This window comes from Roseateles sp. 22389, from assembly GCF_052044995.1.
In the GTDB taxonomy this organism is placed as follows: Bacteria; Pseudomonadota; Gammaproteobacteria; order Burkholderiales; family Burkholderiaceae_C; genus Roseateles.
Genome location: NZ_JBQEOF010000029.1, coordinates 1 through 49,986, shown reverse-complemented (window position 1 = coordinate 49,986; position 49,986 = coordinate 1). Strand labels below are relative to the sequence as shown.

At 70.6% G+C, this 49,986-nt stretch carries 45 protein-coding genes and 1 pseudogene; 29 read left to right on the top strand and 17 right to left on the bottom strand.

Translation table 11 applies throughout. The annotated features are described in order from the left end of the window. Positions 1 to 193 precede the first annotated feature (193 nt). Positions 194 to 1,444 (top strand): urate hydroxylase PuuD, encoded by a 1,251-nt coding sequence (locus ACTJKJ_RS25950; RefSeq protein ID WP_297384653.1) that lies wholly within the window; start codon positions 194 to 196, stop codon positions 1,442 to 1,444. A 33-nt stretch (positions 1,445 to 1,477) separates the two neighbouring features. Here the strand turns inward: ACTJKJ_RS25950 and ACTJKJ_RS25945 are convergent, their stop codons facing one another. From ACTJKJ_RS25945 to ACTJKJ_RS25930, 4 genes are all read right to left on the bottom strand, one after another. Then, a complete protein-coding gene (locus ACTJKJ_RS25945; protein WP_440823068.1) occupies positions 1,478 to 2,413 on the bottom strand; it encodes a sugar kinase in 936 nt (311 codons plus the stop codon). Positions 2,414 to 2,442: 29 nt separating this feature from the next. Further along, positions 2,443 to 3,210, bottom strand: coding sequence for a rhamnogalacturonan acetylesterase (locus ACTJKJ_RS25940; protein ID WP_440823066.1), 768 nt, complete (start codon positions 3,208 to 3,210; stop codon positions 2,443 to 2,445). A gap of 7 nt (positions 3,211 to 3,217) precedes the next feature. After that, positions 3,218 to 6,247: a TonB-dependent receptor gene (locus ACTJKJ_RS25935; RefSeq protein WP_440823064.1), complete on the bottom strand. Its 3,030-nt coding sequence runs from the start codon at positions 6,245 to 6,247 to the stop codon at positions 3,218 to 3,220. Positions 6,248 to 6,440: 193 nt separating this feature from the next. Next, a complete protein-coding gene (locus tag ACTJKJ_RS25930) occupies positions 6,441 to 6,773 on the bottom strand; it encodes a cupin domain-containing protein (RefSeq protein WP_297384659.1) in 333 nt (110 codons plus the stop codon). Positions 6,774 to 7,034: 261 nt separating this feature from the next. On the opposite strand from ACTJKJ_RS25930, the gene kduI reads away from it, so the two are divergent. The 10 genes from kduI (at position 7,035) to ACTJKJ_RS25880 (ending at position 18,375) form a co-directional block, all read left to right on the top strand. Next, complete coding sequence (kduI, locus tag ACTJKJ_RS25925) at positions 7,035 to 7,871, top strand: 5-dehydro-4-deoxy-D-glucuronate isomerase (protein ID WP_440823061.1); 837 nt, start codon at positions 7,035 to 7,037, stop codon at positions 7,869 to 7,871. Between the two features lie 35 nt (positions 7,872 to 7,906). After that, positions 7,907 to 8,677, top strand: a complete 771-nt coding sequence (gene kduD / locus ACTJKJ_RS25920; protein WP_254783191.1) for a 2-dehydro-3-deoxy-D-gluconate 5-dehydrogenase KduD — start codon at positions 7,907 to 7,909, stop codon at positions 8,675 to 8,677. Between the two features lie 63 nt (positions 8,678 to 8,740). Continuing rightward, the gene (locus ACTJKJ_RS25915) at positions 8,741 to 9,628 is read left to right on the top strand and encodes a carbohydrate ABC transporter permease (RefSeq protein WP_091721903.1); all 888 of its coding nucleotides are present in this window, start codon (positions 8,741 to 8,743) and stop codon (positions 9,626 to 9,628) included. Beyond that, positions 9,625 to 10,578, top strand: a complete 954-nt coding sequence (locus tag ACTJKJ_RS25910) for a carbohydrate ABC transporter permease (protein ID WP_440823059.1) — start codon at positions 9,625 to 9,627, stop codon at positions 10,576 to 10,578. Before ACTJKJ_RS25915 ends, ACTJKJ_RS25910 begins: the two co-directional genes overlap by 4 nt. Positions 10,579 to 10,601: 23 nt before the next feature. Continuing rightward, positions 10,602 to 11,762 carry an ABC transporter ATP-binding protein gene (locus tag ACTJKJ_RS25905; protein ID WP_440823057.1) on the top strand — a complete coding sequence of 387 codons (1,161 nt, stop codon included), beginning with the start codon at positions 10,602 to 10,604 and terminating at the stop codon, positions 11,760 to 11,762. After that, positions 11,759 to 13,084 carry an ABC transporter substrate-binding protein gene (locus tag ACTJKJ_RS25900; RefSeq protein WP_440823055.1) on the top strand — a complete coding sequence of 442 codons (1,326 nt, stop codon included), beginning with the start codon at positions 11,759 to 11,761 and terminating at the stop codon, positions 13,082 to 13,084. The genes ACTJKJ_RS25905 and ACTJKJ_RS25900 overlap by 4 nt, the downstream gene beginning before the upstream one ends. Positions 13,085 to 13,112: 28 nt before the next feature. Further along, positions 13,113 to 14,264, top strand: coding sequence for an oligogalacturonate lyase family protein (locus ACTJKJ_RS25895; protein WP_440823053.1), 1,152 nt, complete (start codon positions 13,113 to 13,115; stop codon positions 14,262 to 14,264). Then, positions 14,264 to 16,660, top strand: a complete 2,397-nt coding sequence (locus ACTJKJ_RS25890) for a pectinesterase family protein (protein WP_440823051.1) — start codon at positions 14,264 to 14,266, stop codon at positions 16,658 to 16,660. Before ACTJKJ_RS25895 ends, ACTJKJ_RS25890 begins: the two co-directional genes overlap by 1 nt. Positions 16,661 to 16,689: 29 nt before the next feature. After that, positions 16,690 to 17,493, top strand: a complete 804-nt coding sequence (kdgR, locus tag ACTJKJ_RS25885; protein ID WP_091721923.1) for a DNA-binding transcriptional regulator KdgR — start codon at positions 16,690 to 16,692, stop codon at positions 17,491 to 17,493. A gap of 135 nt (positions 17,494 to 17,628) precedes the next feature. Further along, positions 17,629 to 18,375, top strand: a complete 747-nt coding sequence (locus tag ACTJKJ_RS25880) for a FadR/GntR family transcriptional regulator (RefSeq protein ID WP_091721926.1) — start codon at positions 17,629 to 17,631, stop codon at positions 18,373 to 18,375. A gap of 21 nt (positions 18,376 to 18,396) precedes the next feature. Here ACTJKJ_RS25880 and ACTJKJ_RS25875 read toward each other — a convergent pair whose 3' ends face one another. Both ACTJKJ_RS25875 and ACTJKJ_RS25870 read right to left on the bottom strand, forming a co-directional pair. Next, on the bottom strand, positions 18,397 to 18,879 hold the full coding sequence (locus ACTJKJ_RS25875; protein ID WP_297384681.1) for a hypothetical protein: 483 nt from the start codon (positions 18,877 to 18,879) through the stop codon (positions 18,397 to 18,399). Between the two features lie 8 nt (positions 18,880 to 18,887). Continuing rightward, positions 18,888 to 19,169, bottom strand: a complete 282-nt coding sequence (locus ACTJKJ_RS25870) for a DUF4258 domain-containing protein (RefSeq protein ID WP_297384683.1) — start codon at positions 19,167 to 19,169, stop codon at positions 18,888 to 18,890. Positions 19,170 to 19,487: 318 nt separating this feature from the next. Here ACTJKJ_RS25870 and ACTJKJ_RS25865 point away from each other — a divergent pair, with 318 nt between their 5' ends. The 9 genes from ACTJKJ_RS25865 (at position 19,488) to ACTJKJ_RS25825 (ending at position 28,296) form a co-directional block, all read left to right on the top strand. Further along, on the top strand, positions 19,488 to 20,483 hold the full coding sequence (locus ACTJKJ_RS25865) for a Bug family tripartite tricarboxylate transporter substrate binding protein (protein ID WP_091721929.1): 996 nt from the start codon (positions 19,488 to 19,490) through the stop codon (positions 20,481 to 20,483). Positions 20,484 to 20,580: 97 nt separating this feature from the next. After that, positions 20,581 to 21,867 carry an enolase C-terminal domain-like protein gene (locus ACTJKJ_RS25860; protein WP_440823072.1) on the top strand — a complete coding sequence of 429 codons (1,287 nt, stop codon included), beginning with the start codon at positions 20,581 to 20,583 and terminating at the stop codon, positions 21,865 to 21,867. 67 nt (positions 21,868 to 21,934) lie between these two features. Continuing rightward, entirely contained in the window at positions 21,935 to 22,969 is a 1,035-nt protein-coding gene (locus tag ACTJKJ_RS25855; RefSeq protein WP_440823048.1) for a Bug family tripartite tricarboxylate transporter substrate binding protein, read from the top strand. A gap of 22 nt (positions 22,970 to 22,991) precedes the next feature. Continuing rightward, the gene (gene garL, locus ACTJKJ_RS25850; RefSeq protein ID WP_440823046.1) at positions 22,992 to 23,777 is read left to right on the top strand and encodes a 2-dehydro-3-deoxyglucarate aldolase; all 786 of its coding nucleotides are present in this window, start codon (positions 22,992 to 22,994) and stop codon (positions 23,775 to 23,777) included. Positions 23,778 to 23,792: 15 nt separating this feature from the next. Continuing rightward, positions 23,793 to 24,695 (top strand): 2-hydroxy-3-oxopropionate reductase, encoded by a 903-nt coding sequence (gene glxR / locus ACTJKJ_RS25845; RefSeq protein WP_440823044.1) that lies wholly within the window; start codon positions 23,793 to 23,795, stop codon positions 24,693 to 24,695. Positions 24,696 to 24,814: 119 nt separating this feature from the next. Then, positions 24,815 to 26,131, top strand: coding sequence for a glycerate kinase type-2 family protein (locus ACTJKJ_RS25840; protein ID WP_440823070.1), 1,317 nt, complete (start codon positions 24,815 to 24,817; stop codon positions 26,129 to 26,131). Positions 26,132 to 26,229: 98 nt separating this feature from the next. Further along, positions 26,230 to 26,982, top strand: coding sequence for a Crp/Fnr family transcriptional regulator (locus ACTJKJ_RS25835; protein WP_091721949.1), 753 nt, complete (start codon positions 26,230 to 26,232; stop codon positions 26,980 to 26,982). Positions 26,983 to 27,036: 54 nt separating this feature from the next. Next, positions 27,037 to 27,885: an HDOD domain-containing protein gene (locus ACTJKJ_RS25830; RefSeq protein WP_091721954.1), complete on the top strand. Its 849-nt coding sequence runs from the start codon at positions 27,037 to 27,039 to the stop codon at positions 27,883 to 27,885. 60 nt (positions 27,886 to 27,945) lie between these two features. Then, positions 27,946 to 28,296, top strand: coding sequence for a GFA family protein (locus ACTJKJ_RS25825; protein WP_440823042.1), 351 nt, complete (start codon positions 27,946 to 27,948; stop codon positions 28,294 to 28,296). A 30-nt stretch (positions 28,297 to 28,326) separates the two neighbouring features. Here the strand turns inward: ACTJKJ_RS25825 and ACTJKJ_RS25820 are convergent, their stop codons facing one another. The 6 genes from ACTJKJ_RS25820 to ACTJKJ_RS25795 form a co-directional block, all read right to left on the bottom strand. Continuing rightward, the gene (locus ACTJKJ_RS25820) at positions 28,327 to 29,826 is read right to left on the bottom strand and encodes a sensor histidine kinase (protein WP_440823040.1); all 1,500 of its coding nucleotides are present in this window, start codon (positions 29,824 to 29,826) and stop codon (positions 28,327 to 28,329) included. Continuing rightward, positions 29,819 to 30,499 carry a response regulator transcription factor gene (locus ACTJKJ_RS25815; RefSeq protein ID WP_183485566.1) on the bottom strand — a complete coding sequence of 227 codons (681 nt, stop codon included), beginning with the start codon at positions 30,497 to 30,499 and terminating at the stop codon, positions 29,819 to 29,821. Before ACTJKJ_RS25815 ends, ACTJKJ_RS25820 begins: the two co-directional genes overlap by 8 nt. Before the next feature lie 66 nt (positions 30,500 to 30,565). Then, entirely contained in the window at positions 30,566 to 32,041 is a 1,476-nt protein-coding gene (locus ACTJKJ_RS25810; protein WP_440823037.1) for a TolC family protein, read from the bottom strand. Continuing rightward, on the bottom strand, positions 32,038 to 35,190 hold the full coding sequence (locus ACTJKJ_RS25805; RefSeq protein WP_440823035.1) for an efflux RND transporter permease subunit: 3,153 nt from the start codon (positions 35,188 to 35,190) through the stop codon (positions 32,038 to 32,040). Before ACTJKJ_RS25805 ends, ACTJKJ_RS25810 begins: the two co-directional genes overlap by 4 nt. Next, complete coding sequence (locus tag ACTJKJ_RS25800; protein WP_440823033.1) at positions 35,183 to 36,367, bottom strand: efflux RND transporter periplasmic adaptor subunit; 1,185 nt, start codon at positions 36,365 to 36,367, stop codon at positions 35,183 to 35,185. The genes ACTJKJ_RS25805 and ACTJKJ_RS25800 overlap by 8 nt, the downstream gene beginning before the upstream one ends. 276 nt (positions 36,368 to 36,643) lie before the next feature. After that, positions 36,644 to 37,258, bottom strand: coding sequence for a mechanosensitive ion channel family protein (locus tag ACTJKJ_RS25795; RefSeq protein ID WP_091721971.1), 615 nt, complete (start codon positions 37,256 to 37,258; stop codon positions 36,644 to 36,646). 276 nt (positions 37,259 to 37,534) lie between these two features. On the opposite strand from ACTJKJ_RS25795, the gene ACTJKJ_RS25790 reads away from it, so the two are divergent. Beyond that, positions 37,535 to 38,518 (top strand): dienelactone hydrolase family protein, encoded by a 984-nt coding sequence (locus tag ACTJKJ_RS25790; RefSeq protein ID WP_440823031.1) that lies wholly within the window; start codon positions 37,535 to 37,537, stop codon positions 38,516 to 38,518. A gap of 91 nt (positions 38,519 to 38,609) precedes the next feature. Here the strand turns inward: ACTJKJ_RS25790 and ACTJKJ_RS25785 are convergent, their stop codons facing one another. Next, the gene (locus ACTJKJ_RS25785) at positions 38,610 to 39,533 is read right to left on the bottom strand and encodes a M14 family metallopeptidase (RefSeq protein WP_440823029.1); all 924 of its coding nucleotides are present in this window, start codon (positions 39,531 to 39,533) and stop codon (positions 38,610 to 38,612) included. Between the two features lie 162 nt (positions 39,534 to 39,695). On the opposite strand from ACTJKJ_RS25785, the gene ACTJKJ_RS25780 reads away from it, so the two are divergent. Continuing rightward, the gene (locus ACTJKJ_RS25780) at positions 39,696 to 40,037 is read left to right on the top strand and encodes a hypothetical protein (RefSeq protein ID WP_440823027.1); all 342 of its coding nucleotides are present in this window, start codon (positions 39,696 to 39,698) and stop codon (positions 40,035 to 40,037) included. 153 nt (positions 40,038 to 40,190) lie between these two features. Here ACTJKJ_RS25780 and ACTJKJ_RS25775 read toward each other — a convergent pair whose 3' ends face one another. Both ACTJKJ_RS25775 and ACTJKJ_RS25770 read right to left on the bottom strand, forming a co-directional pair. After that, a complete protein-coding gene (locus tag ACTJKJ_RS25775) occupies positions 40,191 to 40,442 on the bottom strand; it encodes a hypothetical protein (protein WP_440823025.1) in 252 nt (83 codons plus the stop codon). Positions 40,443 to 40,627: 185 nt separating this feature from the next. Further along, complete coding sequence (locus ACTJKJ_RS25770) at positions 40,628 to 41,401, bottom strand: SDR family oxidoreductase (protein WP_440823023.1); 774 nt, start codon at positions 41,399 to 41,401, stop codon at positions 40,628 to 40,630. 85 nt (positions 41,402 to 41,486) lie between these two features. Between ACTJKJ_RS25770 and ACTJKJ_RS25765 the strand changes: the two genes are divergently transcribed. The 4 genes from ACTJKJ_RS25765 (at position 41,487) to ACTJKJ_RS25750 (ending at position 45,548) form a co-directional block, all read left to right on the top strand. After that, entirely contained in the window at positions 41,487 to 42,260 is a 774-nt protein-coding gene (locus tag ACTJKJ_RS25765) for a ThuA domain-containing protein (protein WP_440823021.1), read from the top strand. Between the two features lie 255 nt (positions 42,261 to 42,515). Beyond that, positions 42,516 to 44,561, top strand: coding sequence for a peptidase inhibitor family I36 protein (locus tag ACTJKJ_RS25760; RefSeq protein WP_440823019.1), 2,046 nt, complete (start codon positions 42,516 to 42,518; stop codon positions 44,559 to 44,561). A 134-nt stretch (positions 44,562 to 44,695) separates the two neighbouring features. Next, complete coding sequence (locus ACTJKJ_RS25755; RefSeq protein WP_440823017.1) at positions 44,696 to 45,115, top strand: GFA family protein; 420 nt, start codon at positions 44,696 to 44,698, stop codon at positions 45,113 to 45,115. Between the two features lie 61 nt (positions 45,116 to 45,176). Beyond that, positions 45,177 to 45,548: a VOC family protein gene (locus ACTJKJ_RS25750; protein ID WP_440823015.1), complete on the top strand. Its 372-nt coding sequence runs from the start codon at positions 45,177 to 45,179 to the stop codon at positions 45,546 to 45,548. 39 nt (positions 45,549 to 45,587) lie between these two features. Here ACTJKJ_RS25750 and ACTJKJ_RS25745 read toward each other — a convergent pair whose 3' ends face one another. Both ACTJKJ_RS25745 and ACTJKJ_RS25740 read right to left on the bottom strand, forming a co-directional pair. Then, the gene (locus ACTJKJ_RS25745; RefSeq protein ID WP_141225212.1) at positions 45,588 to 46,121 is read right to left on the bottom strand and encodes a hypothetical protein; all 534 of its coding nucleotides are present in this window, start codon (positions 46,119 to 46,121) and stop codon (positions 45,588 to 45,590) included. Continuing rightward, positions 46,078 to 46,815, bottom strand: coding sequence for a hypothetical protein (locus tag ACTJKJ_RS25740; RefSeq protein ID WP_440823013.1), 738 nt, complete (start codon positions 46,813 to 46,815; stop codon positions 46,078 to 46,080). The genes ACTJKJ_RS25745 and ACTJKJ_RS25740 overlap by 44 nt, the downstream gene beginning before the upstream one ends. Positions 46,816 to 47,058: 243 nt before the next feature. Between ACTJKJ_RS25740 and chvE the strand changes: the two genes are divergently transcribed. The 3 genes and pseudogenes from chvE to ACTJKJ_RS25725 all read left to right on the top strand — a co-directional run. Continuing rightward, positions 47,059 to 48,153 carry a multiple monosaccharide ABC transporter substrate-binding protein gene (chvE, locus tag ACTJKJ_RS25735; RefSeq protein ID WP_440823011.1) on the top strand — a complete coding sequence of 365 codons (1,095 nt, stop codon included), beginning with the start codon at positions 47,059 to 47,061 and terminating at the stop codon, positions 48,151 to 48,153. A gap of 17 nt (positions 48,154 to 48,170) precedes the next feature. Continuing rightward, the gene (locus tag ACTJKJ_RS25730) at positions 48,171 to 49,751 is read left to right on the top strand and encodes an ATP-binding cassette domain-containing protein (RefSeq protein ID WP_440823009.1); all 1,581 of its coding nucleotides are present in this window, start codon (positions 48,171 to 48,173) and stop codon (positions 49,749 to 49,751) included. After that, positions 49,744 to 49,986, top strand: a pseudogene (locus ACTJKJ_RS25725) (sugar ABC transporter permease); the annotation flags it as partial. The gene ACTJKJ_RS25730 and the pseudogene ACTJKJ_RS25725, both read left to right, overlap by 8 nt.

Here is a 49,986-nt window from a genome sequence, read left to right as displayed (position 1 = left end):
CAAAACAAACCTGTGTGTACTCTCAAAACGAAAGATACAAGGGCAGGGGTGAGGGCCAGCAGCCGCTCGCAGCGCACCAAACTGTATACACTCCCCTCCTCAACGTCGCCGCGGCGCCCAGTTTTTCTCAGCGCGACGCTTGCCGGTTCACAGCGCCCGCAGTGGTGGTCCGGAACTTGCTCAACGTTCGTTGATGGACAGCTACCTGCTTGACTGGGCCAATCTGCTGCTGCGCTGGCTGCACGTGATCGTGGCCATCGCCTGGATCGGCGCTTCGTTCTATTTCGTCTGGCTGGACAACCACCTGCTCAAGCCGCAGGCCGAGGACCTGAAGGCCAAGGGCGTGGACGGCGAGCTCTGGGCGGTGCACGGCGGTGGCTTCTACAACCCGCAGAAGTACATGGTGGCGCCCGCCAACCTGCCGCGGGAGCTGCACTGGTTCTACTGGGAAAGCTACTGGACCTGGATGAGCGGCTTCGCGCTGTTCGCGCTGCTCTACCTGTTCAACGCCGACACCTACCTGATCGACAAGCGCGTCCATGACTGGAGCGCCGGCGCGGCGGTGGCTGCGGCGCTGGGCTTCCTGGCCGGCGGCTGGATCGTCTACGACCAGATCTGCCGGCGCTTCGGTCGCAAGGCCGACGGTTCGATCGGCAACGACGGCGTGGTGCTCGGGCTGGTCGCCGTGGCCATAGTCGCCGCGGCCTGGGGCGCGAGCCAGCTCTTCGCCGGGCGTGCGGCCTTCCTGATCACCGGCGCGATGATCGCCACGATGATGAGCGCGAACGTCTTCTTCTGGATCATTCCCGGCCAGAAGCAGGTGATCGCCGACATGCGGGCCGGTCGGCCGGTGGACCCGGTCCACGGCCAGCGCGGCAAGCAGCGCAGCGTGCACAACACCTACTTCACCCTGCCAGTGCTGATCGCGATGCTGTCCAACCACTACGGCATGCTCTACAGCCATCCGCAGAACTGGCTGGTGCTGGTGCTGCTGATGCTGGTGGGCGCGCTGGTGCGGACCTGGTTCGTGAAACGCCACAAGGGTGTCGATGCCTGGCCGCTGCTGGTGGCCGTGGTCATGCTGCTGGCGGGACTGATCGCGTGGCTCGCGCCGCAACCGGCGATGGTGCCCGTGACCGCGGCCCCCGCGCTGAGCGCCCCGGCCACGCCTGGCGCCGCCTCGACGGGGGCAACCGCGACCGCCGCCGACGGCAAGGTGCCCTTCGAGACGGTGAAGGCCATCGTCGATGCGCGCTGCCTGGCCTGCCACAACGCGGCGCTGGCGCCCAAGCGCATCCAGTTCCACGAGCCGCAGCTGATCGAGCAGCACGCGGCCGAGATCTACCAGCAGGTGGTCGTGCAGAAGAGCATGCCGCTCAACAACGCGACCGGCATCACCGACGAGGAGCGGGCGACGCTCGGACGCTGGTTCAAGGAACGCTGACGCCGTCGCACGCCCCGGGCCGGAGCCACTCGCTCAGACCAGATCGGCCATGACCTCGATCGGAATGATCGCGCCGGGATGCTGGATCACCCGCGCCGCGACGCGATTGCCGAAGACCGCCGCGCTCACCGCATCCGCGCCGGCCAGGCGCCGCGCCAGGTAGCCGCCCGCGAAGGCATCGCCCGCGGCGGTCGTGTCGACGACGCGCGCCACCTCCTCCGTCGGCGCCTCGGCCCAGTGCCCGGGCGTCTGCGCGCTGTGCACCAGCGTGGGCGATGCACCGCGTTTGATCAGCACCTCCGGCGTCGGCAGCGATTGTGCCTGCGCGATCGCAGCCTCCAAAGAGTCGAGGCCCGTCAGCGCCTGATGGTCGTCCGCGGTCACCAGCGCGATCGTGGCCAGCGAGAACGCGCGCTCGAAGGCCACGCGTGCCGCGGCGCGGTCGGGCCACAGACGCGGTCGGAAGTTGTTGTCGAACACCACCTGAGCGCCGCGTGCGCGCAGGCGCTCCATCAGCGCGAAGAGCCGCTCCCGCCCCGCGGGCGGCAGCACGGCCAGCGTGATGCCGCTGAGGTAGAGCGCGTCGAAGTCCTCGGCATGGCGCTCGAGCGGGCTGACGGCCTCATCGAAATAGGCCTTCGCCGCGGCGGTGTCGCGCCAGTAGTGGAAGCTGCGCTCGCCGGCGGGATCGACCTCGATCAGGTACAGCCCGGGCATGCGTCCGGGGATCCGCCGCACCAGCCGGGTGTCGATGCCCTGGTCGCGCCAGCGCTCCAGCAGGCCGGTGCTCAGGCCGTCGTCGCCGAGGGCGGTCGCATAGGCCACCTGAACGCCGGCCGCATCGCCGCAGCGCTTGAGGTACACGGCGGTGTTGAAGGTGTCGCCGCCATAGCCCTGGGTCATGGGACCGAAGGCCTGACCCTTGAGTTCCAGCATGCATTCGCCGATCACGGCGACGCGTCGAGTCATCGGAGACCTCCCATCCATGGCTGATCCGTTCAGCGCAGCCAGCGCTGAAGTTCCGGCATCGCGACGGGCAACTGCCCGGCGACCATCGCCGAGAACACCTGCGCGCCCTTCGCGCCCAGGTGGGTGCGATCGAACACCGGATTGGCCGCGCCGGCGCGTTCGGGCGAGGAGGCACCCTGTGCGGGCGCATCGATCGGCTTGGGCGCCATCGCGAGCGTGTCGGCCTCCGCTTCTCCCATCGCCTGCACCGCGGCGTGGCTGATCGCGTTCAGGTCGATCACCGGCACGCGGTGCTCGGTGGCGACGCGGATCGTCGCCTCGGCCCAGGGACGCAGCGCGTTGTCGAGCCGTCCCTGTGCGTCGAAGCTGCGTCGCGTCAGCGGCGTCAGCATCACCAGGCGAGCGCCGGTTGGCGCGACGTCGTCGATGTAGCGGGCGAGATTGGCGGGGAACTCGGTCTGGAGGTCGGTCGAGCGGCCCGGCTTGCCGGGCTGGTCGTTATGGCCGAACTGCATGAGCACCACATCGGTTTGCCCGGCCGGCCGGGCGCGCAGCAGCGCCATCACCTGGTCCCACAGACCTTCGGCACGGAAGCTCTTCGTGCTGCGCCCGCCCTTGGCGAGGTTGAGGCAACTCACCCCGGGCTGGAAGCGCGCGCACAACGCGTCGCCGTAGCCGCTCTTCGTGGCCATCGTCGAATCGCCGACGAGGATCACGCGGAGCGACGTCGGCGGCGTCTCCTGCGCTTGAACCGCGCCGGCCAGGAGCGCCAGCGCGAGCAACCATGACTGCTTCATGCGCGCATTAGAACTTATAGCTCGCGCCCAGCAGGAACTCACGGCCGGTGACGTGATAGACCACCGGGCTGTTGCGGGCCCGGGAGATGAACTGGTCGTTCGCCTCGTTGGTCAGGTTGACGCCCTCCAGCGTGACCGTGAGCCGGTCGTTGATCTTGTAGGAGATCGACGCGTCCACGTTGAGCGTGGCGTTCTTCCCTTCGACGTCGTTGTTGTTCTGCCCCGGCACCCGCGTCAGGAAGGACGAGCGCTTGGAGGCCGAAACCCGGGCGCTGAAGGTGTCGTCGTCGTAGTACAGCGTGGCGTTCCACGACTTCGGCGACATGTTGAGCAGGTCGTCGGTGATGGTGGCGTTGCTGGTCGGCGAAACCAGGTAGGTGATCTTCGACTTGACGTAGGTGTAGTTGAGGACCGTGCCGAAATTGCGCCCCCACGACGGCAGGAAGGTGAACGGCTGCTGGTAGTTCAGCTCGATGCCGCGCAGCTTGCCCCCCGGGGTGTTGATCGGCGTGGTGAGCTGGAAGACCTCCTCGCCGGTGAAGTTGGAGGGCAGCAGCGACAGCGGCAGGCCGGTCTGGTTGTACGGCGCGTTGGTGCGCAGGCTCTGGATGTAGGTGTCGATGTTCTTCTGGAACACGCCCACGCCGATGAAGGCATTGCGGCCGAAGTACCACTCCAGGCTGCCGTCGAAGGTCTTGGCGCGGAAGGGCTTCAGATACGGGTTGCCGGTGGTGATCGACAAGGTGCCCGTGGTGCTGATGGTGCCGCCCGGGTTGAGGTTGCCCAGCTGCGGACGCGCCATGACCTTGGCCGCGGCGAAGCGCGCGATGAGGTCCTTGGTGAGGTTGGCCGAGACGTTCAGCGCCGGCAGCCAGTCCTTGTACTTCTGGCCGATGACGACCTCGGTGCCGCCGCCGGTGGCCAGGTAGCCAGTGGCCTCCTGCTCGGTGACGACGTAGCGCACGCCGACGTTGCCCTGCATCCGCAGGCCCAGCACGCGGCCCTCGAAGTCCGCCTGCACGAAGCCGCCCCGGTCGCGCTCGACCACCGCGCGGTTGTTGCCGCGCGCATTGCCGTTCGTGATGGAGGACAGGGTGAAGTCGCCCGGTCCGCCCGCAGGCCCGCTCTTGAGGCAGTTGCAGTAGATGTCGTAGGCGGCGGCGATGGCGTTGAGGTCGGGAATGACCCAGGACGTGGGCGTGCCCGCCGGCAGGCTCAGGCCGCGACCGAAGTTGGTCAGCATCGTCGTCAGCACGCCCGATCCGGCCGCCGGCGAGAAGATGGTGTCGTTCTGGTTGATGCGGCGGAATTCGTAGGTGTCGAAGCTGTACTTCTTGTAGTCGTAGCCCGCCTTGAGGGTCAGCGTGTCGGGCAGCACCTCCCACGCCAGGTCCAGGTGGGCGATGTCGTTGCGGTTGTTGGCGCCCTGCGGCCGGATGCGGACCTCGCTGGTGGTCGTGTTGGCGACCGTGGTGGGCTGCGTGCCGGTGGTGACCTGCGGCACGCCGACGATCTGCAGCGCGCCGTTCGGCACCGTCGGGTCGAAGGGGTACTTGATGACCGGCAGGCGGTCGTCGTTGCGGAAGTCCAGCGTGTAGCCGTTGACGTTGAGCGCATCCAGCGTGACCGTGGTCTGCACCGGGTTGCGGAACTTGGAGTCCGCTCGGCCCACCTTGGCGTTGAGCTTGAGGTGGTCGGTGAGCTCCTGCTCCAGCGTCAGGCTGGGCTGGCGGAAGGTGGTGGTGAGCTCGTCGTAGCGCGACTCGGCGCGGATGTCGACGCCGTTGAAGACGCCGTACTGGAGCGCGCCGTTGGGCGCGTACTGCGCCTCGACGACGCTGGTCTGCGGCTTGCCGCCCTGGCTCGCGGTGCGGCTGAAGGAGATCGCCTCGAGGAAGTCCTCGCGCCGCGTCGCATCCAGCTTCGAATACAGCATGTCGAAGGTGAGCAGCGTGCGATCGGTCGGCTTGAACTGCACCGAGCCGGTCAGGCCCAGCCGGTCCTGGTCGTGGGTGAGCCGGCCGTAGCGCGGCAGGCGCGGGTGGAAGTTGTCGGCGCTGCTGGCCAGGCTGTAGGCCGAGCTCGCGCCGGCGGACGCCGGCAGGCGCGGCACGCCCTGCGCGGCCGGGCCGCAGTTGGCCGCGGTGGTGGCGGGATTCGCGGGCGTCGTGCCCTGCGGCGAGCACCAGCCGCCCGAGGACGGGCCGTTGTCCCAGCGCACCGTGGAGAAACCTTCCTCGAACAGGCGGCGCTTCGAGTACGCGCCGGACACCAGCACGCCCAGCCGCTTGTCGAGGAAGACGTCGCTGATCAGGAAGGCGGCGCGAGGGTCGGTCTCGCGCGCCAGGTCGTTGTAGCGCGCCTTCACCGAGGCGGTGATCACGCGCTTGTTGAAGTCGAAGGGCCGCGCCGCCTGCAGGTCCACCGTCGCGCCGAGCGAGCCTTCGTCCACTTCCGCCGAGCTGCTCTTGCGCACGGTGATGGTGTTGAAGAGCTCGGAGGCGAAGACGTTGAAGTCGAAGCCGCGCGAGCGGTTGGCGCCGCCGGAGCTGTCGGTGCCGCCGGTGGTGGCGAGCGCCTCGATGCCGTTGATGCGCACCCGGGTGAAGTCGGCGCCCAGGCCGCGCACCGTGATGTTGCGGCCCTCGCCGGCGTCGCGGTCGATCACGACGCCGGGAACGCGCTGCAGCGATTCGGCCAGGTTGGTGTCGGGGAACTTGGCGATGTCCTCGGCCTTGATGACGTCGACGATGCCGCGGTCCTGGCGCTTGGCGTTCAGCGCGCTTTCCAGCGACGCCCGGATGCCGGTGACGACCACCGTCTCGAGCGCCTTGTCGCTGGCGGCGGCGGAGGCCGCCGGCGCGGCCGCTGCCGGGGCGGCCTGGTCCTGGCTCCAGGCGGGCAGCGTGAGCGTCGCCGTGCCCAGCAGGCAGGCGGCGAGGCGGGTCAGGCGGGGCGTGGGCGACGCGGCGCGATGCGCGCGGCGCTGACGATCGGACGAGGTCGTCCCGAGGCGAGTCCCATGACGGTGGGGCATGACGTTGTCTCCAAGGTGCTTCTGCGGCCGCGGGCTCGGGATCGTGGCCCTCGCTCTCGCGGCATCGGTCGGTCGCGGGCGCACGCAGGGCGCCGGCAGGTCGGGAGCGGCCGTCGCTGCAGTGCGATCGCCGCCTCGGTACTGCGGATGTCTGCGATCCGCGCCGCGCGCGGACCCTGGGGTCAGGTCGGGGTCAGAGGTAGTCCTCGCGCCGTGGCGAGAACTGGTCCAGCAGCGTGCTGCCGGGCTCCAGCGCGACGACGCCATGCATCGTCAGCCGCGGCGCGACGAAGGCGTCGCCCGGCTTGAGCGTGCGTTTCACGCCGCCGACCTCGCAGGCGAAGGAGCCGCTCAGGACGAACGCGATCTGGTCATGCGCGTCGTGCGCGTGCGGCGTCCCGATGGCGCCTTCGTCGAACTGCACCAGCACCGACATCAGCTCCGGCGTGTGGCCGACGATCTTGCGGCGGATGCCGTCGCCGAGCTCGGTCCAGGGCGCGTCGTCGTTCAGGAAATACGGATTCATCGGGGCGGTCTCCTCGCGATCCCGGCAAGCGCCGGTGCGGCTGGCGCCGGGAGGGTCCCGGCCGTCGTTGCGAGCAACTATAGCGAGGTCGCGAAAAATTGAAACAGCGGTTCACTACATAGAAACCATAGTTCCGGGAAAGTCCGCAGACCCGTACGCTTCGCTCCCATCAGTCGCCGGAAGCACCCCGATGCCGGGTGTTTCCTTCCGCCGCCGCACGATGCCGCGTGGCACGGACACCCCCACCGCACCGAGGTAGACATGGACATCCGCCAACCCATCCACAGCGAGCATGCCCGCACGCTGGACACCGAAGGCCTGCGCCGCCAGTTCCTGGTCGAGGACCTGTTCCAGCCCGACCGCGCGACGCTGACCTACAGCCAGATCGACCGGATCATCGTCGGCGGCATCATGCCGGTGACCCAGCCGGTGACCTTCTCGGCGGACCTGGGCAAGCACACCGGCACCGACTACTTCCTGCAGCGCCGCGAACTGGGGCTGATCAACATCGGCGGCGCGGCCCGCGTCTTCGTCGACGACACGCAGTACGAAGTCGGCCCGCGCGAGGCGCTCTACATCGGCCAGGGCGCGAAGATCGTCGAGTTCAAGAGCGTCGACGGCGCCAACCCGGCGAAGCTCTACTTCAACTGCGCGCCGGCCCACACGTCCTATCCGACGCGCAAGGTCACGCTGGCCGAGGCCTCGCCCGAGACGCTGGGCGCGCCCGAGACGAGCAACCGCCGCACCATCTACAAGTTCCTCGTGCCCGACGTGCTGCCCACCTGCCAGCTGCTGATGGGCATGACGCAGATGGAGCCGGGCAGCCTGTGGAACACCATGCCCTGCCACCAGCACGACCGCCGCATGGAGGTCTATTTCTACTTCGACATGAAGGCCGACGCGGTGGTCTTCCACATGCTGGGCGAGCCGACGCAGACCCGCCACCTGGTCGTGCGCAACGAGCAGGCGGTGATCAGCCCGAGCTGGTCCATCCATTCCGGCGTCGGCACCCAGGCCTACACCTTCATCTGGGGCATGGTCGGCGAGAACCAGGTCTTCAAGGACATGGACCACGTGCCGATGACGACGCTGCGCTGAAGCGCCGCGGCTCGCGACCCCACCCGACCAAGGGAATGAACGAGATGATCCTGGACAACTTCCAACTCGATGGCCGCGTGGCCATCGTCTCCGGCTGCAACACCGGGCTGGGGCAGGGCATGGCGGTGGCGCTGGCGCAGGCTGGCGCACACATCGTCGGCGTCAACGTGTCCGACCCGGTCGAGACCCGGACCGAGGTCGAGCGCCTGGGCCGGCGCTTTCTGGACCTGCGCGCCAACCTCGGCGACATCAGCTGCATCGAGGGCCTGGTGGCCGAGGCCAAGTCGCTGACCGGCCGCGTCGACATCCTGGTCAACAACGCCGGCATCATCCGGCGCGAGGATGCGATCCGCTTCAGCGAGAAGGACTGGGACGACGTCGTCGACCTCAACCTCAAGACGGTGTTCTTCTTCTCGCAGGCCGTGGCCAGGCAATACCTCGCGCAGGGCGGCGGCGGCAAGATCATCAACGTGGCGTCGATGCTGTCCTTCCAGGGCGGCGTGCGCGTGCCCTCGTACACCGCCAGCAAGAGCGGCGTGATGGGCATCACCCGGCTGATGGCCAATGAATGGGCGGCGCACGGCATCAACGTCAACGCGATCGCGCCCGGCTACATGGCCACCAACAACACCGCCGCGCTGCGCCAGGACGAGAGCCGCAACGCCGCGATCCTGGACCGCATTCCCGCGGGCCGCTGGGGCGTGCCGGACGACCTGGCCGGACCGGTGGTGTTCCTCGCCTCCAAGGCCTCCGACTACGTGAACGGGTATACCGTCGCGGTCGACGGCGGGTGGCTCGCCCGCTGACGCCATGTTCGGCGCGACGGGGTCCGCAGAGGCCCCGCGCGCCCGCCGACGGAGACACGGCACATGTATGAGAACAAGCGACTGGGCTTCCTGTTCGTCCTGCCTTTCGTGCTGGGCGTGCTGCTGTTCAAGCTCTTCCCCTTCGTGATGAGCTTCGCGCTCAGCTTCACGCAGTACGACCTGATCGATCCGCCCCAGTTCGTGGGGCTGCGCAACTACGAGGAACTCGCCACCGCGGACCCGCTGTTCCGAAAGTCGCTGGGCGTGACGCTGCTCTTCGCGCTGCTCGCCGTGCCGCTGCGCGTGGGCTTCGCGCTGTTCATCGCGCACGTGCTCAATTTCAAGCTGCGCGGCATCAACTTCTTCCGGGCGGCGTTCTACATCCCGTCCATCCTCGGCGGCTCGATCGCGGTGGCGGTGCTGTGGCGCTTCGTCTTCGCGCGCAACGGGCTGGTGAACCTGGTGCTGGTGAAGCTCGGCCTCGAGCCGATCCCGTGGCTCGCCGACGAGCATTACTCGATGTGGACCATCGTGCTGCTGTTCACGTGGCAGTTCGGCTCGGCGATGGTGATCTTCCTGGCGGCGCTGCAGAACGTGTCGATCTCGCTGTACGAGGCGGCCGAGTGCGACGGCGCCAGCAAGGCCCAGCAGTTCTGGAAGATCACCGTGCCGCTGATCACGCCGGTGATCTTCTTCAACGTGATCATGCAGATGGTCCACGCGTTCCAGGAATTCAACGGCCCCTACATGATCACCGAGGGTGGCCCGCTGCACTCGACCTACGTGCTGGCGCTCTACATCTACGACCAGAGCTTCCGCTTCTTCAACCTGGGCTACGGCGCGGCGCTGTCGTGGGTGCTGTTCGCGCTCGTCGGCGGACTGGCGGCGCTGTCCTTCTGGAGCTCGAAGTACTGGGTCTTCTATTCGGGCGAGAAGGAGTCCAAGCGATGAGCCGCCTTCCCACCCCCCAGCGCCGCAGTACGCCCCTCCAACCCCCTCTCCCGCTTGCGGGAGAGGGCGGGGGTGAGGGCCGCGGCCGTGGCCACTCGCCCACCCTGACCCTGGGCCGCGATCGCGGCAACCGCCCGCTGCGCTACCTGGCGCTGGCCGCGGTCGCCATCGTGATGCTCTACCCGCTGCTGTGGCTGGTCGGCGCCTCCTTCAAGAGCAACGCCGAGATCTTCAGCTCCGCCGGCTTCTGGCCCGACCGCTTCGACTTCGGCGCCTACGCCAAGGGCTGGAAGACCAGCACCGAGTACACCTTCGCGACCTACTTCCTGAACAGCTTCCTGATCACGATCCCGCGCATCGTCGTGACGGTGATCTCCTGCGTGCTGGTGGCCTACGCCTTCGCGCGCTTCGAGTTCTGGGGCCGCAAGCTGCTGTTCAGCATCATGATCGCCACGATGATGCTGCCCCTGATCGTGCTGCGCCTCCCGCAGTACCTGGTCTTCCGCGAGATCGGCTGGCTGGACTCCTACCTGCCGCTGATCGTGCCCTCGGCCTTCGCCACGGACACCTTCTTCGTCTTCATGCTGGTGCAGTTCCTGCGCGGCATCCCGCGCGACATGGAGGAGGCCGCCCAGATCGACGGCTGCAATGCGCTGCAGCTGCTGTGGCACATCATCGTGCCGCTGCTCAAGCCCGCCATCATCTCGGTGATCGTCTTCCAGTTCATCTGGACGATGAACGACTTCATGGGCCCGCTGATCTACCTGGCCTCGGTGGAGAAGTACCCGGTCTCGCTGGCGCTGAAGATGAGCATCGGCGCGACCGAGGAGGTCGAGTGGGCCAACGTGATCGCGATCTCGGTGGTGGCGCTGATCCCGTCGATCGCCGTGTTCTTCGCGGCGCAGAAGCATTTCATCGAGGGCGCGACGTCCTCGGGCGTCAAAGGCTGACAAGGGCTGACAAGGACATCGGCATGGCAAGACTGAGCCTCAACAAGGTCGAGAAGGTGTACCCCAACGGATTCAAGGCCGTGCACGGCGTGGACCTGGAGGTGCGCGACGGCGAGTTCATGGTCTTCGTCGGCCCCTCGGGCTGCGCGAAGTCGACGCTGCTGCGGATGATCGCGGGGCTGGAGAGCATCACCGGCGGCGAGCTGCGCATCGGCGAGCGCGCCGTCAACGCGCTGCCGCCCAAGCAGCGCGGCATCGCGATGGTGTTCCAGAACTACGCGCTGTATCCCCACATGAAGGTCTACGACAACCTGGCCTTCGGCCTGAAGCTGGCGGGCACGCCCAAGGCCGAGCTCGACCAGCGCGTGCGCCATGCCGCGAAGCTGCTGGAGATGGAGCACCTGCTGGACCGTTATCCGAAGCAGCTCTCCGGCGGCCAGGCGCAGCGCGTCGCGGTGGGCCGGGCGATCGTGAAGAAGCCGGACGTCTTCCTCTTCGACGAGCCGCTGTCCAACCTCGACGCCAAGCTGCGCGCCGCGATGCGGGTGCGGCTGACCGAGCTGCACCGCACGCTGCGCGACAGCCAGCAGCCCGCCACCACGATCTACGTCACCCACGACCAGGTCGAGGCGATGACGATGGGCGAGCGCATCTGCGTCCTCAAGGAGGGCGTGATCCAGCAGGTCGACACGCCGACGGCGCTCTACGACCGGCCGGCCAACGCCTTCGTCGCCGGCTTCATCGGCTCGCCGGAGATGAACCTGCTCGAGGCGCGCCTGCAAGCCACCGACACCGGGCTGGCCGTCGAGGTGGGCGGAGCGCGGCTGCCGCTGCCCGCGGACAAGGCAGCGGGCATCGCGGCGCTGCCGCGCCTGGCGGATGCGGCGGTGACCTTCGGCCTGCGGCCGGAGCACATCGGCCTGGCGCCGCGCGTGCAGGGCGACAGCGTCGGCGTCACGGCGCGGCTGCGCTTCACCGAGCACATGGGCTCGGAGGTCTACCTGCATGCGGAGCTGGGCGCGCTGCCGATCACGGCGCGCATCCCGGCCGAGCAGGCGATCGCGCTGCAGGGCCTGGCGCGCGGCGACGCGCTGACGCTGCACCTGCAGCTGTCGGCCTGCCACCTCTTCGACGCGGGCAGTGGCGTGAACCTGATGTCCGCCGCGCTGGGGACGCGCGCATGAGCCTGCCGAGACGACAGGTGCTGGGCTTGGCGGCGGGCGGCGCCGCGGTCGCCGCCGCGCTGACGGCGCCGGCGGTGCTGCGCGCGCAGGACAAGGCCACCGTGCTGCGCTTCGCCTGGTGGGGCGGCGCGGGCCGGCATGAAGCGACGCTCAAGGCGCTGGCGCTTTTCGAGCGCCGCCACGGCGTGCGGGTGAAGGCCGAATACATGGGCTTCAACGGCTACCTGGAGCGCCTGACGACGCAGATCGCCGGTGGCTCCGAGCCCGAAGTCATGCAGATCAACTGGGCCTGGCTGGCGATGTTCAGCAAGCGCGGCAACGGCTTCGCCGACCTGCACCGGCATGCGGCGCTGCTGGACCTGGCCCAGTTCGACCGGGAAGACCTCGCGTATGGCGAGGTCGCGGGCAAGCTCAACGCACTGCCGGTGTCCTTCAGCGCGCGGGTGATGCTGTGGAACCAGGCGGCCTTCGATCGCGCGGGCCTGGCGCTGCCGCGCAGCTGGGACGAGCTCTTCGCCGCCGGACCGGCCTTCCGCCGCCTCCTGGGCCAGGACGCCTACCCGCTGGACGGCGAGCTGTACGACATGATGCTGCTCTCCCAGGCCTGGGTGCAGCAGCGCCACGGCACGCCCTATGTCGATCCCGCGTCGCCGCGCGTGGCGATGAACGAGGCGGCCGCGCTGGACTGGGTCCGCATCTACAAGCGGCTCGTCACCGAGCACGTCGCCACGCCGCTGCCGCTGCGCGCGAGCCTGGGCGGCGCCGAGAAGCCGACCGAGCAGCAACCCGACTGGGTGGTCGGCCGCTGGGCGGGGAACTACACCTGGGACTCGGTGATCGGGTTGCGCGCGTCGACGCTGGACAAGCAGCAGAAGCTGGTGCTCGGCGACTTCCCGACGCTGCCCGGCGCGCTGGACAGCGGCATGTTCGGCCGGCCCACGGTGATGTACGCGGTGAGCCGCCATGCGGAGAAGAACGGCCGGGCCGAACTGGCCGCGCGGCTCGTCAACTTCCTGCTGACCGACCCCGAGGCCGCGACGCTGCTGGGCCGCACGCGCGGCCTGCCGTCGGCGCGCGGCCCCTTCGAGCAGCTGAAGGCGGCCGGCACCCTGCCGCCGCTGGAGGTCGCGGCGCATGAGCAGATCAAGGTCCAGCGCGAGTCGGGCCGGCTCAAGCGCCCGGCGCCGCTGTTCGAGCATGCGCGGCTGCACAAGTTCATGCGCGAGGTCTTCGAGACCGTCGCCTATGGCAAGACCACCGAGGTCGATGCCGCGCGCCGCCTGGTCGCCGAAGGCCAGGCCCTCCTGCAACGGATCAAGTGAACCCGTCTCCCCGAGGATCAAAGCGACCATGAAAGCCACCGAACGCCAGCTGCGCTTCGTCACCCGCGAGGACCCCGATACCGGCGCGCGCGTCACCCGGCTCACGCCCACCGACGTGACCTGTCACCGCAACTACTTCTATCAGAAGTGCTTCACCAACGATGGCCAGCGGCTGATCTTCGGCGCCGAGTTCGGGCCCGGCTCGAGCTGGAACTACCACCTGCTGGACCTCGGCTCGCAGGTCGCGACGCAGCTCACCGACCAGGCGGGCGAGAACACCTTCGGCGGCTTCCTGAGCCCCGACGACCAGCACCTGTACTTCGTCCGCGCGGAGCGGCGCCTGATCCGCCTGTCGCTGCGCGACCTGAGCGAGGAGGTCGTCTACACCGTGCCCGAGGGCTGGGTGGGTTACGGCACCTGGGTCTCGAACAGCGCCTGCACGAAGATGGTCGGCATCGAGATCGCCGCGAGCGACTGGTTCCCGCTCAGCGACTGGCAGAAGTTCCACCAGATGTTCCATGCGAAGCCGCGCTGCCGCCTGATCCGCATCGACCTGGCCACCGGCGCGCGCGAGGTGATCCTCGAGCAGCAGGGCTGGCTGGGCCATCCGCAGTACCGGCCAGGGGACGACCACACGGTCGCGTACTGCCATGAAGGGCCGCATGATCTGGTGGATGCGCGCATGTGGTTCGTCGACGAGGACGGCCGCAACGTCCGGTGCGGGCGGCGTCAAGACAAGGGCGAAAGCTGCACGCATGAGTTCTGGGTGCCGGACGGTTCCGCGATGATCTACGTCTCCTACCTGAAGGGGCAGCGCGATCGATGGATCTGCGCGCTCGATCCCATGACGCTTCAATCCCGGCGCCTCACGAAGATGCCACCCTGCTCGCACCTGATGAGCAACCACGACGGCACGCTGCTGATCGGCGATGGCTGCGACTCGCCGGCCGATGTCGCCGACACCGGTAGCCACCAGATCGCGACCGATCCCTTCCTGCACCTGTTCGACCTGAAGGCCGGCACCGAGCGGCGCGTGGCGCGGCATGACAGCTCGTGGCGCGTCTACAAGGGCAATCGGCAGGTCACGCATCCGCATCCGTCGTTCACGCCCGACGAGCGGCAGGTGCTGTTCAGCGCCGATGCCGAGGGCGAGCCGGCGCTGTACCTGGCGGACCTGTGATGCGGGGCTGGCGCGGCGCGGTGATGGCGGGGCTGTGCGTGGCGGCGCTGCAGGCCGCGTGGGCGCAGGACCGGCCGCAACTCGGCGACGACGCGGCCGCCCAGGCCACGGCCGCGCGCTACCTCGGCGATTGGCGGCCGCAGACGCTCGATCCCTCGCGCTGGACGCCGACCTTCGTCGTCGCCGCCGACGGGAGCGGCACGCACCGCACGCTGCAGGCCGCGATCGATGCCTTGCCGGCCAAGGGGCAGGGCGGATCGGCGGCCCCGGCGCGCGCCTACGTGCTCGTCAAGCCGGGCACTTATCGCGAGCCGCTCTGCATCCAGGACAAGGCGCCGTTCACGCTGTACGGCCGTGGCGATGCCGCCGAGGTCGTGATCGTCGAAGGCCGCTACAACGCGCTGCCGAAGGCGCGCGGCGCCGTCGCGCACCGCTGCATGCCGCTGCTCGATGCGGAGACCTTCGGGACACCGGGCAGCGCCAGCGTGATGCTGTTCAGCGACGACGTGCAGCTCGCGCGGCTGACCATCGCCAACGATGCGATGGACCACGTGGCCGACGGAAAGGGCTACCCGCCCGGCGTCGGCGAGAGCGGCGGCGCGCAGGCCGTCGCGCTGATGACGCGCGGCGACCGGATCCAGCTCGAGCAGGTGCGGCTGCTCGGACACCAGGACACCTTCTATGCCGAGCGCGCCAGTGAGGACCTCGCGAGCGAGTCGCGCGTGTTCGTGCATGCCGGCGAGATTCGCGGCGACGTCGATTTCATCTTCGGCGGCGCGACGCTGGTGATCGACGACAGCGTCATCGTGAGCCGCGCCGGGCGGCGCTCGCCGGGGCAGGGCGGCGTCGTGCTCGCGCCCAGCACGCCCGATGGCGTGCCGCGCGGCTTCCTGGTCCAAGGTTCGCGCTGGGTGGCGGAGCCCGGCGTGGCGCCGGGCAGCGTGCGCCTGGGCCGGGCCTGGGACCGCGGCGTGAAGGCCGGCGAATGGCGCCGGTCGCCGTCGACGCCCAACGGCCAGGCGGTGATCCGGGACAGCCAGCTCGGTCCTCATCTGACGGCCTGGGCGGCCTCGACCTCGCGCCGCCCTTTCGCCGCGACCGGCGAAGCGGCCAACCGCATGACCGAGTACCGCAATGTCGCGTCGACCGCCGCGTCGCCAGCCGCGTCCCGCGACGCGGTGCCCGCCGCGGCCTTCGACGCGATCGCGCCCGGCGATGGCTGGGCCTCGATGAACGGCGGCACGGCAGGCGGCGCGAAGGCGAAGGTCGAGGCCATCCGCGTCGTGCGCACGCGGGCCGAGCTCGATGCCGCGCTGGCGCTCGGCGACACGCCCAAGCTGATCGCGCTGGCGGCGCGCATCGACCTGGCGGCGGACGCGTCCGGCCGCCCGCTGGGCATCGAGGATTTCCGCGATCCGGCTTTCGATCTCGACGCCTTCGCGCGCCAGTACGACCCGGCGACCTGGGGCCGTCGCCCGCCCGAAGGGCCGCTCGAGGAGGCGCGCAAGCGGTCCGCGCGGCGCCAGGCGGCGCAGGTCGTCGTCAAGGTGCCGTCCAACACGACGATCGTCGGCCTCACACCCGATGCGGGCTTCGACAACGGCTCGCTGATGCTGGAGAAGGTCTCGCAGGTGATCCTGCGCAACCTGCGTTTCTCCGATGCCTACGACTTCTTCCCCGCCTGGGACCCGAACGACAACGGGCATGGCGAATGGAACTCCGAGTACGACACCGTCTCGCTGCGCGAGGCGACGCAGGTGTGGATCGACCACTGCGTCTTCGACGACGGCGCCCGGCCCGATCCGCGCGAGCCGGTGGTGCTCGGCCAGCGGATGCAGCGCCATGACGGCTTGCTGGACATCACGCGGCGCTCCGACTTCGTGACCGTGTCCTGGAACGTCTTCCGCCGCCACGACAAGACCATGCTGATCGGCGGCGGCGACGGCCATCGCGACGACCGCGGGCACCTGCGCGTCACGCTGCATCACAACCTGTGGGAGCAGGTGAAGGAGCGCGCGCCGCGGGTGCGCTACGGCCAGGTGCATGTCGCCAACAACCTCTACCTGGCGGCGCCGGCGGGGGACTATCCCTACGCCTACTCGATCGGCGTGGGCCTCGAATCGCAGGTGCTGAGCGAGGCCAACGCCTGGGAGGCGGCGGCCGGCATCGCGCCGGGGCGGGTGGCGCGGCTGCTCAAGGGCGACCGGATCGAGGACCGCGGCTCGCGCTTCAACGGCGAGCCGGTCGACCTGGTGGGCATGCTCCGTGCCGCGAATCCGGACCGGTCGGTCGCCGGCGAGGCCGGCTGGACGCCACCGTACCGCCTGTCCATCGAGGCCGCGACCGAGGTGCCGGCCCGGGTTCGCGCGGGCGCGGGCACCGGCCGGCTGTGGTGAAATCTTCCCTTTCCAGGAACACGTTGCGCATGGATGACGATCTGAACGATGGCAAGCAGCAGCCCGAGTCGGTGGCCGCGGTGCTCAAGGTCTTTGCCATCCTGCAGGCCCTGTCGGAACGCAGCGACACCGGCATCTCGGAGCTCTCGGTGCGGCTGGCCATGCCCAAGGCGACGGTCTACCGCTTCCTGCAGACGATGAAGACCCTGGGCTACGTGCACCAGGAGTCCGACAGCGAGCGCTACGGCCTGGCGATGAAGGTCTTCGAGATCGGCGCCAAGGCGCTGCAGTATCCGGACCTGGTCGACCTGTCCAAGCACCACATGCAGATGCTGGCCGACGCCACCGGCGAGACGGTCCACCTGGGCACGCTGATCGACAGCGAGATCATCTACGTCCACAAGGTCGACTCCCGGCACATGCTGGGCATGTACTCGCGCATCGGTCGCCGCGCGCCGCTGCACTGCACCGCGATCGGCAAGGTGCTGATGGCCTGGGAGCATCCGGAGCGCCGCGCGCGCGTGCTGGCCGGCGCGGAGTTCCAGCGCTTCCGCGACAAGACGATCACCGAGCCGGCCGCCTTCCAGGCCGAGCTGGAGCGGGTGAAGGCGCAGGGCTTCGGCGAGGACCGCGAGGAATTCGACGACCACATCCGCTGCCTGGGCGTGCCGATCTTCGACCGGCTGGGCCAGCCCATCGCCGGCATGAGCGTGAGCTTCCCCACCTTCCGCTACGACGAGGCCAAGGCGCCCGAGGTGGTGGCGATGCTGCAGGCGGCCAGCCGCGACATCTCGGCGCGGCTGGGCTGCGCGAAGTTCCCGCTCGACACCTGAGCCCGGGCGGCTCAGGCACGGGACAATCGCGGCCTTCTTCGTTCCCGTCCCAATCCCTTTTCGCGCTGCATCGGCGCGACACCGCGATAACGCGGTTGTCGCGTGGACCGATGTTGTCGTACAACTGAGCCCCTGATGACTGTGCCGCTGACCCGTACCCGCCCGAAATCGCTGGCCCTCGGACTTGTCCGGGCGCTGGAGGACCGCATCCGCGCGGGCGCGCTGGCCAGCGGCGACAAGCTGCCGACCGAGGCGGCGATCATGGCCGAGTTCGAGGTCAGCCGGACGGTGGTCCGGGAAGCGATCTCCAAGCTGCAGGCGGCCGGGCTGGTCGAGACGCGGCATGGCATCGGGACCTTCGTGCTGGGGCTGGGGGAGGGCGGGCCCTTCCGCATCGGGGCCGAGCAGATGGCGACGCTGCACGATGTCGTCGCGGTGCTGGAGTTGCGCATCGGTGTCGAGACCGAAGCCGCGGCGCTGGCGGCCCAGCGGCGCGGAGACGCGCACCTGGACGCGATGCGCGCGGCGGTGGGCGCTTTCGCGGAGGCGGCGCTGGCGGGCCGCGACGCGGTGGCGGCGGACTTCCAGTTCCACCTGGAGATCGCCCGCGCGACGGGCAATCCGCATTTCGAGCAGCTGATGGCGACGCTGGGCGCGCCGAGCATCCCGCGCGCGCGCCTGGCCAGCCTGCAGGCCGCCGGCGACGAGGACCCGATCGCGCAGCGCGACTATCTGCTGCGCGTGAACGCGGAGCATGAAAGCATCCTCGACGCGATCGCCGCGCGCGACGCCGAGGCCGCGCGCGCGGCGATGCGCACCCACCTGGCCAACAGCCGTGAACGCCGCCGCCGCGCGGCGCTGGCGTTGCAGGAACAGCGCTGAACGCAGCGGCCGCGGCGGGCTTCAGTCGGCGACGGCTGGCGCTTCGTCGCTGGGCCGGGTTTCCTCCACCGTGAACTTCCAGCCCTTGCGGCCGGAAGTGGCGACGATCTTCTGATGCACGAGGCGTTCGACGGTCATGATCCGGTCGAACGCGGACTTCAAGGTCTCGTCTCCCGCCGCGTGCTTCAGATAGAGCAATCGCTGCAGGGTGTCGTTGGACTTCGGCACGCGACCTCGACGTTCCCAGAGGCTGATGTTCTGCTCGCTGACGCCTTGCAGCGTGGCCATGGCTGCCTGGGACAGGTGCATCTTCGACCGCAGGTACCGGAACTCCTTGCCGGTGAGGCGGCCGGGTTTTCGGACCAGGTGCGCGGCGATCTCATCGAGCAGTTGTTCGAGGGCGGCGAACGACACGGCGGGACCGAATGGTGTCTCCTTGATGGTGAATCCGTTCTTCAGCCAGACGTTGTCCAGTCCGCATTCGGTGAAGTGATACAGCGTCATGTTCTCTCCTAAGCAATCACCGTCACGACGATGAGTTCCGGGTCCTTGTCGTCGAGACCCACGCACACCTGGACATCGCGCTCGGCCCCGTACCACCGCAGGCGACACATCAGGCGCGCCGAGGGAAGGTCCACCTCCGGCGGCAGATCGATACGCCCCCTGCGCAGGCATTCCAGCGCGTCTTCCAGGCTGATGCGGCGCTGGCGCATGCGTTGCTTCGCATGACGGGTCCACAGGATCCGTGCGGGCTGCTCCACGATGCGGCGGATATGTCGCTCCAGCTGCGGCATCGAAAACTTCTTGAATGTCACTTCAGTCGCGCCTCCGTGTCTCGGATGCCCATAATTTTTATGGGATTGATCCTAGAGGCGTCCTGGCTGGGGCGGGACCACCGGTGTGGCGCAAACCCCATAGTTTTTATGGGTGGGCGACTTCCCGCAATCGGTAGTTCTGCGTGTTTTCCCCGATCTCCAAGTGCAGCGCGGTGCCTTGTCACCGTCGGAACTCAACTTGTATGATGACTGACAACAAGGCCGCCACCGCCGCTTCGGACTGAGTACCGGGGCGCATCAAGAGCGGCTTCCACGGTTCCTTCCCGGAGACAAACCATGACCGTCCTGACCCGCCGCCTGGCCGTCAAGGCCGGCGCCGCCCTCGGCGCCGCCGTCCTGTCCCTGTGCACCGCCACCCTGGCCCATGCCAACGGCTTCCCCGACCACCCCGTCACCCTCGTCGTGCCTTTCCCGGCCGGCGGCTCGACCGACATGCTCGCCCGCGCCCTGGGCGCCGAGCTGCAGAAGAAGTGGGGCCAGACCGTCATCGTCGACAACCGCCCCGGCGCCACCGGCACGCTCGGCACCTCGCAGGTCAAGCGCGCGCCGGCCGACGGCTACACGCTGCTGGTGTCCTCGCTCGGTCCGTTCGTGATCGCGCCCCACCTGCTCAAGGCGGTCCAGTACGACGCGCTCAAGGACATCGACCTGCTCACCGTCGCCATGCAGGCGCCCAACGTGCTGGTCGTGCCGGCGGCCTCGCCGCTCAAGAGCGTCAAGGACGTCATCGACGCGCTGAAGAAGGACCCGGGCAAGATGACCTTCGCGTCCTCGGGCAACGGCTCCTCCGACCACCTCACCGCCGAGCTCTTCTGGCTGCAGACCGGCACCAACGGCCTGCACGTGCCCTACAAGGGCGGCTCGCCGGCCATCACCGACCTGCTCGGCGCGCAGGTCGACGCCTCCTTCCAGAATGTCAACGCCGTGCTGCCGCACATCGTCGGCGGCAAGCTGCGCGCGCTGGCCGTCACCGGCGACAAGCGCTCGGCCGTGCTGCCCAACGTGCCGACGCTGGCCGAGTCCGGCATCAAGGGCGCCGACGTCTACTCCTGGCAGGGCGTGGCCGCCCCGCGCGGCCTGCCGCCGGCGGTGCGCGCGCAGCTGCAGAAGGACCTGGTCGCGGCGCTGCACGAGCCCGCGGTGAAGCAGAAGTTCACCGACATCGGCATCGAGATCGTCGCCAACACGCCGGACCAGGCGCAGAGCTTCCAGAAGGCCGAATTCGCCCGCTGGAAGCAGGTCATCGAGACCCGCAAGATCACCGCCGATTGATCCCCGTTCCCGCGATCCCGATCAGGAGCCCCCTGTGAGCGCAAGCAGTCCCCTCGTCACGTCCGCCCGCGCGATCCCCGTCGCGGGCCACGACGGCATGCTCATGAACCTGAGCGGCGCGCACGCGCCGTTCTTCACCCGCAACCTGCTGGTCCTCGAGGACAACGCCGGCCACGTCGGCATCGCCGAGATCCCCGGCGGCGAGCCGATTCGCAAGACGCTGGAACAGGCCGGGGAGCTGCTCGTCGGCCAGCCGGTGGCGAAGTGGAACGCGCTGCTGGCGCAGGTCCGCGAGCGGTTCCAGGGCCTGGACAGCGGCGGCCGCGGCCTGCAGACCTTCGACCTGCGGACCACCATCCACGTGCTGACCGCCGTCGAATGCGCGCTGCTGGACCTGCTGGGCCAGCACCTGGGCGTGCCGGTGTGCGAGCTGCTGGGCGAGGGCCGGCAGCGCGACAGCGTCGCCATGCTGGGCTACCTGTTCTTCGTCGGCGACCGCGCCAGGACCGGCATGGCCTACAAGACGCCCGACGACGAGCCGGTCAGCTACGCCCCCGGCGACGCCTGGCTGCGGGTGCGCCACCAGGTCGCGATGACGCCCGAGGCCATCGTCGAGCAGGCCGTCGCCGCGCAGGCGCGCTACGGCTTCAAGGACTTCAAGCTCAAGGGCGGCGTGCTGCGCGGCGAGGAAGAGGTCGAGGCGATCCGCGCGCTGAAGGCGCGCTTCCCCGAGGCGCGCGTCACGCTCGACCCGAACGGCGGCTGGCTGCTCAAGGACGCGGTGCGCCTGCTGCGCGACCTGGGCGGCGTGCTTGCCTATGCCGAGGACCCCTGCGGCGCCGAGGACGGCTTCTCCGGCCGCGAGGTGATGGCCGAGTTCCGCCGCGCCACCGGACTGCCCACCGCGACCAACATGGTCGCCACCGACTGGCGCCAGTTCACGCACGCGCTGAGCCTGCAGTCGGTGGACATCCCGCTGGCCGACCCGCACTTCTGGACGATGTCCGGCGCGGTCCGCGTGGCGCAGACCTGCCGCGACTTCGGCCTCACCTGGGGCTCGCATTCCAACAACCACTTCGACGTCTCGCTGGCGATGTTCACGCATGCCGCCGCCGCCGCGCCGGGACGCCTCACCGCCATCGACACCCACTGGATCTGGCAGGACGGCCAGCACCTCACGCAGCGGCCGCTGAAGATCGTCGACGGCGAGGTCGCGGTGCCGACCGCGCCGGGCCTGGGCGTGCAGCTCGACATGCAGGCCGTCGAGGCCGCCCACCAGCTCTACCTGAAGCACGGGCTGGGCGCGCGCGACGACGCGGTCGCGATGCAGCACCTGATTCCCGGCTGGAAGTTCGATCCGAAGAAACCTTGCATGGTCCGCTGAGGACCACCCCCGGAGCCTCACCGTTCCCCCGCGGGGCGCGGCTGCGGCTTCCCACATGGAGAGAGACATGCACGATCAGAAGACCGCCAAGAACACGAACACCAGGAAGACCACGACGACCGGGCAGGCCCGCGTCGCGCGCCGCGCGGTCCTCGCCGCGGCCGCCGCCGGCGCGATCGCCGGCCTCGCGCCCAGCGCCTTCGCGCAGGCCAACTGGCCCGCCAAGCCGCTGCGGATCATCGTCCCGTACACGCCGGGCGGCTCGTCGGACATCATCGCGCGCATCCTGTCGCCGCTGCTGTCCGAGCAGCTCAAGCAGACCGTCATCGTCGAGAACAAGCCCGGCGCCAGCGGCAACATGGGCGCGGACCAGACCGCCAAGGCGAACGACGGCTACACCGTCATGCTGTGCGACGTCAGCGCCCTGGCCATCAGCCCCTCGCTCTACACCAAGCTGCCCTTCGATCCGTCCAAGGACCTGCGCGGCGTGGCGATGCTGGCCTACTCGCCGCACATGCTGGTGGTGCATCCCTCGGTGCCGGCCGGCAACCTGAAGGAACTGGTCGAGCTGTCGAAGAAGTCCAAGATCGACTTCGCCGTCACCGCCATGGGCAGCGCGCCGCACCTGGCCGGCTACCAGGTCGCCAGCCTGACCGGCGCGAAGTGGGAATACATCCCGTACAAGGGCGGCTCGCAGGCCGTCACCGACACGATCGCCGGCCAGACGCAGGTGCTGATGAACGGCATGCTGGCGACGCTGCCCTTCGTGCAGCAGAACAAGCTCAAGGTCATCGGCGTGAGCAAGGCCACCCGCGTGCCGCTGCTGCCCAACGTGCCCACGCTGGCGGAGCAGGGCGCCACCGGCTTCGAGTCCGGCACCTGGCAGGGCATCCTGGCCCCGGCCGGCATGCCCAAGGCCCATGTCGACAAGCTGTCCGCCGCGCTGATCAGCATCATCCGCTCGCCCGACGTGCGCGCGCGGCTGGCCGCCCAGGGCGCCGAGGTCAACACGATGAACGCGGCCGAGATGGACACCTTCTTCAACGCCGAGCGCAAGAAGTGGGCGGGCGTCGTGGCCAAGAGCGGGCTCAAGCTCGATTGATGACGCACCGAGGAGTCCAGTCATGCCGACGCCGACCACGCCCTATTCGAGCTTCCCCAACACGCTGCGCCAGCGCCTGCGCGCCGGCGAGCGCCTGATCGGCTGCTGGTGCTCGCTGGCCAACCCGATCAGCACCGAGGTGCTGGGCGTGGCCGGCTTCGACTGGCTGCTGCTCGATGGCGAGCATTCGCCCAACGAGGTCAGCAGCTTCGTGCCGCAGCTGATGGCGCTCAAGGACAGCGTCAGCGCGCCGGTCGTGCGGCCGAGCAGCAACAACGCCGTCGAGATCAAGCGGCTGCTCGACGCGGGCTTCTCCAACCTGCTGATCCCCTTCGTCGAGACCGCCGAGCAGGCCGCCGCCGCGGTCGCCGCCACGCGCTACCCGCCGCAGGGTATCCGCGGCGTGTCGGTCTCGCAGCGCAACAACCGTTACGGCACCGTGCCCGGCTACTTCCAGGGCATCAACGAGCAGATCGCCTTGATCGTGCAGATCGAAAGCCCGGCCGGCGTGGCCGCCGCCGCGCAGATCGCCGCGGTCGAGGGCGTCGACGCCGTCTTCATCGGCCCCTCGGACCTCGCGGCCGGCTACGGGCACCTGGGCCATCCGCAGCATCCGGAGGTGCAGGCCGCGATGGCGAGCATCCATGCCGCCTGCCGCGCCGCCGGCAAGCCGGTGGGCATCCTCGCGCCGGTCGAGGCCGACGCGCGCCGCTACCTCGAGCAGGGCGCGACCTTCGTGGCCGTCGGCAGCGACCTGGGCCTGTTCCGCGCCGCGACGCAGGCCCTGCGAGACAAGTTCAAGGACTGAAAGAGAGAGACCCTCATGAGCATCAAGATCGGCTTCATCGGCCTGGGCATCATGGGCGCGCCCATGGCGGTGCGCCTCGCGCAGGGCGGGCACGCGCTGTTCGTCCACACCCGCAGCCAGGTCTGCGAGGAAGTGACCGCCGCCGGCGCCACCGTCTGCGCCAGCGCCACCGAGGTCGCGCAGCGCGCCGACGTCATCTTCACGATGGTGCCGGACACGCCGGACGTCGAGCGCGTGCTGTTCGGCGAGGGCGGCGTGGCCGCGGGCCTGAGCGCCGGCAAGACCGTCGTGGACATGAGCTCCATCTCGCCCATGGCGACCAAGGACTTCGCGCGGCGCATCGAGGCGCTGGGCGCCGAATGGCTGGACGCGCCGGTCTCCGGCGGCGAGGTCGGCGCCAAGGCCGGCACGCTGTCCATCATGGTCGGCGGCGAGGAGGCCACCTTCGCCCGCATCAAGCCGCTGTTCGAGCTGATGGGCAAGAACATCACGCGGGTGGGCGGCGCGGGCGCCGGCCAGACGACCAAGGTCGCCAACCAGATCATCGTGGCGCTGAACATCGCCGCCGTCGGCGAGGCGCTGGTCTTCGCCTCCAAGGCCGGCGCCGATCCGGCCAAGGTGCGCGAGGCGCTGATGGGCGGCTTCGCCTCCAGCCGCATCCTGGAAGTCCATGGCGAGCGCATGATCAAGCGCACCTTCAACCCGGGCTTCCGCATCGCGCTGCACCAGAAGGACCTGAACCTGGCGCTGCAGAGCGCCAAGGCGATGAACCTGGCGCTGCCCAACACCGCCGGCACCGCGCAGCTGATGCAGGCTGCCGCGGCGCAGGGCTGGGACCAGCTGGACCACTCGGCGCTGGTGCGGGCGCTCGAGGTCATGGGCAACCACGAGGTCGGTAGCACTACGGACGCCGGCTGAGCGGCCGCTGCCCACAATCGGCGCCCATGAGCTCCACCTCCGACGCGGCGCGGGCCGCCGCCTCCGGCGCTGCCGGCCCTGCTGTTTTCCCCGCGTCCGGCGACGCGTCATCGAATGCCATGGACGCCGCGGACGCACGGACCCGGGCGCTGCTCGACGACCCGCGCGCGCTGCTCAAGCACCTCTACCGCGTCGCGGTCGACCGCGCGCTGCCGGGCAAGATCCTCGCCGGCCATCTCCCGCCGCCGTCCAAGGGCCGCACGCTGGTGATCGGCGCGGGCAAGGGCGGTGGCTCGATGGCGCAGGCGATGGAGGCGGCCTGGCCCGCGTCCGCGCCGATGAGCGGGCTGGTCATCACGCGCTACGGCCACATTCCGCCGGACTACCAGCCGCGGCGCATCGAGATGGTGGAGGCCGCGCACCCGGTCCCCGACGCCGCCGGCGAGCGGACCGCGGCGCGGATGATGCAGCTGGTGCGCGACTTCCGGCCGACCGCCGACGACCAGGTGATCTGCCTGATCTCCGGGGGCGGCTCGGCGCTGATGCCCTTGCCGGCGCCCGGGCTGACGCTGGCCGACAAGCAGGCGGTGAACCGCGCGCTGCTGGCCAGCGGCGCCAACATCGCCGAGATGAACTGCGTGCGCAAGCACCTCAGCGCGATCAAGGGCGGCCGGCTGGCCGCCGCCTGCGCGCCGGCCAAGGTGCTCACGCTGATGATTTCCGACGTGCCCGGCGACGACCCGCAGGTGATCGCCTCCGGCCCGACCGTGCCCGACGCCACGACCTGCGCCGACGCGCTGGCCATCTGCCGTCGCTATCGCATCGCGCTGCCGCCGCAGGCAGTCGAGGCGCTGGAGCGCGGCGACTGGGAGACGCCCAAGCCGGGCGACACCTGCTTCGACGGTCATGAGCAGCGCATCATCGCCGCGCCGCGTCAGAGCCTGCTGGCCGCGGCCGAGGCGGCGCGCGCGCTCGGCCTGACCGCGCACGTGCTCTCGGACGAGATCGAGGGCGAGTCGCGCGAGGTCGGCCGCGTGCATGCGGCGCTGGCGCGCTCGGTGGCGCGGCATGGCGAGCCCTTCGCCAGGCCCTGCCTGATCCTCTCCGGCGGCGAGACCACGGTGACGCTGGTGCCGCAGCCCGGGCGCGGCGGTCGTGCCGGCGAGTTCGTGCTCGGCTGCGCGATCGCGCTCGACGGGCAGGAGGGCGTCTGGGGCCTGGCCGCGGACACCGACGGCATCGATGGCGTCGAGGACAACGCCGGCGCTTTCCTCAGCCCGAGCACGCTGCAGCGCGCCCGCGCGCTGGGCCTGAAGCCGGCCGAGCTGCTGGCCGCCAACAACGGCTACGCGCTCTTCGAGGCGCTCGGCGACCTGCTGATCACCGGTCCGACGCAGACCAACGTCAACGACTTCCGCGCGCTGCTGATCCGCTGATCCGGGAGGCGTCCGATCGCTCGGATGTTGACCTCCCTCATGGCAATTTCCGGCCAGTCCCGCGACAGTCCGGCATCCCCGGTTTCCGAGAATGCCCCGTGACCGCCGACTTCCTGTCCGATCCCGCCGCGCCCGTTGCTCGCGGCGTCTCGTCGCCCGCCGCCGCGGAAGGCGATGCGGCCCACAACGCCGCCTTGATGCCGGGTCCCGCCCATCCGGTGCCGTGGCGCGCACTGCTCGGCGATGTGCTGCTGGAGGCCGACGACTGGTCCGCGCTGGCCAGCATGGCGCGGGTGCGCCGCTGCCGGGCCGGCGACTTGGCGGTCCGCCGCGGGGACGCGGCGGTGGCGATGGTGGCGCTCTGCGAAGGGCGGGTCGTGGCGGGCGGCCCGCTGGCCGGCCCGTGCTGGCTGGACCTGCACACCGCCTGGCTGGACGGGCGCTACGAGGAAGACGCGCGGATCGTCTCGGCCACCGCGCTGGTGATGGAGTGGCCGATGGCGGCGGCGACCCTGTGGCTGCGCTCGCAGCCGCCGGTGCTGGCCGCGCTGCTGCGCGCCAGCGCGGCGCAACTGCGTGAGGCGCAGGACGCGCTGCGCGGGCTGACCACGAAGGACGCGACCGCCCGCATCGCCGCCTGGCTGCTGGCGCAGGCCGGCGGGTCGGCCGAGGTGCGGCTGGCCGAGCGCAAGCGCGACGTGGCGGCGCGGCTGTCGATCTCGCCGGAGACGCTGTCGCGCGCGCTGCGGCAGCTCGCCGACCGGGGCATCCTGGCGGTGCAGGGCTACCGCATCGGCCTGCTGGACCCGGTGGCGCTGCTGGCGCTGGCGCGCTGCGGCCGGGCGGCATAGACTCGCCTCCACCTGCCGTCGCGTCCAGAGGAGGCCGCCGTGACGATTGCCAGCATGACCCCCACGACTCCCGTTTCCGCCAGCGCGGAGCGTTTCCTCGGGGGGCACGCCAGCCTCCCGGTGATGCCTGAAGTCGGGCGCAAGCTCTTGCGCAGCCTGGACGACGACGGCGTCTCGCTCGGCCAGATCGCCGAGCTGATCGGCAAGGATTCCACGCTGGCGGCCAAGGTGCTGCGGCTGGCCAACTCCGCGCGCTACAGCCCCTCCCACACGATCGGCACGCTGCAGGACGCCGCGATGGCGCTGGGCCTGGAGACGCTGCGCAACCTCGCGATGGCGGCCAGCATCTCCGCCACCTTCCCCGAGGTGAAGGGCCTGGATCGCCAGCGCTTCTGGCGCCACAGCGTACGCACCGCCGGCTATGCGCGGCTGCTGGCCAAGCTGCTGCAGGGCGATGCCGACACCGCCTACCTCGCCGGGCTGATGCTGCGCACCGGGCAGCTCATGATGGCGATGAGCGAGCCGGACCAGGTCGCCGACGTCGAGGCCCACGCGGCCGAGCCGGGCAGCCGGTTCTCGCTGGAGATGCATCGCTTCGGCTGCACACATGCCGACGTGACGGCGGCGCTGGCGGCGCACTGGCACTTCCCGGCCGACCTGGTCGAGGCCTTCAAGGACGCCAACGCGCCGCTGGAGATCCGGCCGTTCTCGATGCTGGCGGCGATCCTGCACCTGGCGGAGGTGCTGGCCGATGCCTGCGACCAGCAGTCCGACCGCATCGCCGCGCTGGAGCTCGCGGTGCCGGAGCTGGTGGAGCACCTGCACATGGACCTGGACTTCCTGCGGCTGCGCCTGGATGGCTGCGGGGATCCGGGACAGGACGTCGAGCTGATGCTCAAGTGACGCGGCTCGCGCCCGGCTGAGGTAAGGTCGGCCGCTTCAACAAGACCGAGCGGAGACGACATGACGACGTACCAGGGAAGCTGCCATTGCGGCCGGGTGGCCTATGAGGTGGACGGCGAGATCGATGGGGCGATGGCCTGCAACTGCTCGATCTGCCAGCGCAAGGGCTCGCTGCTGTGGTTCGTGCCGCGCGGGCAATTCCGGTTGAAGACCGACGAGGCCGCGGCCAGCACCTACGAGTTCAACAAGCACGCGATCAAGCACCGCTTCTGCGCGGTGTGCGGCATCCATCCCTATGCCGAGGGCACCGACCCGAAGGGCAACGCGATGGCGGCGATCAACGTCCGCTGCCTGGAGGGCATGGAGCTCGACAGCATTCCGGTGACGCACTTCAACGGGCGCGACATGTGAACGAGTGAGCGGGCGCCGGCGCGGCGGCGCTCAGGCGTCGCCGGCCGGCAGATGCACCGAGAACCGCGCGCCGCCCCAGCGCGAGACGCCCACCTCGATGCGACCGCCGGCGGCGCGCACGATCAGGTCACACAGCGCCAGCCCCAGGCCGGTGCCTTCGATGTCCGCCGCGCGCGCGGCGGCGCCCCGGTAGAAGCGCTCGAACACGCGCTCGCGTTCCTCGGCGGGAAGGCCCGGGCCATCGTCCTCGACGACCAGTGCCGTCCCGTCCGGCCGCGCGACCACCGAGACCAGCACCGAGCCACCGGCGGCACCGTACTTGACCGCGTTCTCCACCAGGTTGGTCGCGACCAGCATTAGCAGCTCCCGCGGCACCCGGGCCGCCGCGCGGGGCCCGTCGTCGCCGAGCTTGTCCGCCCCAGGCGCGTCCGCATCAAGCGCCGCATCAGACGCCGCGACCGGCGCGTTTGTCTCCAGCGCATCCGCACCGGGGGCGTCCGCACCCGCCAGGCTCAGCGTCATGCCGCGTGCCTGGGCCGCGGGCCGGGCGCGCCGCACGACCGCCTCGAGGATCGGGCCGATGGCCACCGGCGCGACCGGCGCCGAGTCCTGCCCGGCATCCAGCCGCGCCAGCGTCAGCAGTTCCTCCACCAGCGCCGTCAGCCGCGCGACGTCCTCCAGCCCGGAGCGCAGCGCCTGGACATACTCGTCGGCGCCGCGCGGCCGGCGCAGGGTGATCTCGAGCTCCGTGCGCAGCCGGGAGAGCGGCGAGCGCAGCTCATGCGAGGCGTCGGCGGTGAAGCGGCGCTGCGCCTCGAAGGCGTGCTCGAGCCGGTCCAGCATGTCGTTGAGCGTGTCGATCAGCCGGCCGATCTCGTCGCGCGTGCCGGGATGCGGCAGCCGCTCGGCGAGGGTGCGGCCGCCGATGCGGCGGGCCTGCCGGACGATGTCGTCGACCGCGCCGAAGACGCGCCCGGTCAGCTGCGCGCCCGCGGTGGTGAGCACCACCACGAGCACCAGGCTCATGACGAGGAACACCCAGCCCGCCGAGGCGACGGCGTGGTCGACGTCGTCGAGCGAGCCGGCCACCTGCACCGCCAGCGCGCGGCCGCCATGCACCGGCACCGACACGCGGCGTGTCGGCTCGTCGCCGAAGGCCAGGTGCTCGAAGACGGTCTCGCCGCGGGCCAGGCGCGCCAGCAGCGCGGCCTCGTTCGGCAGCGACGCGGCGCCGAGGTTGGCGCTGCGCGCGAGCACCTCGCCGCGCGGGCCGATGATCTGCACCAGCCGGTCCAGCCGCGCGTAGGGCGGTGGCGCGGCGGTGGTGCCGGGCTCGTGCACGGCGACCGGCAGGCCGGGGCTGGCGGCGAGGATGCTGGCTTCCTGCTCCGCCAGGGCCAGCAGCGCGCCGTCCAGCTGGGCGCGCAGGGCGGTGACCAGGCTCAGGTAGGTGAGCGTCGCCGCCACCGCCAGCACCGTGGTGACCACGACCACGTGCAGCAGCGCCAGCCGGCGGCGGAAGCTAAGCATCGTCCGGTCCCCGCAGCCGGAAGCCGCGACCGCGCACCGTCTCGATCAGCGGCCGGGCGCCGGCCGCGTCGATCTTGCGGCGCAGCTTGCTCATGTGGGCGTCGATCAGGTTGTCGATCGCCAGCGGGTCGCCGTGCCAGATCTGCTCGGCCAGGCGCTGGCGCGGGACCACGGCGCCGGGCTGCCGCATCAGCGCCTGCAGCAGGGCGAATTCCTTGGGCGTCAGCTCGATGGGCCGCCCCGCGCGGGTGACCTGCAGCGAGGCCGGGTCCAGGCGCAGGTCGTCCGCGACCAGCACCGGCGGCCGCGTCATGTCCGAGCGCCGCAGCAGCGCGCGCAGCCGCGCCAGCAGTTCCTCGAATTCGAAGGGCTTGGTCAGGTAGTCGTCGGCGCCGGCGTTCAGGCCGTCGACGCGATCGGACAGCGCGTCGCGGGCGGTGAGCATCAGCACCGGCACCTGCTGGCCGCGCGCGCGCAGCGTGCGGCACAGGGTGACGCCGTCGCCGTCGGGCAGCATGCCGTCCAGCACGATCAGGTCGTGGGTGGTCACGAAGGCCGCCTCGTCGGCCTCGGCCAGGCTGGCCGCGTGGTCCACCACGAAGCCTTCCTCGCGCAGCCCGCGCACCAGCAGCCCCGCGGCCTTGCGGTCATCCTCGACCAGAAGAATCCTCATCGCCTCTCTCCGAATGGGCGGCAGTCTCGCATGCCGGCGCGATTCCCCGTCGGCTTCCCCGCTGGCTCAAGGCGCCGGCGCGCGGCCGAGGCTGAGCTGCAGCCGCACGGTGGCGGCGGCGAGCTCGCTGCGTGCCTGCAGGTAGGCGAGCTCGGTGTCGTCCGCCGCGCGCTGGGCCGACAGCAGCTCCAGCAGCGAGGCGGCGCCCTGCCGGTACGAGAGGCGCAGGCCTTCCACCACGCGCCGCGCGTCGCCCAGGGTCGCGTCGCGGTAGCGGGTCAGGTTCTCGAGCGCGGCGCGGTACTGGGCGTGGGTCGCGCGGACGTCGGCCTGCGCCTGGAGCTCGGTCTGGCGCAGCGCGAGCAGGGCCTGGGTGACGGCCGACTCGGCCTGCACCAGGTCGCCGCGGTCCAACCGCGACAGCGGGATCGGCACCGAGACCGAGACCGACACGGTGTTGGACCGCGGCGAGGGGGCGACCGCCGAGCCGTCCGCCGCCACGCCGCGGTGTCCCTGCGGCGTGTAGCCGTAGTTGAGGCTGACGCTCGGATCGACCCAGCGGTTGGCGCGGACCAGGTCCGCGGCGGCACGGGCGCTGTCCACCGCCGCGCGGGCGATGCGCACGTCGTCGCGCTGATCGAGCGCTCGCGCCACGAGGGCATCGAGCGCCTCGCCCTCGTGGCTCCCCTCGATGCCGCCCGAGCCGCCGATGGCCTCGATGCCCTCGATGCCGTCGAGTCCCTCGGGCGCCAGTCCGTCGCGGAAGGTGCACAGCGGCGACGCGTCGCCGAAGGCCTCGCGCCAGCGGCGACCCAGCGGCGCGGCCAGCGCTTCCATGGCGGTCCGGGCGTCGGCCCTCGCGCGCACGACGGTGGCGAGGAACTGATCGCGCTCGTTGCGCGATTGCAGCAGCTCCAGGCCGCCGAGATCGCCGGCGCCATGGCGTCGCTCGTTCATCCGGACGATGTCGCCCAGCGCGGCCAGCGAGGCCTCCTGCCGCTGCAGCGCCTCGCGCGTGCGGCAGGCCTCGATGAAGGCGGCGGCCGCGTCCGCGGCGGCCTGGCGACCGGCGCCGGCCAACGCGGCTTCGCCGGCGCTCACCTGGCTGCGCGCGGCCGCGACGCGGCGCTCGCGCTTGTCGCCGGTCTCGATCGTGTAGCTCAGCCCGATGCTCTGCGCCAGACGCGGCTTGGGGCGCACCTCCCGGCTGAGCTCCGCCGGCCCGACACCGAGCGACAGCGACGGATCGGGCCGCAGTCCCGCCATCGGCACGCCCGCGCGTGCGGCCGCCACCGCCTCGCGCTGCGCGGCGATCGCATTGCTGAAGCGCTCCACCGCGTCCAGGTAGGCGGCGAAGGGAACGCCGGCGGCGTCGGTATTGGCGTCCGGCGTCGACGCATATGTCATCGGGTAACCGGTCATAAGCGCGACTGCCAGGACCAGGGCGTCACGGCGGCTGGTCGGACGCCGGCGCTGACCCGTGGTCTCAGCGGTGATGCCGGCGCCTTCGCGGCGAGGGGTGAGGAAGAAGAGGCGCTTCATGCCAGGGGTTCCGATGCTGGGTCGTGGTCGTGGTCGTGGTCGTGGTCGTGATCGAGCGTCGCCTGCGCGGCACGCCGGGCGGCGGCGCGCTCCACGCGCGCTTCGATCGCGTGGTAGAGGGCCGGGAGGAGCAGCAGCGTGAGCAGCGTCGCCGTCACCAGCCCGCCGACGACGACCGTGGCCAGCGGTCTTTGGACGTCGCTGCCCAGGCCCGTGGCCAGCATCGCGGGCGTCAAGCCGAAGGCCGCGACCGCCGCCGTCATCAGCACCGGGCGCATGCGGCCGGCGGCGCCTTCGAGCACCGCCTCGCGCAGCGGCCGGCCGTCGTCGCGCCGCAGCCGGTTGATCTGCGCCACCATCAGCACGCCGCCGAGCACGGCCACGCCGAACAGCGCGATGAAGCCCACGGCGCTGGAGACATTCAGCGTCATGCCGCGCAGGTGCAGCGCCGCGAAGCCGCCGATCATCGCCAGCGGCACCACCCCCAGCACCAGCAGCGGCTGGCGCAGGTTGCGGAACTCGGCGAAGAGCAACAGCAGCATCACCCCCAGCGTCAGCGGCAGGATCACCGCCAGGCGCTGCTGCGCGCGCTGCAGGTTCTCGAACTGCCCGCCCCACTCGAGGCGCCAGCGCTGGCGGTCGAAACGGACCTGCCGCTCGAGCGCGGGCTGGGCCTCGGCGAGGAAGCTCGACAGGTCGCGGCCCCGCGTGTTGAGCCGCACGATGAGATGGCGCTGGCCCATCTCGCGCACGATGACGCTCTCGCCCACCGTCGTGCGGATGCGCGCGACGTCCGACAGCGGCACCTGCGCGCCATTGGCCCCCGTCAGGCGCAGATCACCGATCGCCTGCGGGCTGGCGCGCGACTCGGGCGTGAAGCGGACCGTCATGTCGTAGCTCTTCTCGCCGACGTAGACCTGCCCGATGGCCGCGCCGCCGATGCCGGTGGACACCAGCGTGGCGACGTCGGCGGCGTTGATGCCCAGCCGCGCCGCGGCGGCGCGGTCCAGGTCGATACGCAGGTTGGGCAGCGGCGGCTCGACGTCCACCGCCACGTCGGCGGCGCCCGGCACCGTCCGCAGCACCTCGGCCACCCGGGCCGCGATGCGGCGTCCTTCGTCGAGGTCGTCGCCGAAGACCTTGACCACCAGGTCGCTGTGCGCGCCCGACAGCTTGTCCTGCACGCCGTCGATCATCGGCTGCATGAACGACACGCTGTAGCCCGGCATGCGGGCATAACGCTCGGCCAGGCGCCGGATCAGTCCCTGCTTGCCGCCCGGCGCGGTCCAGCGCTCGTAGGGCGTGAGGCTGATGCTGGCCTCGATGTGGGAGGGCGTCCAGTAGTCGGTACCGTCGTCGTTGCGACCGGTCTGCGTGACCACGTGGGCGACCTCGGGGAACTCCAGCGTCGCGCGGCGCAGCGCATCGGCCATGCCGGCGGCCTTCTCCAGCGTGATGCCGGGCGGCATCTGGACCTGCAGCCAGATCGAGCCCTCGTCGAGGTAGGGCAGGAAGTCCCGCCCGATCGTGCCGGCCAGCGCGGCCAGGGCCAGCGCCGACGCGATCAGCGCCGCCGCCAGCCAGCGGCCGCGTCCGACGGCGCGCGCGAGGAAGTCGGCATACCGCGCCTGCAGCGCCTCCAGCGGCCGGTTGCGGAAGGGCGGGCGCGGCCGCCGGAAGGCCAGCCAGGCCAGCGCCGGCGTGAGCGTCAGCGCCACCAGCAGCGCGCCCACCAGCGCCGCGCCGACCGCGTAGGCCATTGGGCTGAAGAGCTTGTACTCGATGCGCTCGAACGCGAACAGCGGCAGGTAGGCCGCGGCGATCACCGCCATGCCGAAGAAGATCGGCCGCGCCACCTGCAGCGTCGCGACGATCGCGTCGCGCGGGGTCAGCGGCCGGTCGGCCGCCTGCTCGCGCCGGCGCAGCAGGTGCTCGACGACCACGACGGCGCCGTCCACGAGGATGCCGAAGTCGATCGCACCCAGCGACAGCAGGTTGGCCGGCACATGGGCGTGGTGCATGAAGATGAAGGCCGCCAGCAGCGCCAGCGGGATGGTGACGGCCACGACCAGCGCCGCGCGTGGACTGCCGAGGAAGAGCAGCAGCACCAGCGTGACGACGACCATGCCTTCCACCAGGGTGTGGCCGACGGTGTGCGACGTCGCCTCGATCAGCGTGGCGCGGTCGAGGTAGGGCACCACCTTGACGTCGCCGGGCAGCAGCGCCGTGTTGAGCTCGTCGACGGCCGCGTGCAGGCCATCGAGCGTGCGCGACGGGTTGGTGTCCTTGAGCAGCAGCACGATGCCCTCGATCGTGTCGCCGTCGGTGTCCTTGCCCAGGATGCCGCGGCGTTCGACCTCGCCCAGGCGCAGCTCGCCCAGGTCCTGGACCAGCACCGGCACGCCGGCGGCCGTCTTCACCACCACGTTGCCCATGTCCTGCAGCGAGCGCAGCAGGCCGACGCCACGCACGACATAGGACTGCTCGCCGCGGTCGATCACGCTGCCGCCGCCGCTGCTGTTGTTGGCGTTCAGCGCGTCCACGACCTGGCTCAGCGTCAGGCCGTACTGCGTCAGCCGCGCGGGATCGAGCGAGAGCATGAACTGCGTGGTCAGCCCGCCGAAGTTGGTGACGTCCACGACGCCCGCCACCTTCTTCAGCCGCGGGATGACGGTCCAGGCCTGCAGCTCGGAGAGTTCGCGCAGGCTGCGCGTGGGGCTCTCCAACGTGTAGCGGTAGATCTCGCCGGTGGGCGAGGTGTAGGGATCCAGCCCCGGCCGCGCGCCATAGGGCAGCGAGAGCTCGGCCAGGCGCTCCTGCAGCCGCTCGCGCGACCAGTAGCCCTCGACGCCGTCCTGGAACACCACGGTCACCAGCGACAGGCCGAACAGGCTGCGCGTGCGCAGCACCTGCATGCCGGGCGTGCCGAGTAGGGCGCGCTCGATCGGGATCGTGATCTGCTGCTCGACCTCCTCGGCGGCCAGGCCGTTGACCTGCGTGACGATCTGCGAGGTCACGTCGGCGATGTCCGGATAGGCCTCGATGGGCAACTGCCGGAAGCTGTGGACGCCGTAGAGCGCGGCGAAGGCGAAGACCAGCCAGACGATGCCGCGGCGGTCGAAGCACAGGGTGACGAGGCGCTCAATCATGGAGGAGCACTCCGTCGCGCACGACCACGCGCTCGCCGGGCCGCAGGCCCGAGACGATCTCCACCTGGTCGCCCAGCGCGGCGCCGACGCTCACCTCGCGGGCGACATACCGACCCGGCGCGCGTTCGACGAAGACGCGGGTGAACAGGCCCTCCTGCAGCAGCGCCGAGGCGGGCACCACCGGCGCGGGGTGCGAGGGACCGGCGAAGCGCAGCTTCACGAACATGCCGGGCCGCAGGCGGCCGTCGGCGTTGTCCAGGATCAGGCGGACCTTGACGGTGCGGGTGTCGGGATCCAGCACCTCGCCGATGTAGCGCACCGTGCCGGCGCGCGGATCGTCGGGATAGGCGTTCAGCACGACCTGGGCCGACTGCCCGACGAAGATCCTGGCCAGGTCCTTCTCCGGCACGGCGGCGGTCACCGAGACCCGGCTCAGGTCCGCGATCGTCATCAGCGGCGCATTGACGTCGTTCCAGTAGCCGCCCGGCGCGGCGTTCATCTCGATGACGCGGCCGGCCAGCGGCGCGCGGACCGACAGGCGACGCCCGGCGTTGTCGTCCGCGCTCGCGCCCAGCTGTGCGAGCCGGGCCTGCGCGGTACGCAGGTCGTTGGCCGCCTGCGCGCGGGCGAGCTGCGCGGCCTCCAGGTCCTTGCGCGCGGCGATGTCGGCGTCGAAGAGGAGTTGCTGGCGGTCGAGGTCGCGGCCTGCCTGGGCGGCCGCGTCGCGCGCCCTGGCCGCATCGCCGCGGGCCGCGCTCAGGTCGGACGAGTCCAGCGTGAAGAGCACGTCGCCGGCGCGCACCGGATCGCCCAGCGCGCGGTGCAGTCCCACCACGCGACCCGTGACCGGCGGCGCGATGCGGGCGAGGTGGTCGGGCAGCGCCTCGATCGTGCCGGGCGCGGCGATGGGCTGCTCGACGGCCTGGCTCCGCACCGCGGCGACCACGAGGCGCTCGCGCAGCGGCGAGTCCGCCGGCACCACGATGTCCGCGCCCTCGCGGTGCGGGGACGCCGTCGCGGCGGTCGCGGCGGGCGGGGCGGAGGCGGCGTGGGCCGGGGAGTCGTCACAGCCGGCGAGCCAGAGCGGCGCGCTGGCGAGCAGGAGCAGGCAGGCCGGGGTCGTGAACGACCGTGGCGTGCCGCGGTCGGCAATGCGGAAGAAGCGGAGAGGCAGCATGAGGGGCTCCTGCGGGCGACGGCCGCAGAACGCCCCTCAAGCGTGGGCTGGAGGGATCCGGACGGTCGTCGCTCGCGGCGAAGGGAATCGGCGAGGGGCAGCGGCGGGTGCCGCGTGGCGTTGACAACTGGGGTCGGGATCCATGGCGGCTCCTTGGGGACTGGACGGGCAAGCGGACAGGCCGGGCCGCCAGTGCGACGCGACGAGCGGCAGGTTACGCAGTCGTTCCTGAAGAAACCCTGAACTTGCAGCCATGTCCGGGCTCACACCCGAAAGTCATTCAAGCCTGATCTGTTGCGCCGGCAGGATCGCCCCGTCGGCCGCGGAGCCGTGCCAGCGCCGCAGCGCGCGCTGGAAGAACAGGCTGTTGGGCAGTTGCAGGCTGGTGCCACTGGCCGGGTCGCCGCTTTCGAGCAGCGTCGTGTAGACCAGGTTGATGTCGACCACGCGGCCCTTCACGCCGGGCTTGTCGCCGGATTCCAGCAGTTCCACGACGTCGCCGACGCGGAAGGCGCGGGTGACGTAGATCAGCAGCGCGCAGAAGAGGTTGGACAGCACGCTCCACGCGGCGAAGAACGCGACCGCGCCCACGGTCGCGAAGCCGGTGAAGGCGGTCCAGAGGACGGCGCCGGAGACGCCCAGCCGCTCCAGCGACCAGAGCACGGCGCCGCCATAGATCAGCACCGCGACCGAGCGCAGGAAGACCGTGGCGACGGTCACGGGCAAGGCGTAGGCGCTGGTGAGCTTGCGGGTGAGGTGACGCGCGATGCGCATCACGAGCCAGGCGCCCAGACCGATCAGGATGACCTCGATCAGCGGGACCAGGAGGTCGAGCCACTCGGCGGCCCAGGCGGGCAGGACATCGTGCAGGAGCCGGTTCAACTTGTTCATGGGAGGCGAGTGTCGGTGCCTTCGGCGGGGAATGTCTGTATCGGCATGAACGCCCTCGCCCCGCGAGGAGCGGGAGGGCAGGGAGAGCGGCTGCTTCGAAGGGCGGCAGCGCCGTGGCGGGATCTCGTGTGCCCGAAGGGTGGGACAACCGACGAGCCGGCCGCGCGGCGGCACGCGGTTAACCTCCGGCGGCCGCTCACGTCCCGTGTGGCGGCCTCGCTCACGAGGAGCGCCGGCCGGGCGCCCCGCCGCGTTCCTTCACTGCCCGAGGGCTTCATGCATCGACTGTTCCGAGTCCTGGTCTCCGTGTGCGTGCTCGGCCTGTCCGTCACGGCCGCGCGCGCCGACGACAGCACCCGCATCGCGTTCGACAGCTTCACGCCCAAGTCGCTCTTCGACCTCGCACGCGAGCGCCGCGCGCAATGGGTGCCGACGCCGGTATGGGGCGATCTGAGCCTGCCGGCCGGTGTTGCCGGACCGGTGCCCGCGATCGTGCTCGCGCACGGCAGCGATGGCGTGGGGCCGGGTCTGCAGCAGTGGGTCCAGGCCTTCAACGGCATCGGCGTGGCGACCTTCATTGTCGACAGCTTCGCGCCGCGAGGCGTGTCGTCGACCGCGGCGGACCAGACCAGCGTGCCGGCCGCGGCCAACGTGATGGACGCCTTCCAGGCGCTGCGGTTGCTGTCGGCCGACCCCCGCATCGACGCCAGGCGCATCGGCATCATGGGTTTCTCGCGCGGCGGCACCGTGGCGCTGCAGACGGCCCAGTTGCCGTTTCTGCGGGCCGTGGTGAAGACCGGCCAGGCCTTCGCGCTGCACATCGCGACCTATGCCGGCTGCTCGCAGATCTATACCTCGCCGAACGTCACGCGCGCGCCGCTGCTCAACCTGGTGGGCGCCGCCGACGACTACACGCATCCGGAGCCTTGCGAGGCGCTGGGCCTCGAGTACGCCACGCTGGGCACGCCGGTGGAGACGCATCGCTACGCCGATGCGCATCATGCGTGGGACAGCCTGCTGCCGGTGCGCTACCGGGCCGATGCGACCAGCGGCTACGCCTGCGGCGTCATCCGCACCGACATCCCGACCTGGGTGGTGACCTCCGAGCGCACCGGGCAGGTGATCCCGTCGGACCAGCTGACGGCGTTCATCAACGCGTGCATGACGCGCGGCGCGCACGTCGGCCGCAACGAGGCCGCCTTCCAGGCCTCGCGCGAGGACGCGACACGCTTCGTGCGGCGCGTGTTCTTCGGCCAGTGAAGGCCGCGTCGAATCCGGCACACTCGCCCGCCAATGTCGGCTGTTCGCGCCGGCGGCCGGTGTTGTGAACTGAGCGGGGGCGAGCCCCGCTTCAATGCGCGTGCGCGAGCGCGAAATCCAGCGCCGCGCACACGGCCGTCACCTGCGCCGCGACGCATTCGTCCGGCGTGGTGCGCGGGCTGTCGGGATAGACCTCGGTGGTGGTGGTGAAGGGCGCGCCGGTGAGGCTCGCGCACAGGCCGGACTGGCGCACCGGGAACTCGATCACGCCGTCCGCGATCACCGGGAAGCCGATGATCCGGCCCTGCGCGTCGGGCGGCGCGATGTGGGTCACGCGCCGCACCGCCTCGATCACGGCCTGCTGGAAATCGAACCGCGTGGTCTCGCTGTCGCCGACCAGATAGAAGCCGTCCGGCACGCCGTCGCGGTCGGGCTCCTTGCCGTCGCGGGCCGCCAGCGCCGGCTGAAATTCGGTGGCGTCGGTGTCGGTGGTTTCGTGCAGGTCGATGTGCAGCAGGAACCGGCCCGCCAGCGGCTCGACCAGCGCGATCAGCGCGCTCGACTCCGCGGCCTCGCGGCGCGCGCCGAAGTTGCGGTTGGGATCGACCGCGTGGTAGTTCCAGCGGCAGATCCGCTCATAGGCCCAGGGGCTGACGCAGGGCACGACCAGCAGGTTGACGCGGCCGGCGTAGCGCGCCGCGTGGTCCTCGGCGAAACCCAGCGCGCCCAGCACGCCGCTGGTCTCGTAGCCATGGACGCCGCCGGTGACCAGCGCGACGGGCAGCTCCGGCCGCCAGTCGCGGCTCTTGAGCGCCAGCAGGGAGTAGCGGTCGTCGCCGTAGGCGAGCTCGCCATAGCGGACGATCTCGAAATCGTCGGCGAGCGCCTCGACGCGCGGGACCACGTCCTGGTCGTGGCGGCGATGCCGGACCTGGCGCTCGCGCCAGGCGATCCGTTCCGCGTCGCCCCAGGGGACGCCGGGAGTGCCGATGGGATAAAAGCGCGCTGTGCTCATGCTGGCTTCCGGAAGAGGGTTGGACCGATGGCCCGCGATGATGCCGCAAGGCAGGGAGGCCGGCCGTCGGTCACGGTGAGGGCCCGACGCCGGCAGGGGAGAATGCGCGTCGCTCGGGCGGCGCTGTCCACGGCGGCTGCCCGCGACCTCTGGTGCCTGGACATGAAAGACCTCGACATGCAGCGTTTTCGGATCGCGGCGGCCGGCCTGGCCACCCTCGGCCTCACGGCCTGCCAGTCGCCCGCGCCATCGGACGATCCGTCCTGGACCACGCAGGCCGTCTCGATCTATCGGACGGAAGCGGACGCCCTCGACGTCGTGGCGGGCCGGTTCGGGCCGGTGCCGCTCGCGTTGGAACGCAGCGCCGACCTGGTCGTGCTGGGGCGAAGCTCATGCTCCTCGACCGCCGTGAAGGTCCGCAATGCCCAGGGCGTCATCGGATGGACGCCCGCGAGCGGGGTGTCCGACCCCGGACCTTGCCCGCTGCCATCCGGCCCGGCGTGATCGCCTGATCGAACGCGCAAATCCGCGGACGAGCGGACGACCGGAAATCGCCCGCCCGGAACGACAGAACGCCCGGCATGCCGGGCGTTCTGCATGGAGCGATCCGACGGCGTCCGGGCGCGGATCGCGCCGCCGACACAGCGGCCCGCGGGCTCACTGGATCGAGGCGACCTGCGTGTCGGCGGACGCGTCGCGCCGGCCGGTGATGACGACGGTGGGCAGTTGCTCGCGCTTGACCGAGATCACCACCGGATCGAGCGTGATGATCGAGGCGCGCAACTCGCGCTGGCCCTGGGCGTGGGCCATGCCCAGCGCCAGCGTCAGGGCGGCGACGGCGCCGAAGGCGACGGCCTTGACCGTGGTGTGAGTGGCGGAAGCGAGGGCGAGGCGGCGGGTGGTGCTCATGTCGATCTCCTGAAGCGGTGTGCGGTGTCGATGGAGTCAGTGTCGTCATCGCCGACGCGCCTTTCGAGCGGCGGGCGACGAAGCCGCATCGCGACGGCGCGAACTGCATCGGCGCCGGACAGACCGTCGGCAGCCGGCGCCCATCGGTTCCGTCGAAGCAGCGCTGGCGCTCCAGGAAGACCGCGTCAGCGGCCGCCCGCCACGTCCAGGGTCGCGCCCACCGTGTAGCTCGCCGCCGGGGACAGCAGCCAGGCGATCGCCTCCGCGATCTCCTCCGCCCGGCCCAGCCGCCCGATCGGGACGGTGGCGGCGGCCGCCGCGAGCAACGCCGGCAACTCGGCGGCGGGCCGGCTGTCGGCATGGATCTCGGTCTCGATGATCCCGGGCCGCACGCCGTTCACCCGGATGCCCTGGCCGATCAGCTCCTGGCCCAGGCTCAGCGTCAACGTGTCGACCGCCCCCTTGCTGGCGGCGTAGTCGCTGTAGAGATCCGCCGAGCCCCGCTGCGCCGCGCGCGACGACAGGTTGACGATCGCGCCGCCGGCGCCGCCGCGGGCGGTGCTCATGCGCAGCGCCGCCTGCTGCGTGCAGAAGACGACGCTGAAGACGTTGACCTCGAACATGCGACGCAGCCGCTCGGGCGTGATGCCGTCCAGCGAGGTGGCGGGCGCCACGATGCCGGCGTTGTTGACCAGCCCGGTGACGCGGCCGAGCGCCTCGTCGACCTGCCGGAACATCGCCTCGACCTGCGCCGGATCGGCGACGTCCGCCTGCACGGTCAGCGCGCGCCGGCCCAGGCGGCGGACGTCCTGCGCGACCGCCTCCGCCGCGGCGGCGTCGTGCCGGTAGTTGAGCGCCAGGTCGTGCCCCTGGCGGGCCAGCAGCCGGGCGGTGGCGGCTCCGATGCCGCGGCTGGCGCCGGTGATGAGGGTGAGGGGGCGGGCGGTGTCGGTGCTCATGCGGCGGATTCTGCGCCGCCCGCGGCGGTCACCGGCACGCGGTCCTGGCATCATCGCGCCTTCGTCCTCTCGACCAGGAAGTTCCATGGGCCAGCGTCTCCGCTTCTTCGCAATGGCGCTGGGCCTGCTGGCCGTGACGCCGCTGGCACTGGCCGAGCAGTTCAAGGTGCTGGTCTTCAGCAAGACCGCGGGCTGGCATCACGAGTCCATCCCGGCCGGCGTGGCGGCGATCCAGCGGCTCGGGCAGCTGCACGACTTCGGCGTGTTCTGGACCGAGGACGCGAACCGCGTGATGAACGACCAGGAACTGGCGAAGTACCAGGCCGTCGTCTTCCTCCTCACGACCGGCGACGTCCTGGACGCGGCGCAGCAGGCGGCCTTCGAGCGCTACATCCGCGCCGGCGGCGGCTTCGTGGGCGTGCACAGCGCCGCGGACACGGAACACGGCTGGCCCTGGTACGGGCGCCTGGTGGGGCGGATGTTCCAGGCGCATCCGGCCAACCAGACGGCGACGCTGGTGGTGCAGGACGGCAACTTCCCCGGCATGGACCGCTTCCCGCGGCGCTTCCTCTTCACCGAGGAGTGGTATCAGTTCGGGCCGCCCCGGTCGGAGGGCCTGAAGGTGCTGCTGACGGTGGACGAGCGGACCTACCAGCCCGCCACCGAATGGGGCGGCAAGCCGGTCGCGCCCATGGGCGCCAGCCACCCGATCAGCTGGTACCAGCGGGTCGACGGTGGGCGCAGCTTCTACACCGCCCTCGGCCACCTGCCCGCCACCTACGGCGACGAGCGGTTCCAGCACCACCTGTTCGGCGGCATCTACTGGGCCGCCACCGGCAAGGGTTTCAGCGCCGAGTGAGCCCGGTGGGATGGGTGAGCCGGGCGAGCCGCTCTGACGCTGCCCCGCTCCCCTGAATCGGCGACGCGCGCGTCGTATCGGATGCAACCGGGCGTTGCGCGCGCGGGGCCCTTCGTGTCTGTCCTGTAAAGCGCGCGGCCTGGGCGCCGCTTGCGGCCGCTTACGAATCGGCGCCTTCGGTTGCAGGGCGTGCGAGGGGCGCTCCGAATAATCCGCCGCCCTTGAGGCACCCCACATCCCCGGAGGACGGATTCCATGACGATCACTTCGACGCGCCCCGGTGGCGCTCCCCGCCTGCATCCGCTGGCCCTGTCGCTGGCGCTGGCCGGCGTGCTCGCCGGTTGCGGCGGCGGTGGATCCTCCGACGAGGCGGCGGTCCAGGAGGCCAGCGTGCCCGGCGGCGCCGCCTCGGCCGGCGCCACCGCGACGGCGACGGCCGCGCAGGTGTGCTTCTACGAGCACGCGAACTATGCCGGCGCCAGCCTGTGCCGCAGCACCACCACCAGCTGGATCGGCCCGACCTGGAACGACCGCATCTCGTCGATCCGCGTGCCGGCCGGCTACAAGGTCGAGCTCTTCGCGGACCAGAACTTCCGCGGCGCCACCGTCACCCTGACGGCGGACAACGCCAACCTGGTGGGCGTGGCCCTGAACGACGCGGTGTCCTCGATGCGCGTCACGCCGCCCGCGGCGCCGTCCAACGTGACCCTGGCCTCGGTGCAGTTCGCGCAGTCGATGCTCTACGCCAGCGGCGACAGCCAGCTGGTGCTGGTCGCCAACAAGCCCACGCTGCTGAAGGTCAACGTGACCGCGCCGGCCGGCACCGCCGCGCCGACCGGCGTCGTGCGCGTCGACAACACCGTCGACGGCACCAGCCGCGACCTGCCGCTGGCGCCGCCGCGGCGCGGCCTGCCGACGACCGTGTCGGAGACGCAGTCCTTCGACGACGCCTACAGCGTCACCGTGCCGGCCGAGCTGGTGAAGAGCGGCCTGAAGGTCACGGTGACCGTCGCCGGCGCCGCGGCGCAGAGCTTCACGCCGCGGGTGGGCGGCGGCACGCCGATGCGCTTCATCCCGATCCCGGTGCGCATCGCCGGCACCACCGGCCAGCTGCCGGCCGACCAGACCGCGCACCTGCGCGCGCTGTTCCCGGTGTCGTCGGTGACGCTGCGTTCGCATCCGACCTTCGTGTCGTCCAAGGTGACGACGCTGCCGACCACGGACTCGGGCTGGAGCGATGCCTTCGGCAAGATCCTGGGCGAGCTCAACGACCTGCACCGCATCGAAGGCGCCGCGCGCCAGGACTACTACTTCGGCTTCATCCCCAAGCGCACCTGGGGCCTGGCGGGCCTGGGCTACATGCCCGGCAGCTCGGCCGTCGGCTTCGACATGCCGAGCGCGCCGGACACCGTGCGCGACGTGGTGGCGCACGAGCTGGGCCACAACTTCTCGCTGCCGCACGCGGCCTGCGGCGGCGCGGGTTCGCCGGACCCCAACTATCCGTACCCGGACGCCAACCTGGGCAAGCCGGGCCGCTACATCTGGAGCTACCTGTCGGACGTGAACGCGTTCTACGACCCGCGCCCGACCGACCGCCACGACATCATGAGCTACTGCGGCGGCACGGTGTTCTCGGACTACAACTACCGCCGCATGCAGACCTTCCTGACGCCGTCGGACGCGGTGGCGGCCGGCGCGACGGCCAAGAGCGCCGCAGCCTCCGCGGACGGCGACAGCAAGGCGGCGGCGCAGGACGTGCTGCTGGTCAGCGGCAGCATCCGCGGCCGCCAGGTCGAGATCAATCCGGTCAAGACGCTGGTCGCCAAGCCGGACGCGGCCGGCGGCCCGTACGTGCTGCGCGTGCAGACCGCGGGCGGCGAGGTGAAGGACTACGCCTTCTCGGCCCAGTCGCTGGACCATGATGGCGACCAGTTGCACTTCAGCGTGCTGGTGCCCAAGGCCGACAACATCGTCGGCATCAGCGTGCTGCGCGATGGCGCGACGCTGGCGCAGGCCCAGGCGCGCGTGACCAACGCCCGCCAGAAGGCGCTGGCGGCCGGCACCAGCCGCGCGCAGGTGCAGGTGAAGGAAGCCGGCGGCAAGGCCACGCTGCGCTGGGACGCCGAGGCGACGCCCTTCCTGAGCGTGACCTGGACCGACGGCACCCGCCGCCTGAACCTGGCGCAGGACCTGCAGGGCGGCGAGGTGACGCTGGACACGCAGGAGCTGCCGACTGGCGGCCGCTTCGAGTTCATCGTGTCGGACGGCCTGAACGCGCAGCGCGTCGAGCTGTCGCGCTGAGCCCGGACCGAGCCGGAGGCCGGGGCCTTGGCGCCTGGCCTTCGGCCTCGACGTCGACCTGAATGGACGCGCCGCGTGTCGGGAGATCGCGGCGCGTCTTGCATTGCGGCGGCAGGCCGTTATCGTCGAGCCCCATGACCTCATCCCCTTCCGATCGCGGGCCCGAGCGCCTCGCGGCCTGCTGTTGCGGCCAGCTCAGCGCGCGCGTCGTGGGCCATCCGGTGCGGGTGTCCATCTGCCACTGCCTGGCCTGCCAGCGCCGCACCGGCAGCGTCTTTGGCCAGCAGGCGCGCTTCCGCCGCGAGGAGGTGACGGTGGCCGGCCGCTCGACCGAATACGTGCGCGTCGGCGACGAGGGCACGCGGGCGCGCTTCCATTTCTGTCCGGAATGCGGCTCGACGGTCTTCTACGAGCCCGAGGCGCTGCCGGACTTCATCGCGATTCCCGTCGGCGCCTTCGCCGATCCGACCTTCCCCGCGCCCACCGTGTCGGTCTACGAGGACCGCATGCACGCCTGGGTCGTGCCGCCGCCGGACGCGGAGCACTGGGGCTGAGCGCCGGGCCGGCGCCATCGCTTCCCCGCCGCGTCGCGTCATTCCAAGCACAGGAGCTTTCATGTTCGACCACGTCAAGTTCGGCGTCCGCGACTACGCCGCCAGCAAGGCCTTCTACCTGCAGGCGCTGGCGCCGATCGGCGTGTCGGTGGTCGGGGAGGGCGAGCCTTCCTACGGCGCGGAACTGAGCGCCGGGGGCGAGTCCTCGCTGTGCCTGTTCGAGACCACCGAGACGCCGGCCCACCTGCACATCGCATTCGTGGCGCCGCGGCGCGAGCAGGTCGATGCCTTCCATCGCGCCGCCCTGGCCGCCGGTGGCCGCGACAACGGACCGCCCGGACTGCGTCCGACGTACCACCCGAACTACTACGCGGCCTTCGTCATCGATCCGGACGGGCACAACATCGAGATGGTCTGCCACGCTCCGGCGTGAGGCCGACTTGATGTCGGGGTGAGGCCAACGTGAGGCGGGTCAGCGGCAGAAGCCCTCGTCCCAGGCGCGCGTGCCGTAGAGCACAGGCATCAGGCGGCGAGGCCCGGAGGGATCGGCTGGATCGGCCGCCAGGCAGAACTTGGCCATGTAACCCCGGGTGGGATCGGACCGGTCCGATGAGCGGATGTTCAGGTAGACCTGGTAGACCCGGCCGGGCTGCAGCATCGGTGCAGTCGCGGGCCGCGCGCTTGCGCCGTCCGGTGCCTGGCCATAGGCGAAGCAGCTGGCCGACGACATCGTCTCCAGGCGCTGCGCATCCAGCAGCACCGACCAGACCTCGGCGACCGGGCTGACCGACACATCACTGACCATCACCGCCTGCAAGCGGATCGTGGGCCCGCGCGCAGCCTCCTTGGCGCTGATCGTGAAGCAGGGCTGGCCCTCCTGGAGCCGCACTTCGGCGTCGCCTACCCGCGAGGTCGCGCAGGCCGTGCCGAGCGCGGCGCACAAGGCCAGCGCCAGCGTCGCGTCAAGGCAGGTTCGCGGTGTCGGACGGGTTGGTGAGGAAGGCATTCAGCACCTCTTCGAAAAGGGCCAGTTGTTGCGCGAACTGCGCCTGCCGCATCGCCTGCGGCGCGTTCAGGTGCTTGAGCGCGAAGTAGTCGGCCAGCAGGTCGCCCTGTGACTCCATGTTGTAGTCGCCCAGCTTGGCGCCAGCCTTGAGCTCGTAGTCGTAGCCCAACCCGATGCGGATGGCACCACGCAGCCGCACCGGGTAACCGAGTTGGTACTGCCAGACATGCACCATCTCGTGGATGAACCACTGCTTGGTGTAGACGTCGGTTGATGAGAAGTCTTCCTTGAAGTGCTTCTTGTTGAAATAGATCTCCCCGTTGGGCGTCATCGCCGTGTCGTCGGGCTGCAAGCCGAAGGGAAGGTACTCGTCGTTGTGGACCTTCACCCGGCTGTAGTCGATCGCGTCCTTGAAGAGCAGCCGCGCCATTGCGATCTCGCCGCTGGTGAGAGGGCGGACCCCGCCTTCTGGCGTGGCCAACGGCCGCAGCGGCGCCGGGACATTGACGGCCCGTGCTGGAGGGATGACCTCCCCGGCCAGCATCGTCCAGGAAGTGTCGAGACTCGTGCCGATACCGGCGTCCAGGCCGATCGGCCCGGGGCGCGGCGAGGGGCCGAGGCACCGTGTGCCGGGGTCGGACAGCATCTGGCGGACGTCCAGCCCAATCGGGCCCGGAACAAGGGCACGTGCCATGGGAGCCTTTCAGCGAGGGATGCCGGTGGCGTTCCCGGCGATCCGACGATGTTGCCCGCTCGCGGACGCCGCGGCAAATGACTCTCGGCCAAGCGCACGCGCGACCGCTGTGCGCTGCCGCACACAAGCCGCCATCGCGGGAGACCGATAACCGGCGCGCCTCGCTCGATATCCAAACTGGGATCGACAAAGCCGGCGCGTGGCAGTAAAAACCGGCGTTCATAAAACATTCAGGAGACAAAAATGTTTCATACAGGTTGGAGCCGGCGTGCCGCGCTCGTTCGCGCGGTGCTGATCGTCGGCGGTGCGACGCTGGGCTTGCTGGCCGGCGGCGCTCGTGCCGAGGACAAGGGCCTGGTCGGCATCGCGATGCCGACCAAGAGCTCGGCCCGCTGGATCGCCGATGGCGACAACATGGTCAAGGCCTTCCAGGCCAAGGGCTACAAGACCGACCTGCAGTACGCCGAGGACGACATCCCCAACCAGCTCGCGCAGATCGAGAACCTCATCACCCGCAAGGTGAAGGTGCTGGTGATCGCGCCGATCGACGGCTCGGCGCTGTCGCCGGTGCTGCAGAAGGCCGCCGACCGCGGCATCAAGGTCGTCGCCTACGACCGGCTCATCAAGGGCACGAAGAACGTCGACTACTACGTCACCTTCGACAACTTCCAGGTCGGCGTGATGCAGGGCCAGAGCCTGGTCGACAAGCTCGGCCTGGCGCAGGGCAAGGGCCCGTTCAACATCGAGCTCTTCGGCGGCTCGCCGGACGACAACAACGCGGCCTTCTTCTACGACGGCGCGATGTCGGTGCTCAAGCCGTATATCGACAGCGGCAAGCTGGTCGTGCGCAGCAAGCAGCTGGGCATGGCCAAGGTCGGCACGCTGCGCTGGGACGCCGCCACCGCGCAGGCCCGCATGGACAACCTGCTGTCGGCCTTCTATGGCAAGGACAAGCTGCATGCGGTGCTGTCGCCGTACGACGGCATCAGCATCGGCATCCTGTCCTCGCTGAAGGGCGCCGGCTACTGCACTGCCAAGCAGCCGTGCCCGGTCGTTTCGGGCCAGGACGCGGAGCTGCCGTCGGTCAAGTCCATCCTCAAGCACGAGCAGGCCAGCACCGTGTTCAAGGACACACGCCAGCTGGCGCAGGCGGCGGCTACCGTCAGCGACGAGATGCTGGCCGGCAAGACGCCCGCCGCGGTCAACGACACCAAGACCTACAACAACGGCGTGAAAGTCGTGCCCAGCGTGCTGCTCAAGCCGGTCTCGGTCGACGCGGCCAACGTGAAGCCGGTGCTGGTCGACAGCGGCTACTACAAGGACACGCAACTGCGCTGAGGCGCGGTCATCGGTCCATGAACGCGACAACCCACGACAGCGCGGCCCCGGCCCCGCTGCTGGCGCTGCGCGGCATCACCAAGCGGTTCCCCGGCGTCGCGGCGCTGGAGGACGTGCGGTTGTCCGTGCGCGCCGGCGAGATCCATGCGCTCTGCGGCGAGAACGGCGCCGGCAAGTCGACGCTGATGAAGGTGGTGTCGGGCGTCTACCCGCACCCCGACCACGGCGGCGACTACGGCGGCGAGCTCTGCTTCGACGGCGAGGTGCGCCGCTTCGCCGGCATCGCCGACAGCGAGCGGCTGGGCATCATCATCATTCACCAGGAGCTGGCGCTGGTGCCGCAGCTCTCGATCGCGGAGAACCTGTTCCTCGGTCATGAGCCGGCGCGGCTGGGTGTCATCGACCGCATGGCGATGCACCAGCGCGCGGTCGAGCTGCTGGCGCGGGTGGGCCTGCGGGCCTCGCCACAGACGCCGGTCGGCGAGCTCGGCGTCGGCCAGCAGCAGCTGGTGGAGATCGCCAAGGCGCTGGCCAAGGAAGTGCGGCTGCTGATCCTGGACGAGCCCACCTCCAGCCTCAACGAGGCCGACAGCGACGCGCTGCTCGCGCTGCTGATGGAACTGCGGGCGCAGGGCATCGCCTGCATCCTGATCTCGCACAAGCTCAAGGAGGTCACGCGCGTGGCCGATGGCCTGACCGTGCTGCGCGACGGGCGCTCCATCCTCAGCGTCGATTGCCGGGGCGAGCCGCTCAGCGAAGCGCGCATCATCCAGGCCATGGTCGGTCGCGACCTGGCGGATCGTTATCCGCGGCGCACGCCCAAGATCGGCGACCTGCTGTTCGAGCTCCGCGACTGGCGCGCCCAGCACCCGGTGCAGGCGGGCCGGGAGGTCGTCAAGGGCGTGAACCTGAAGGTGCGCCGCGGCGAGATCGTCGGCATCGCCGGCCTGATGGGCGCGGGCCGGACCGAGCTCGCGATGAGCGTCTTCGGCCGCAGCTACGGCCGGCGCATCAGCGGCAGCGCCTGGATGGACGGCCGCGAGGTCGACGTGTCCACGGTGCCCAAGGCGATCGCCGCCGGCCTGGCCTACGTGACCGAGGACCGCAAGTCGCTGGGCCTGCTGCTGGACGAATCGATCGCCGTCAACACGACGCTGGCCAACCTGCGGGAAGTCTCGCGTGCCGGCGTGCTGGACAAGGCGCGCGAGCACCAGGTGGCGCAGGACTACCGTCGACGCCTGGCCACGCGCTGCGCGGGCGTCGACCAGAGCGTCGTGCACCTGTCCGGCGGCAACCAGCAGAAGGTGGTGCTGGCCAAGTGGCTGTTCTCGCAACCGCGGCTGCTGATCCTGGACGAGCCCACGCGCGGCATCGACGTCGGCGCCAAGTTCGAGATCTACAGCCTGATCGCCGGACTGGCCGAACAGGGCTGCGGCATCCTGGTGATCTCGTCCGAGATGCCCGAGCTGCTGGGCCTGTCCGACCGGCTGTACGTGATGAACGAGGGGCGTCTGGTGGCGGAGTTCCCGGCCGCCGGCACGACCCAGGAAATGATCATGGGCGCCATCGTCGGCGCCGGAGAGACCGCGTATGTCTGAACCGATCGCGGCGAGCGTCACGCCACCCGCCCGCCCCTCCTCCCCGGCCGCCGGGGCCGCCGGCATCGGCCACTTCCTCAAGCGCCACCTGCGCGACTACGGCATGCTGCTGTCGCTGGTGGCGATCATGGCGCTCTTCGAGTTCCTGACGGACGGCACGCTGCTGGAGCCGCTCAACCTCACCAACCTGGTCCTGCAGAACAGCTACATCGTCATCATGGCGCTGGGCATGCTG

Coding starts and splice junctions, on each gene's coding strand:
- ACTJKJ_RS25875 (WP_297384681.1), bottom strand. CDS start 18,879: ATGACGCTGTATCACTTCACCGAATGCGGACTGGACAACGTCTGGCTG.
- ACTJKJ_RS25950 (WP_297384653.1), top strand. CDS start 194: ATGGACAGCTACCTGCTTGACTGGGCCAATCTGCTGCTGCGCTGGCTG.
- ACTJKJ_RS25775 (WP_440823025.1), bottom strand. CDS start 40,442: ATGAGCACCACCCGCCGCCTCGCCCTCGCTTCCGCCACTCACACCACG.
- ACTJKJ_RS25760 (WP_440823019.1), top strand. CDS start 42,516: ATGACGATCACTTCGACGCGCCCCGGTGGCGCTCCCCGCCTGCATCCG.
- ACTJKJ_RS25825 (WP_440823042.1), top strand. CDS start 27,946: ATGACGACGTACCAGGGAAGCTGCCATTGCGGCCGGGTGGCCTATGAG.
- chvE (WP_440823011.1), top strand. CDS start 47,059: ATGTTTCATACAGGTTGGAGCCGGCGTGCCGCGCTCGTTCGCGCGGTG.
- ACTJKJ_RS25780 (WP_440823027.1), top strand. CDS start 39,696: ATGAAAGACCTCGACATGCAGCGTTTTCGGATCGCGGCGGCCGGCCTG.
- ACTJKJ_RS25840 (WP_440823070.1), top strand. CDS start 24,815: ATGGACGCCGCGGACGCACGGACCCGGGCGCTGCTCGACGACCCGCGC.
- ACTJKJ_RS25790 (WP_440823031.1), top strand. CDS start 37,535: ATGCATCGACTGTTCCGAGTCCTGGTCTCCGTGTGCGTGCTCGGCCTG.
- ACTJKJ_RS25915 (WP_091721903.1), top strand. CDS start 8,741: ATGTATGAGAACAAGCGACTGGGCTTCCTGTTCGTCCTGCCTTTCGTG.
- ACTJKJ_RS25815 (WP_183485566.1), bottom strand. CDS start 30,499: ATGAGGATTCTTCTGGTCGAGGATGACCGCAAGGCCGCGGGGCTGCTG.
- ACTJKJ_RS25785 (WP_440823029.1), bottom strand. CDS start 39,533: ATGAGCACAGCGCGCTTTTATCCCATCGGCACTCCCGGCGTCCCCTGG.
- ACTJKJ_RS25830 (WP_091721954.1), top strand. CDS start 27,037: ATGACCCCCACGACTCCCGTTTCCGCCAGCGCGGAGCGTTTCCTCGGG.
- ACTJKJ_RS25745 (WP_141225212.1), bottom strand. CDS start 46,121: ATGCCTTCCTCACCAACCCGTCCGACACCGCGAACCTGCCTTGACGCG.
- ACTJKJ_RS25895 (WP_440823053.1), top strand. CDS start 13,113: ATGAAAGCCACCGAACGCCAGCTGCGCTTCGTCACCCGCGAGGACCCC.
- ACTJKJ_RS25930 (WP_297384659.1), bottom strand. CDS start 6,773: ATGAATCCGTATTTCCTGAACGACGACGCGCCCTGGACCGAGCTCGGC.
- ACTJKJ_RS25750 (WP_440823015.1), top strand. CDS start 45,177: ATGTTCGACCACGTCAAGTTCGGCGTCCGCGACTACGCCGCCAGCAAG.
- kduI (WP_440823061.1), top strand. CDS start 7,035: ATGGACATCCGCCAACCCATCCACAGCGAGCATGCCCGCACGCTGGAC.
- ACTJKJ_RS25855 (WP_440823048.1), top strand. CDS start 21,935: ATGCACGATCAGAAGACCGCCAAGAACACGAACACCAGGAAGACCACG.
- ACTJKJ_RS25940 (WP_440823066.1), bottom strand. CDS start 3,210: ATGAAGCAGTCATGGTTGCTCGCGCTGGCGCTCCTGGCCGGCGCGGTT.
- ACTJKJ_RS25865 (WP_091721929.1), top strand. CDS start 19,488: ATGACCGTCCTGACCCGCCGCCTGGCCGTCAAGGCCGGCGCCGCCCTC.
- ACTJKJ_RS25795 (WP_091721971.1), bottom strand. CDS start 37,258: ATGAACAAGTTGAACCGGCTCCTGCACGATGTCCTGCCCGCCTGGGCC.
- ACTJKJ_RS25805 (WP_440823035.1), bottom strand. CDS start 35,190: ATGATTGAGCGCCTCGTCACCCTGTGCTTCGACCGCCGCGGCATCGTC.
- ACTJKJ_RS25730 (WP_440823009.1), top strand. CDS start 48,171: ATGAACGCGACAACCCACGACAGCGCGGCCCCGGCCCCGCTGCTGGCG.
- ACTJKJ_RS25800 (WP_440823033.1), bottom strand. CDS start 36,367: ATGCTGCCTCTCCGCTTCTTCCGCATTGCCGACCGCGGCACGCCACGG.
- ACTJKJ_RS25890 (WP_440823051.1), top strand. CDS start 14,264: ATGCGGGGCTGGCGCGGCGCGGTGATGGCGGGGCTGTGCGTGGCGGCG.
- ACTJKJ_RS25900 (WP_440823055.1), top strand. CDS start 11,759: ATGAGCCTGCCGAGACGACAGGTGCTGGGCTTGGCGGCGGGCGGCGCC.
- ACTJKJ_RS25880 (WP_091721926.1), top strand. CDS start 17,629: ATGACTGTGCCGCTGACCCGTACCCGCCCGAAATCGCTGGCCCTCGGA.
- ACTJKJ_RS25820 (WP_440823040.1), bottom strand. CDS start 29,826: ATGCTTAGCTTCCGCCGCCGGCTGGCGCTGCTGCACGTGGTCGTGGTC.
- ACTJKJ_RS25945 (WP_440823068.1), bottom strand. CDS start 2,413: ATGACTCGACGCGTCGCCGTGATCGGCGAATGCATGCTGGAACTCAAG.
- kduD (WP_254783191.1), top strand. CDS start 7,907: ATGAACGAGATGATCCTGGACAACTTCCAACTCGATGGCCGCGTGGCC.
- ACTJKJ_RS25910 (WP_440823059.1), top strand. CDS start 9,625: ATGAGCCGCCTTCCCACCCCCCAGCGCCGCAGTACGCCCCTCCAACCC.
- ACTJKJ_RS25860 (WP_440823072.1), top strand. CDS start 20,581: ATGCTCATGAACCTGAGCGGCGCGCACGCGCCGTTCTTCACCCGCAAC.
- ACTJKJ_RS25935 (WP_440823064.1), bottom strand. CDS start 6,247: ATGCCCCACCGTCATGGGACTCGCCTCGGGACGACCTCGTCCGATCGT.
- ACTJKJ_RS25765 (WP_440823021.1), top strand. CDS start 41,487: ATGGGCCAGCGTCTCCGCTTCTTCGCAATGGCGCTGGGCCTGCTGGCC.
- glxR (WP_440823044.1), top strand. CDS start 23,793: ATGAGCATCAAGATCGGCTTCATCGGCCTGGGCATCATGGGCGCGCCC.
- ACTJKJ_RS25755 (WP_440823017.1), top strand. CDS start 44,696: ATGACCTCATCCCCTTCCGATCGCGGGCCCGAGCGCCTCGCGGCCTGC.
- ACTJKJ_RS25870 (WP_297384683.1), bottom strand. CDS start 19,169: ATGCCGCAGCTGGAGCGACATATCCGCCGCATCGTGGAGCAGCCCGCA.
- ACTJKJ_RS25740 (WP_440823013.1), bottom strand. CDS start 46,815: ATGGCACGTGCCCTTGTTCCGGGCCCGATTGGGCTGGACGTCCGCCAG.
- kdgR (WP_091721923.1), top strand. CDS start 16,690: ATGGATGACGATCTGAACGATGGCAAGCAGCAGCCCGAGTCGGTGGCC.
- ACTJKJ_RS25770 (WP_440823023.1), bottom strand. CDS start 41,401: ATGAGCACCGACACCGCCCGCCCCCTCACCCTCATCACCGGCGCCAGC.
- ACTJKJ_RS25905 (WP_440823057.1), top strand. CDS start 10,602: ATGGCAAGACTGAGCCTCAACAAGGTCGAGAAGGTGTACCCCAACGGA.
- ACTJKJ_RS25810 (WP_440823037.1), bottom strand. CDS start 32,041: ATGAAGCGCCTCTTCTTCCTCACCCCTCGCCGCGAAGGCGCCGGCATC.
- garL (WP_440823046.1), top strand. CDS start 22,992: ATGCCGACGCCGACCACGCCCTATTCGAGCTTCCCCAACACGCTGCGC.